At 72.2% G+C, this 57,671-nt stretch carries 45 protein-coding genes and 1 tRNA gene (1 of these 46 running past the window's edge); 18 read left to right on the forward strand and 28 right to left on the reverse strand.

Features of this window, described 5'->3' with window-relative positions; translation table 11 throughout:
• Positions 1–193: 193 nt before the first annotated feature.
• Entirely contained in the window at positions 194–1,768 is a 1,575-nt protein-coding gene (locus tag ACFUMH_RS04190) for a PQQ-binding-like beta-propeller repeat protein (RefSeq protein WP_378200867.1), read from the forward strand.
• A gap of 92 nt (positions 1,769–1,860) precedes the next feature.
• On the opposite strand, the gene ACFUMH_RS04195 is transcribed toward ACFUMH_RS04190, so the two are convergent.
• Entirely contained in the window at positions 1,861–3,468 is a 1,608-nt protein-coding gene (locus ACFUMH_RS04195) for a beta-1,3-glucanase family protein (RefSeq protein ID WP_378200870.1), read from the reverse strand.
• Positions 3,469–3,691: 223 nt separating this feature from the next.
• On the reverse strand, positions 3,692–4,135 hold the full coding sequence (locus ACFUMH_RS04200) for a MarR family winged helix-turn-helix transcriptional regulator (RefSeq protein WP_378200873.1): 444 nt from the start codon (positions 4,133–4,135) through the stop codon (positions 3,692–3,694).
• Between the two features lie 89 nt (positions 4,136–4,224).
• On the opposite strand from ACFUMH_RS04200, the gene ACFUMH_RS04205 reads away from it, so the two are divergent.
• The 7 genes from ACFUMH_RS04205 to ACFUMH_RS04235 all read left to right on the forward strand — a co-directional run bounded on the left by ACFUMH_RS04205 (position 4,225) and on the right by ACFUMH_RS04235 (position 10,187).
• On the forward strand, positions 4,225–5,106 hold the full coding sequence (locus ACFUMH_RS04205; RefSeq protein ID WP_378200876.1) for an alpha/beta fold hydrolase: 882 nt from the start codon (positions 4,225–4,227) through the stop codon (positions 5,104–5,106).
• Between the two features lie 291 nt (positions 5,107–5,397).
• Positions 5,398–5,832, forward strand: a complete 435-nt coding sequence (locus ACFUMH_RS04210; RefSeq protein ID WP_378200879.1) for a hypothetical protein — start codon at positions 5,398–5,400, stop codon at positions 5,830–5,832.
• Positions 5,833–5,965: 133 nt separating this feature from the next.
• Positions 5,966–6,310, forward strand: a complete 345-nt coding sequence (locus tag ACFUMH_RS04215; protein WP_378200882.1) for an S-adenosylmethionine decarboxylase family protein — start codon at positions 5,966–5,968, stop codon at positions 6,308–6,310.
• A 29-nt stretch (positions 6,311–6,339) separates the two neighbouring features.
• Positions 6,340–7,047: a hypothetical protein gene (locus ACFUMH_RS04220; protein ID WP_378200885.1), complete on the forward strand. Its 708-nt coding sequence runs from the start codon at positions 6,340–6,342 to the stop codon at positions 7,045–7,047.
• Between the two features lie 27 nt (positions 7,048–7,074).
• Complete coding sequence (locus ACFUMH_RS04225) at positions 7,075–7,281, forward strand: DUF350 domain-containing protein (protein ID WP_378200888.1); 207 nt, start codon at positions 7,075–7,077, stop codon at positions 7,279–7,281.
• Between the two features lie 2 nt (positions 7,282–7,283).
• Entirely contained in the window at positions 7,284–8,897 is a 1,614-nt protein-coding gene (locus tag ACFUMH_RS04230) for a polyamine aminopropyltransferase (protein ID WP_378200891.1), read from the forward strand.
• 153 nt (positions 8,898–9,050) lie between these two features.
• Positions 9,051–10,187 (forward strand): AI-2E family transporter, encoded by a 1,137-nt coding sequence (locus ACFUMH_RS04235; RefSeq protein ID WP_378200894.1) that lies wholly within the window; start codon positions 9,051–9,053, stop codon positions 10,185–10,187.
• Positions 10,188–10,220: 33 nt separating this feature from the next.
• On the opposite strand, the gene ACFUMH_RS04240 is transcribed toward ACFUMH_RS04235, so the two are convergent.
• Both ACFUMH_RS04240 and ACFUMH_RS04245 read right to left on the reverse strand, forming a co-directional pair.
• Positions 10,221–10,622, reverse strand: coding sequence for a DoxX family protein (locus tag ACFUMH_RS04240; RefSeq protein ID WP_378200896.1), 402 nt, complete (start codon positions 10,620–10,622; stop codon positions 10,221–10,223).
• 233 nt (positions 10,623–10,855) lie between these two features.
• Positions 10,856–11,938: a spore photoproduct lyase family protein gene (locus ACFUMH_RS04245; RefSeq protein WP_378200899.1), complete on the reverse strand. Its 1,083-nt coding sequence runs from the start codon at positions 11,936–11,938 to the stop codon at positions 10,856–10,858.
• Positions 11,939–12,078: 140 nt separating this feature from the next.
• On the opposite strand from ACFUMH_RS04245, the gene ACFUMH_RS04250 reads away from it, so the two are divergent.
• Positions 12,079–12,615: a hypothetical protein gene (locus ACFUMH_RS04250; protein ID WP_378200902.1), complete on the forward strand. Its 537-nt coding sequence runs from the start codon at positions 12,079–12,081 to the stop codon at positions 12,613–12,615.
• A gap of 110 nt (positions 12,616–12,725) precedes the next feature.
• Here ACFUMH_RS04250 and ACFUMH_RS04255 read toward each other — a convergent pair whose 3' ends face one another.
• Together ACFUMH_RS04255 and ACFUMH_RS04260 are read right to left on the reverse strand one after the other, a co-directional pair.
• A complete protein-coding gene (locus ACFUMH_RS04255) occupies positions 12,726–14,303 on the reverse strand; it encodes a polysaccharide lyase family 1 protein (RefSeq protein ID WP_378200904.1) in 1,578 nt (525 codons plus the stop codon).
• A gap of 293 nt (positions 14,304–14,596) precedes the next feature.
• A complete protein-coding gene (locus tag ACFUMH_RS04260; RefSeq protein ID WP_378200907.1) occupies positions 14,597–15,172 on the reverse strand; it encodes a very short patch repair endonuclease in 576 nt (191 codons plus the stop codon).
• A 20-nt stretch (positions 15,173–15,192) separates the two neighbouring features.
• On the opposite strand from ACFUMH_RS04260, the gene ACFUMH_RS04265 reads away from it, so the two are divergent.
• The gene (locus ACFUMH_RS04265) at positions 15,193–16,743 is read left to right on the forward strand and encodes a DNA cytosine methyltransferase (protein ID WP_378200993.1); all 1,551 of its coding nucleotides are present in this window, start codon (positions 15,193–15,195) and stop codon (positions 16,741–16,743) included.
• Between the two features lie 14 nt (positions 16,744–16,757).
• Here ACFUMH_RS04265 and ACFUMH_RS04270 read toward each other — a convergent pair whose 3' ends face one another.
• The 17 genes from ACFUMH_RS04270 to ACFUMH_RS04350 form a co-directional block, all read right to left on the reverse strand.
• Positions 16,758–17,555, reverse strand: coding sequence for a PD-(D/E)XK motif protein (locus ACFUMH_RS04270; protein WP_378200910.1), 798 nt, complete (start codon positions 17,553–17,555; stop codon positions 16,758–16,760).
• A 298-nt stretch (positions 17,556–17,853) separates the two neighbouring features.
• Complete coding sequence (locus ACFUMH_RS04275; protein WP_378200913.1) at positions 17,854–20,619, reverse strand: Z1 domain-containing protein; 2,766 nt, start codon at positions 20,617–20,619, stop codon at positions 17,854–17,856.
• On the reverse strand, positions 20,616–22,877 hold the full coding sequence (locus ACFUMH_RS04280) for a DUF262 domain-containing protein (protein ID WP_378200916.1): 2,262 nt from the start codon (positions 22,875–22,877) through the stop codon (positions 20,616–20,618). Before ACFUMH_RS04280 ends, ACFUMH_RS04275 begins: the two co-directional genes overlap by 4 nt.
• Before the next feature lie 234 nt (positions 22,878–23,111).
• Complete coding sequence (locus ACFUMH_RS04285; protein WP_378200918.1) at positions 23,112–28,457, reverse strand: DEAD/DEAH box helicase; 5,346 nt, start codon at positions 28,455–28,457, stop codon at positions 23,112–23,114.
• Positions 28,450–31,524 (reverse strand): hypothetical protein, encoded by a 3,075-nt coding sequence (locus ACFUMH_RS04290; RefSeq protein WP_378200921.1) that lies wholly within the window; start codon positions 31,522–31,524, stop codon positions 28,450–28,452. The genes ACFUMH_RS04285 and ACFUMH_RS04290 overlap by 8 nt, the downstream gene beginning before the upstream one ends.
• Positions 31,525–31,989: 465 nt before the next feature.
• Positions 31,990–32,280 carry a hypothetical protein gene (locus tag ACFUMH_RS04295; RefSeq protein WP_378200924.1) on the reverse strand — a complete coding sequence of 97 codons (291 nt, stop codon included), beginning with the start codon at positions 32,278–32,280 and terminating at the stop codon, positions 31,990–31,992.
• 31 nt (positions 32,281–32,311) lie between these two features.
• Positions 32,312–35,233: a hypothetical protein gene (locus tag ACFUMH_RS04300; RefSeq protein WP_378200927.1), complete on the reverse strand. Its 2,922-nt coding sequence runs from the start codon at positions 35,231–35,233 to the stop codon at positions 32,312–32,314.
• The gene (locus tag ACFUMH_RS04305) at positions 35,230–37,455 is read right to left on the reverse strand and encodes an ankyrin repeat domain-containing protein (protein ID WP_378200930.1); all 2,226 of its coding nucleotides are present in this window, start codon (positions 37,453–37,455) and stop codon (positions 35,230–35,232) included. The genes ACFUMH_RS04300 and ACFUMH_RS04305 overlap by 4 nt, the downstream gene beginning before the upstream one ends.
• 476 nt (positions 37,456–37,931) lie before the next feature.
• Complete coding sequence (locus ACFUMH_RS04310) at positions 37,932–38,474, reverse strand: Uma2 family endonuclease (RefSeq protein WP_378200933.1); 543 nt, start codon at positions 38,472–38,474, stop codon at positions 37,932–37,934.
• Positions 38,475–38,598: 124 nt separating this feature from the next.
• Positions 38,599–39,120 carry a TrmH family RNA methyltransferase gene (locus ACFUMH_RS04315; RefSeq protein ID WP_378200935.1) on the reverse strand — a complete coding sequence of 174 codons (522 nt, stop codon included), beginning with the start codon at positions 39,118–39,120 and terminating at the stop codon, positions 38,599–38,601.
• Between the two features lie 455 nt (positions 39,121–39,575).
• The gene (locus ACFUMH_RS04320; RefSeq protein WP_378200938.1) at positions 39,576–40,733 is read right to left on the reverse strand and encodes a glycosyltransferase; all 1,158 of its coding nucleotides are present in this window, start codon (positions 40,731–40,733) and stop codon (positions 39,576–39,578) included.
• Positions 40,734–40,857: 124 nt separating this feature from the next.
• Positions 40,858–41,532 carry a hypothetical protein gene (locus ACFUMH_RS04325; RefSeq protein ID WP_378200941.1) on the reverse strand — a complete coding sequence of 225 codons (675 nt, stop codon included), beginning with the start codon at positions 41,530–41,532 and terminating at the stop codon, positions 40,858–40,860.
• Positions 41,533–42,039: 507 nt separating this feature from the next.
• Complete coding sequence (locus ACFUMH_RS04330; protein WP_378200944.1) at positions 42,040–42,459, reverse strand: hypothetical protein; 420 nt, start codon at positions 42,457–42,459, stop codon at positions 42,040–42,042.
• A 5-nt stretch (positions 42,460–42,464) separates the two neighbouring features.
• The gene (locus ACFUMH_RS04335; RefSeq protein ID WP_378200947.1) at positions 42,465–42,839 is read right to left on the reverse strand and encodes a polymorphic toxin type 15 domain-containing protein; all 375 of its coding nucleotides are present in this window, start codon (positions 42,837–42,839) and stop codon (positions 42,465–42,467) included.
• A gap of 828 nt (positions 42,840–43,667) precedes the next feature.
• Positions 43,668–44,426, reverse strand: coding sequence for a hypothetical protein (locus ACFUMH_RS04340; protein ID WP_378200950.1), 759 nt, complete (start codon positions 44,424–44,426; stop codon positions 43,668–43,670).
• Between the two features lie 312 nt (positions 44,427–44,738).
• Positions 44,739–44,969, reverse strand: a complete 231-nt coding sequence (locus tag ACFUMH_RS04345) for a hypothetical protein (RefSeq protein ID WP_378200953.1) — start codon at positions 44,967–44,969, stop codon at positions 44,739–44,741.
• 86 nt (positions 44,970–45,055) lie between these two features.
• Positions 45,056–45,138, reverse strand: a tRNA-Leu gene (locus tag ACFUMH_RS04350).
• A 274-nt stretch (positions 45,139–45,412) separates the two neighbouring features.
• On the opposite strand from ACFUMH_RS04350, the gene ACFUMH_RS04355 reads away from it, so the two are divergent.
• Genes ACFUMH_RS04355 through pknB form a run of 7 tightly spaced genes read left to right on the forward strand, consistent with a single transcriptional unit; the run spans position 45,413 to position 54,415 of the window.
• Positions 45,413–46,117 carry an FhaA domain-containing protein gene (locus tag ACFUMH_RS04355; protein WP_378200956.1) on the forward strand — a complete coding sequence of 235 codons (705 nt, stop codon included), beginning with the start codon at positions 45,413–45,415 and terminating at the stop codon, positions 46,115–46,117.
• A 10-nt stretch (positions 46,118–46,127) separates the two neighbouring features.
• On the forward strand, positions 46,128–46,637 hold the full coding sequence (locus ACFUMH_RS04360; protein ID WP_378200959.1) for an FHA domain-containing protein: 510 nt from the start codon (positions 46,128–46,130) through the stop codon (positions 46,635–46,637).
• Between the two features lie 3 nt (positions 46,638–46,640).
• Entirely contained in the window at positions 46,641–48,095 is a 1,455-nt protein-coding gene (locus ACFUMH_RS04365) for a PP2C family protein-serine/threonine phosphatase (protein ID WP_378200962.1), read from the forward strand.
• Positions 48,095–49,603, forward strand: coding sequence for an FtsW/RodA/SpoVE family cell cycle protein (locus ACFUMH_RS04370; protein WP_378200965.1), 1,509 nt, complete (start codon positions 48,095–48,097; stop codon positions 49,601–49,603). The genes ACFUMH_RS04365 and ACFUMH_RS04370 overlap by 1 nt, the downstream gene beginning before the upstream one ends.
• The gene (locus tag ACFUMH_RS04375; protein ID WP_378200967.1) at positions 49,600–51,051 is read left to right on the forward strand and encodes a peptidoglycan D,D-transpeptidase FtsI family protein; all 1,452 of its coding nucleotides are present in this window, start codon (positions 49,600–49,602) and stop codon (positions 51,049–51,051) included. The genes ACFUMH_RS04370 and ACFUMH_RS04375 overlap by 4 nt, the downstream gene beginning before the upstream one ends.
• Positions 51,048–52,400 (forward strand): serine/threonine-protein kinase, encoded by a 1,353-nt coding sequence (locus ACFUMH_RS04380; protein WP_378200970.1) that lies wholly within the window; start codon positions 51,048–51,050, stop codon positions 52,398–52,400. The genes ACFUMH_RS04375 and ACFUMH_RS04380 overlap by 4 nt, the downstream gene beginning before the upstream one ends.
• On the forward strand, positions 52,400–54,415 hold the full coding sequence (gene pknB / locus ACFUMH_RS04385; protein ID WP_378200973.1) for a Stk1 family PASTA domain-containing Ser/Thr kinase: 2,016 nt from the start codon (positions 52,400–52,402) through the stop codon (positions 54,413–54,415). Before ACFUMH_RS04380 ends, pknB begins: the two co-directional genes overlap by 1 nt.
• Before the next feature lie 84 nt (positions 54,416–54,499).
• On the opposite strand, the gene ACFUMH_RS04390 is transcribed toward pknB, so the two are convergent.
• The 4 genes from ACFUMH_RS04390 to ACFUMH_RS04405 are packed head-to-tail and all read right to left on the reverse strand — an operon-like array spanning position 54,500 to position 56,972.
• Complete coding sequence (locus ACFUMH_RS04390) at positions 54,500–55,123, reverse strand: aminodeoxychorismate/anthranilate synthase component II (RefSeq protein ID WP_378200975.1); 624 nt, start codon at positions 55,121–55,123, stop codon at positions 54,500–54,502.
• Between the two features lies 1 nt (position 55,124).
• Positions 55,125–55,286: a hypothetical protein gene (locus tag ACFUMH_RS04395; protein WP_378200978.1), complete on the reverse strand. Its 162-nt coding sequence runs from the start codon at positions 55,284–55,286 to the stop codon at positions 55,125–55,127.
• A 46-nt stretch (positions 55,287–55,332) separates the two neighbouring features.
• The gene (locus tag ACFUMH_RS04400; protein ID WP_378200981.1) at positions 55,333–56,136 is read right to left on the reverse strand and encodes a class E sortase; all 804 of its coding nucleotides are present in this window, start codon (positions 56,134–56,136) and stop codon (positions 55,333–55,335) included.
• Positions 56,133–56,972, reverse strand: coding sequence for a DUF881 domain-containing protein (locus ACFUMH_RS04405; RefSeq protein WP_378200984.1), 840 nt, complete (start codon positions 56,970–56,972; stop codon positions 56,133–56,135). Before ACFUMH_RS04405 ends, ACFUMH_RS04400 begins: the two co-directional genes overlap by 4 nt.
• A 187-nt stretch (positions 56,973–57,159) precedes the next feature.
• Between ACFUMH_RS04405 and ACFUMH_RS04410 the strand changes: the two genes are divergently transcribed.
• The gene (locus ACFUMH_RS04410; RefSeq protein WP_378200987.1) at positions 57,160–57,411 is read left to right on the forward strand and encodes a cell division protein CrgA; all 252 of its coding nucleotides are present in this window, start codon (positions 57,160–57,162) and stop codon (positions 57,409–57,411) included.
• Between the two features lie 142 nt (positions 57,412–57,553).
• On the opposite strand, the gene ACFUMH_RS04415 is transcribed toward ACFUMH_RS04410, so the two are convergent.
• The coding region annotated (locus ACFUMH_RS04415; RefSeq protein WP_378200990.1) for a rhomboid family intramembrane serine protease crosses the window boundary (this coding region is incomplete at its 5' end): on the reverse strand, positions 57,554–57,671 show 118 of its 851 nt. Its footprint extends 733 nt past the window's final position.

Here is a 57,671-nt window from a genome sequence, read left to right on the forward strand (position 1 = left end):
GCGCCGCGCCCGGCCTCGGACAGCAGCGCGGCCCCCCCCCCCCCCGCGGAGGGCTTCACCCGGGCGGCCCGTCGCCCGGGCGCCGGGCCGCACGGTGGCGTCCGGGGGCGGCGGCCGGGCACGACACGGCCGGCGTGCGGCGGGTGCCCCCGGTCGGCCGGTGCACGGCGCCCGTCGCGGTTACCGTCGGCTCGTGGGGCGCGCCGCGCGCAGGACGGACGTCGAGCTCGTCGAGGACGACGACGCCGACGGACGCGCGCCCGCCGACGAGCCGCGCCCGGCGCGCGCGGCGGCCGACGACGGCGCGAACGGCCCGAGCTTTGGCTCACCGCACGACGTCACGACGGGCGCGCCGGACCCACGCTCCTCCGCATGGACCGCGCGTCGCCGCCTGTGGGGCGCCGTCGCGGCCGGCCTCGCGCTCGTCGCGGTGGCGGTCGGCGCCCAGACGGTCGTCGACGCCCGCGAGCGCGCCGAGGACGCCCGCCTCGCGTCGGTGCCGGGGGTGATCGCGCCGGTCCCGCCCGAGATCGAGGTGCTGTGGTCGGCCACCGGCGACGAGCTGCCGTACGCGGTGACGTGGCCGTGGTCGGACGCCGTCGTGGGTCTGCGGACCGCCGCGACGCAGGGTCGGGACGTGGTCGCGCTCGACCCGGCGACGGGCGCGACGCGGTGGCGCGTGCCGCTCGTCGACCCGCCGGACGAGGACGCCGCCGACGTGCGCGCCGTGGGCTCGCTGTGCGTGGCGGCCGACGACCCGCCGGCGCCGCCGTCGGCGCTGCCGGCGCGCATCGCGTGCCTCGCGTCCGACGTGTGGCAGGTGCGCCGCGCCGACGACTGGGTGCGCAGCACGCCCACGACGTCGCGCGTCGTCGTCCTCGCGACCGCGGACGGGGAGGTCGTCGCGGACGTGCCGACGGACACGGTGGCAGGCACGTTCGCCGACGCGGTCGGCGTGCTGGACGGCGTGGCGGTGGTGGCGGGCTCGCCGGCGGGCGGCGGCACGGAGGCGTGGGGCCTGGACCTGGCGACGGGTGCGGAGCTGTGGCGGGTGCCGGTGTCGGCGGGTGCGCGGGACCCGTACCCGTGGTGGCGCGCGCAGGTGGTGGTCGCGGACGGCGTCGCGGCGGTGGTGGGGCAGCGCGACGTCGTGGTCGTGGAGGCGGACGGGGCGGTGCGGCGCACGGTGCCGCGTGCCGGCGGCGACCCGGAGGTCGGTGCGGGCTTCGACGTGCGCGGCGGCCTGCGGCTGACGGACGGGTCGTCGACGACGTTCGTCCGCCCGGACGGCGACCTCGAGCTCGACGGCGCGGCGGTGTGGACGACCGTCGACGACGGCAGCGCCCCGGGCCTGCTGCTCATGACGGACGGCGACCTGCGTGCGCACGACGCGGCGACGGGCGAGCGCCGCTGGGACGTGGCGGCTGCCGAGACGTCGACGGCGGTGGTGCTGGACGGGCGCGTGCACGCCGCGACGCGCGAGGGGCTGGTGACGCTCGACGCCGCGACCGGCGAGGTGCTGTGGCGGCGTGACGGGGAGGGGTCCGGTCGGTCGGTCGGCGCGCCTGTGACGGACGGACGGGTGCTGCACGTGGCGCGCGAGGGCCGCGGCGGGGGGCGCGAGCTGGTGGCGCTCGACCCGGCGGACGGGCACGAGGTGGGCAGCGTGCCGCTGCCGGAGGGGGTGCGCGGCGTGCAGTCGGTCGGCGGGCTGCTGGTCGGCTGGGACGACGACCGGCTGTCGGTGCTGGGCGCGCGCGCCGGCTGACGCGAGGGGGCGGGGGCCGACGACGCACGACGGCCGCCGGCCACCCCGCGCGGGTGACCGGCGGCCGCGTCGCGCGCCGCGTCAGGTGCGCGTCAGCGGCGCACCCACTTCTGGTTGGCGGTGCCGCCGCAGTCCCACAGCTGCACCCGTGCGCCGTTCGCGCCGTTCCAGTCCGCGATGTCGAGGCACCGGTTCGACTGCGGGTTCACGAGGTCGCCGGCGGCGGTGAGCACCCACTGCTGCGCGGCGTTGCCGCTGCACGTCGCGACCTGCACGGGCGACCCGTTGGTGGTGCCGCCCCACACGACGTCGAGGCACTGGTCCGTGCCGACGCGCAGCGCCGTGCCGACCTGCCGCCACTGCTGCGCGGCCGTGCCGTTGCACTCCCACATCTGCACCCGGGTGCCGGCGGTGATGGCGCCGCCCGTGACGTCGAGGCACTTCCCGTTCCACCGGCTGACGAGCGCCTGCCCGGTGGGCGTGGGCGTCGTCGGCGTCCCGGGGTTCGTCGTGGTGCCGCCCGTGAAGGACGTGAGGTCGACGCGCGCGCTGCGGGGGTCGCCGTCGTGCACGAGCGACTCGAACGCGCCGACGTCGTCGAACGCGAACGCGTACGCACGGCCGTCGGCCATCGCGGCGTGCACGGCCCGGCCGTACAGGTTGGGCGGCGTGCTGCGGTAGAACTGCGCGGCGTCGAGCACCGGCTCGGTGGTGCTCGTGCCGAGCGTGCCGCGGAACAGCGCGGCGCACAGGGTGCGGGCGATCGGCCCGACGACCTGGTCGTTCGGCGCGTGCAGCGCGCCGTCGCAGCCCCACACGTCCGACGACGAGGGACGCTGGAACGCCGCGACCTCACGGCCGGACGTGTCGGTGAACCGCATCGTCGTGCCGGACGTGCGGCCGGTGTACCGGACCTCGGGTCGGTCGCCGAACGGCTGCACCGTGAGGGTGCGCGAGGTGTAGGCGTTCCACGCCGAGGCGATGTACCCGTCGAGGAACGTCGTGCTCATGAGGCCGGCGCTCGCCGCCTTGCCGGGCGCGAGCACGCGCAGCACGGTGCCGTCGGCGCGCGTGACGACGCTGCGCGCCCACGCGGGGTCGGCGCGCAGGGCGTCGATGATCTGCTGGCGGCCGTTCGCGACCAGGCGGCCGGTGGTCCGCGTCTGGCCGGACGCGCCGGTGACGCTGACGGAGTGCGGCACGGCGAACATGTCGACCTGCGAGCTGTTCAGCCACAGGCCGGCGTCGTTGTAGGTGAGCTCGCTCCAGTCGAACAGGATGTCGCGCGTCGGGTCGCCGCCCGCCCACGGCGCGGGCTGCACGAGCCCGTCCGGCGTGAGCGAGAACGGCAGCTTCTGCCCGAACGAGAAGTAGATGCGGCCCGAGAAGCCGCGCGGCACCTGCACGGTGACCGCGCCGCCGTTCGACGGGCCGGCGATGGCGCTGTCCGGCGCCGGCGACGGCGGGTTGGACCCGGCCGGCCACTGCCGGAACGTGCCGCCGGCGTCGACCCAGCCGAGCCGGCCGGTCGCCAGGTTGGTGCCGAGCACGTGCACGTACACCTGCTCACCGCGGCCCGAGCTGTTCGCGACCGTGATCGGCAGCCGGTCCGGCCCGACCGCGGCCGCCGGTGCGGCCGCCCCCATGACACAGAGTGCTCCCGCGACCAGCGCGGTGAGCCACGTCCGTAGCTGACGCATCGAATGTCGTCCCTTCGCCCCCCGGTGGGCCCGCGCGCCTCGCTGCTCGCGGGTGCGGGCGCGCGACACGGCGCGCCCGGACGCCCGGTGCGCGACCTCTCCGCCGCACACCGTCGGGCAATTAGTAAGCGACCCTGACATATGCGACGGCAGGCGCGCGTCGCCCGAAGGTGTGGTTGTTTTCGCGTTATCGCACTGGAGTCATGGGACGTCTTGTGGGACGTCAGCCGGACCGGCGGGCGCGGGACCGGACGAGGGCCTGCAGCGCGTCGACCGTCGTGGACGCGTCCGTCGCGCTCACGTCGTCGCGCCACCGCCGGTGGACGTCGTCGAACGCCCGCGCGCCCACGGCGACCGCCTCGCGGCCGCGTTCGGTGACGTGCAGGTGCTTGCGGCGCGCGTCCGCGGCGTCGGGCGCGCGGTCGACGTAGCCGAGCCCTTCGAGGGTCGCGATCGTCTTCGCGGCGGCCTGCCGGGTCACGCCCAGCGCACGCGCGAGGTCCGCGGCACTGTCCGCGCCGGCGTCGATCGCCTGCATGGCGAACTCGTTCGCCACCGTCAGCCCGGGGTGGCCGGCGCGACCGAGCTCGGCCGCCACCTCGTCGACCATCGCCTCGAAGGCACCGAGCAGGAGCCGGGCGAGCTGCGCACCCTCCGACGTCGTCACGGCCCGACGCTACCGCGAGTCGGAGTATTGACAACCGGGTTGCCCGTTCGTAGGTTGACAACCTAGTTGTCTATATCGAGGAGACTCCGATGCACACTTCTGTCACACCGGCCGGCGCCACCATCCCCGGCGCCCGCCACCGCACCACGGACGTCAACGGCACGACGCTGCACCACGTCACCGTGGGCACGTCCGGGGACCCGGTGCTGCTCGTCCACGGCTTCCCGGAGTCCTGGTGGGTGTTCCATCGCCTCATCCCGCTCCTCGCCGAGCGGCACCGCGTCGTCGCCGTCGACCTGCGCGGCTTCGGCGACTCGGCGGTCGCCGGGGCGGACTTCAGCAGCGCCGTCGCCGCCGAGGACCTCCACGCGCTCATCGGTGCACTCGACCTCGGGCCCGTGCACCTCGTCGGGCAGGACATCGCCGGCGGCACCCTCTACCGGCTGGCAGGCGACCACCCCGGCGACGTCCGGAGCCTGACCGCGATCGAGATGGGCCTCGCCGGCTTCGGCCTCGAGGGCTTCGCCGACGTGACGCGCGGCGGCTCCTGGCACATCGGCGTGCTCGCCGCACCGGGCATCGCGCGGCTCCTCCTCACCGGCCGCGAGCGCGAGCTGCTCGGTGAGTGGGCGTTCCCGTCGATGACCGTCGTCCCCGGGGCCGTCGACGACGCCGACGTGGCCGAGCTCGCCCGCACCTTCGCGCGCGACGGCGGCTGGGAGGGCGCGGCCGGGCTCTACCGGTCGATGCTCACCGAGGGCGACGAGTTCCGCGCCCGGGCGCACACGCCGCTGGCGATCCCGGCCCTCGCCGTCGGCGGCTCCGGCGGACCGTTCACCGCCGCGACGCTCGCACAGGTCGTCCGCGGGCCGGTGCGGGCGGTGGAGCTCGACGGCGTCGGCCACCACGTCGCCCTCGAGGCGCCTGATCGCCTGGCCGCGGCGCTCCTCGACTTCCTGGCGTCGCTCTGACGTCGCGGCCGCCGGCGCACGCGTGCGGGCAGCCACCGCCGACCTCGTCACCCCGGCGCTCACCTCGTCACACCTGCCTGACGAGGTCGGCGCGGGTGTGACGAGGTCGGCGTGCTGGTGCGGGCGGTTGTCGTCGTCGAAGCCGCACGGGCGACGCCGCGGACCGGCGTTCGTCGAGTCGCCCCGCCTGCGCCCGTCACCCGGCACACTGCCCTCGTGTCGGACGGCGGGAGCGGCAGGGGCGACCGGTCGCCGGCGGCCGGCAGGCTCGCCCGCCTGTCCGGTGGAGTCGTGGCGGTCCTCTGCACCATCGGGCTCGTCCTCGTCGTCACCGTCATCGTCGTGCTCCCGGGGGACATGCGCCTGCACGACCTCGCGGTCGACCTGCAGGCGAGGGGCACGTCCGCCCAGGTGGCGGAGGTGACGTCGGACGGCCGCATCGTCTTCACCACGGCCGACGGCCGGCGCGTCGACGCCCGGGTCGCGACGAGCGGCGAGCCCCCCGTGCTGGAGGCCGGCACGCCGGTGGTCTACCTGTCCTCCGACCCGACGACCGTCATGGCCGCCTCAGAGCTCGACTACTACCTGCATGAGGCGGTGCCCGGCGGGGTGTCGATGTTCGTGCTCGGGGTGACGCCGTGCCTCCTCACCGCGGGCGCGTGGGCGCTCACCCGGCGTCACCCGTGGTGGGACGACGTGACGCGCCTCCTGCCCGACCTGCCCTGACCCGTGGGCGTGGATGCCGCCGGACGCGCGTCCGCGGGGCGGGCGCGGCGAACGGGTGGACCTGGTCCGAGGTCCCCCCACCCCTCCACTAGGCTCACCGCGCCCCCCACCCCCGCCTGGAGGCCGCACGCCCGTGGACCGCAACCTCGTGTACGTCTTCGACGTCGCGGGCGCCGACGCCGGGCGCCTCGACGACGAGCCGACGGTCCGCCGCTGCCTCGACGCGGTGGTCCGCCGCGCGGGCCTGACGCCGGTCGGCGCGGACGCCGCGCACCGGTTCACGCCGCAGGGGCTGAGCGTCGCGGTGATCCTCGCGGAGTCGCACGTCGCGGTGCACACGTGGCCCGAGCGCGGCACGGCGTACGTCACGCTGACGACGTGCCGGCGCCCCGACGGCGACGACTTCGCCGACGCCACGCGCGCCGAGCTGGCCGACGTCCTCGGGGCCGCCCGCGTCGACGTCCGCGCACTGGTCTGAGGCGCGGCATGGCACGTCACCAGGCACGCATGAAGCTCGGGCAGGCCCTCGTGGGGTCGCCGCCGTGGCGGTCGATGCCGCACGGCGTCGTCGTCTACGCGGAGAAGGACCGCGAGGACGGCCGGTGGTACCACTGGGAGGAGTGGGAGCTCCTCGGCTACACGAACCTCGACTACTGGGTGGAGTACGACCACGACACCCGCAAGGTCACGCTGTACTGGCCGGAGGACGTGCCGGAGCGCCTCGACCCGGAGCAGCTGCGCACCGGCCAGCAGGTGACGGCGACGGTCGACGGCCGGCCGCAGCAGCTGCGCGTCGGCGAGGTCGGCGCGGGGACCATCCGTGACCTCGAGGGCTCGTTCACGTACGACCTGCAGAAGGGCCAGAAGGTCGCGTACGCCGAGCTGCACGGCGACGGCTTCGTGCTGTCCGTGGAGAAGTTCCACGAGCGCGTCCTCGACGTCTACCGCGGCCGCGAGCTCGACGCGAAGGCGCAGAAGGACCACTTCGGCAAGGTGGTCGCGCCGCGCCGGCGCCGCGGCTGGGTGCTCGGCGCGTTCGTCGCCGTGATCCTCCTCAGCAACCTCGCGGGCGCCTGCTCGCCCGACACCCGCACCGACTGCACGCCCCGCAGCCTCGCGACCGCGCCGCCCGCCGGCAGCACGGTCGTCTCCGAGGACGCGGACCAGATCTGCTACCGCCGCCCGGTCACCGGGGTCGGCGGGCTCGGCAAGTAACCCCTCCACCGGACCCGGGAGACACCCATGGCCCTCGACGAGCTGCTGTCCACGATCGTGTACGCGGTGATCGGCATCGTGCTGCTGCTGATCACCGTGGTCGTCGTCAACAAGCTGTTCCGCCTCGACCTGCACCGCGAGCTCGTCGACGAGCACAACGTCGCGTTCGGCGTCGTCATCGCCGGCCTGGCGATCGCGATCGGCGTGATCGTCGCGGGGACGATCACCTCCTGACCGTGGACGACGGCACGGCCCGGGACGGCGCCGCGACGACGGTCGTCGACGCCCCCGGCGGCGCACCCGGCGCACCCGACGCGCCGGGACCCCGCGGCGCGCGCCGCGGCGACCGCCCGACCGTGTTCGCGGCGGCGCTGCTCGTCGCCGTCGGCGGGATCGTCTACGAGCTGATCCTCGGCACGGCCGCCTCCAGCCTGTTCGGCGACTCCGTCGTCGCGTTCTCGCTGGCGACGGGCGTGACGATGTTCGGGATGGGCGTCGGCTCGCTGCTGGCGGTCCGCCTCGCGCGCTCCCCCGGGCGCGCGTTCGTGCGCAACGAGCTGCTGCTCGGGGTGCTGGGCGGCGCGTCGGTGCTGCTGCTGTTCTGGGCGTACGCCGTGACCGACCTCGCGTGGGTCGTGTTCACGCTGCTGTCGCTGCTCATCGGCGTCGGCATCGGCGTCGAGATCCCGCTGCTCGTGGCGCTGCTCAAGGAGCACGGTCGCGACGAGTCGGTGTCGCTCCTGTCGAAGGTGCTCGCGCTCGACTACCTCGGCGCCCTGGCGGCGTCGTTGCTGTTCCCGTTCCTGCTGCTGCCGACGCTCGGCCTGGTGCGCACGGCGTTCGCGGTGGCGCTGCTCAACGTGCTCGTCGCGCTGTTCATGCTGGGGCGGATGGGCTGGCCGGTGCGCCTGACGTGGCCGACGGCGGCCGTGTCGGTGCTGCTCGTGGCGGGGCTCGTCACGGCGACGGCCCTGGAGGACGCGATCAACACGCGCCTGTACGTCGACCCGGTGCTGCACTACGAGCAGAGCGCGTACCAGAAGCTCGTCGTGACGTCGTACCAGGGAGACACCCGCCTGTACCTGAACGACCAGCTGCAGTTCTCGTCGGTCGACGAGGCGCGGTACCACGAGACCCTCGCGCACACGGCCCTGACGTCGGTCGCGGCACCGACGTCGGTCGCGGTGCTCGGCGGCGGCGACGGGCTGCTGGCGCGCGAGGTGCTGCGGTACCCGTCCGTGCGTGAGGTCGTCGTCGTCGACCTCGACCCCGCGATGACGGACCTCGGCCGGCACGACCGGCTGGTCAGCGACCTCAACGGCCACGCGTTCGACGACCCGCGCGTCGAGGTGGTCAACGCCGACGCGTTCACGTGGCTGCGCGGCACCGACCGCACGTTCGACGCGGTGCTCGTGGACCTCGTCGACCCGTCGAACGAGCGCATCGCGAAGCTGTACTCGTCGCCGTTCTACGCGATGGTCGCGGCGCACCTGCGCCCGGGCGGGGTGATGAGCACGCAGGCGACGTCGACGTACTTCACGCCGGGCGCCTTCTGGCAGGTGGTCGCGACGATGCGGGACGGCGCACCCGGGCGGACGGTGCTGCCGCTGGGGGTCAACGTGCCGTCGTTCGGCGAGTGGGGCTTCGCCCTGTCGCTGCCCGGCGACGGGTCGCAGGCGTTCGCGGCGACGCCCCTGCCCGACGGCCTGCGCTTCCACGACGCCGCGTCGCTGGCGGCGACGACGCGCCTGCCGGCGGACACGCCCGCACGCGACGTCCCGCCGTCCACCCTGCTCTCGCCGACGATCCACCGCACCTACCAGCAGGACATGGCGCGCTGGCGGTACTGACCGCCGGCCGGTCACCGCGCGGGACGCGCGCGACCGCAATAGCGTCGGCTCGTCCGGCGACCGCCGGCACCTGCACCAGGAGGACAGGCGATGGGTCTCTTCGGCCGCCGCACACCGCCCGCCACGCGCCGTCCGAGCACCGAGGTGACGCGCGTGGGATCACCCGCCGTACCACCGGTCCGCACCGACGAGCGCGCCGCCGACGAGCGGCGCACGCCCGGCCTGTGGTCGGACGGCTTCGGCCGCGTCGGCACCCGGTCGCTGCAGGTGCTCGCCGTCGTCGCCGTGATCACCGTGTTCGGCTTCGTCGTGACGCGCCTGACGCTCGTCGTCATCCCCGTCCTGATCGCGCTCGTGCTCGCAGCGGCGATCTCGCCGCTCGTGTCGTTCCTGCGCCGGCGCGGCATGCCGTCGCTGCTGGCGACGTGGGTGGCGCTGATCGCGCTCATCGCGCTGCTGTCGCTGATCCTCTGGCTCGTCGTGCGCGCGGTCGCGAACCAGTGGGGCGAGCTGCGCGACCAGGCCCTGGAGGGCTTCGACTCGCTGCAGACGTACGTGCAGGACCTGCCGTTCGACATCTCCGACGAGCAGATCGCGTCGGTGCGCGAGTCCGCCGTGAGCCTGCTGCAGTCCGACGCCGTCGGCACCGGCGCGATCGCGGGCGTCTCGCAGACCGCCGACTTCGTCGCCGGCTTCTTCATCATGATCGTCGTGCTGTTCTTCTTCCTGAAGGACGGCCCGGCGATGTGGGAGTTCCTGCTGCGGCCCTTCGAGGGCCACCGCTACGAGCGCGGCCGCCGCGTCGGTGACGCGACCATCCGCACCCTCGGCGGCTACATCCGCGGCACAGCCATCGTGGCGCTCGTCGACGCGGTCTTCATCGGCATCGGCCTGGCGATCGTGGGCGTGCCGCTGGTGATCCCGCTGTCGGTGCTGGTGTTCCTGCTCGCGTTCATCCCGCTGGTCGGCGCGACGCTCGCGGGCATCCTGGCCGCCCTCGTCACGCTGGTGGCGGTCGGGCCCGTCGAGGCGCTGATCGTCATCGCGATCGTCGTCGTGGTGAACCAGGTCGAGGGCGACTTCCTGCAGCCGATCGTCATGGGCCGCGCGCTGCGCCTGCACCCGCTGGTCATCCTGTTCGCGCTGACCGCGGGCACCGTGCTCGTCGGCATCACGGGCGCGGTGCTGGCGGTGCCGATCGCCGCGGCGATCTGGCGCTCCGTCCAGGTGTGGGACGGGCCCGAGCTCGCGGCGCGGTTCGCGCGGAAGAAGCGTCCCGAGACGGTCTGACGCGTCGGCTCTGGCTCGGGCCGGCGCGGGGCCTCAGCGTCCGGCCCGCGCCGCCCACACGACGAGCGGCCACTGCAGCGGCAGGCGCGCGAGCGTCACGACGACGCGGACCACGCGCGCGGGCGTCCGCCGCCGCCGCACCGCACGGGCCGCGTCCACCGCCATCTGCACGTTGGCCGGGTAGACGCCGACGAGCAGCGCCGCCGCGGCAGGACCGGCCAGGCGCCGCGTCCGCGGGTGCAGCATCCCCGCCGCGCACACGAGCTCCGCGACGCCGGACCACACGACGAGCGCCCGCGGGGACGGCAGCGCGCGCGGGATCGTCGGCTCGAACACCTGCGGCCGCAGGAGGTGCACCGTGCCGGAGACGGCGAACGCGGCGACGAGGCCGCGAGCGCCGCGGCCGAGGGGCGTGGGGGCGTGTGCCGGGGTCACCGCCCGATCCTCCGCCGCGGGACGCCCCGGCGCACGGGCGACCCGTCCCCCGCACGGGTGCGGGAGCGGTCCGGGCGTGTCGGCACGGCAGACGGGATCTTCTCCACGGCCGTACGCACGCCGTGCGCACACGATGCGTACGGCCGCAGAAGTGATCCCCTCACCGCGTCGACACGCCTGCACGACACGCCGACCCCGGACCCGTCAGCAGATGGATCCGGGCGCGACCCGCCTCAGAACGCGTACCGGACCCGGCACTCCGGCAGGCGCTGCGCGATCAGGTCGGTGAGCGCACCGACGTACCGGCCCTTGTCGCCCGTGCGGTAGCGGACGTTCCAGCCGCCGGTCTGCGAGCGCTTCGGCTGCTGCAGGTCGGGGCGCCACAGCACCTGCTCGGCCTTCGGGTGCCAGCCGAGGTTGACCTCGTGCAGGGCCTGGTTGTGCGTCAGCATGATGACCTCGCACGCGAGCTGCGCCTTCGCGCGCGGCCCGATGCCGTCCGCGACCTGGTCGAGCAGCTCCGCCCAGTCCTCGAGCCAGCCGTCGTGCACGATCACCGGCGAGAAGTTGAGGTGCACCTCGTAGCCGGCCTCGACGAAGTCGTCGATCGCGGCGATGCGGTCGGCGATCCGGTCGGTGCGGACGTCCACGAGCTTCGAGATGCGCTCGGGCATGAGCGAGAACCGCACGCGGGTGCGGCCCTGCGGGTCCCAGTCGAGCAGGTCGCGGTTGACATGCTTCGTCGCGAACGAGGCCTTCGCGGTGGGCAGGCCGCGGAAGAGGTCGACGAGGTCGCGCACGTTGTCGCTGACCGTCGCGTCGACCGAGCAGTCGCTGTTCTCGCCGATGTCGTAGACCCACGCGTGCGGGTCGCACTGGTTGGGCTCCGTCTTGACGCCCTGCTTCGCGACGTGCCGGCGGAGGTACCCGGTGATGCGGTCGATGTTCGCGAACACCGTGATCGGGTTGCTGTAGCCCTTGCGCCGCGGCACGTAGCAGTACGCGCACGCCATGGCGCAGCCGTTCGCGGTCGACGGCGCGACGAAGTCCGACGAGCGGCCGTTCGGCCGGGCGGCCAGCGACTTCTTCACGCCGAGCACGAGCGCCTCGGTCTTGATGCGCACCCAGCGGTCGACGTTCGTCTCGTCGCCGTGCAGCTCGGGGATGTTCCAGTGCGACGCGACCTCGACGCGCTCGGCGTCGGGCCAGCGGGCCAGCACCTCCTGCCCGCGGGGCAGCGCCGCCGCCTCGGGCTCGACGTAGATGCGGCGGACGTCCAGGAGGGAGCGCGGGCGTGCCGGCACGGGGGTCGACACGGTGGTCGTCGACGAGGCGGTGGGCGGGACGGACAGCGGCGTTGTCGTCACACCGGTAGAACGCCGGGATGAGGCCTGGTCGTCCCATCTGGTCCTGAAGGAGGGTGTGACACGGCGCACCACCGGGCGACGATGGCGGCATGACGACGAACCTGCCGCCCCGCTCGCGCGTCCTGGCCGCCCTCGTCACGGGCGCGGCCACCACCGCCTACTACGCCAGCCCCGACGTCATCCGCTCGCGCACCGCGCGCGGCTGGGTCAAGGGGGCGCTCGCCGCCGCCAGCGTCGCCGCCAGCATCCCCGACATGCGCGCGATGATCGCCGCCCGCAAGCAGAAGGACGCCGCGCCGACCGGCGCACTCCGCCTGGACGGCACCGACCTGCCCGACGCCACGGGCCTCGACGCCACCGACGTGGTCTACCGCGCCGTCGACGAGAACCGCACGGCCGACGACGGCGCGCCGGCACCGCGCGACCTCCGGCCCGCGCTCGTCGGCGGCCTGGTCGTCGGCTCCCTGGCGCTGTCGACCGTCGGCACCGTCGCGTTCGAGCGGTGGGTCTTCCGCCGCGGCGAGCGGCTGCTGGCCGAGGGCCGCCCGCTCGCGCACACGCGCGCCGCGCTCGTCCTGGGTGCGCTCATGACGGCGCTCACGCTGATCCCGCAGGAGGACGACTGACCGCGCGCGCAGGGAGGCCCTCGGGACCGGGGTGACCGGTCCCGAGGGCCTCCGCCGCTCAGCCGTGGTGCGTCAGGCGTGGTCGCTCACCGTGCGGTGGCGCGACCCCGTCAGCGGTAGGTCTCGACCTCGGCGATGCGCGGCGTGCCCGACGCGCCCGTGATCTCGATGTTGACCTTCTTCAGCGAGACCGCCGGGAACGTCACCGTCCCGCCGTTGCCGCCGGTGCCGAGCACGGCGCCCGTGTCGTTGTTGACGACGCGGAAGCTCGTGATGCTGCCGCCGCCGGAGGCCGTGCGGACCACGACGGACGAGATGGTCGTCGCGGAGCCCCACTTCACGGACACGCGACCTGTCGAGCCGCTGGGCGACCAGTACGTCGAGAGGTTGCCGTCGACGACGTTGCCGTAGCTCGTGCCGCCGCCCTTGCCGGAGCCGTCGGCGCCCGCGCCGAGGCTGAGGTTCGTCCCGCCCGGCTGGGGCGCCGGCGTGGTCGGGTTCGGCCCGGGCGTCGTCGGGTTCGGCGCCGGGGTGGTGGGGTTCGGCGCCGGGGTGGTCGGGTTCGGGGACGGCGTCTGCGGGGAGCAGGAGCCGTCCGAGACACGCAGGCCGGTGTTCGCACCGGCGGTGGCCCGCACGAGGGCGGGCACGCAGCTCGCGCCGTCGAGGCGGTACGAGTACGGCACGCTCACGGTCGTCGTCGACGCCATGCCGGGACCGGCCGGACGCGTGTCGCCGCCGGGGCTCGACCACGTGACGTTGTCGAGGATGTTGCCGGCCGTCTGCCACTCGCCGCGCTCGGACGTGTAGAACGTGCCGAGCACGTCCTTCGAGTCCTCGAAGTAGTTGTTCTCGACCTTCGCCCGCGCGCCGGCGCGCGAGTTGATGCCGGACTCGTTGAGGTTGACGTAGTAGTTGTTGTAGATGTGCGCGAGGCCGCCGCGCAGCAGCGGGGTGCGCGAGTCGATGTTCGAGTACAGGTTGTGGTGGAACGTGATCTTGTCGTTCCCCGTGTCGCTCTCGCTGGAGCCGATGAGCCCGCCGCGGCCGGAGTTGCGCAGGATCGAGTAGGACAGCGTCACGTTCTCGACGTCGTTCTTCATGTCGAACAGGCCGTCGTAGCCCTCCGACTCGCCGCCGGACGCCTCCAGCGTCACGTGGTCCACCCACACGTTGCGGACCGTGCTCTCCATGCCGATCGCGTCGCCGCCGTTGGAGGTCGGAGAGCCCGACTTCTTCACGTTCTTGACGGTGACGTTCTGGATGATGATGTTGCTCGAGTCGCGGATGTGGATGCCGATCTGGTCGAACGTCGCACCCGAGCCGACGCCCTCGATCGTCACGTTGCTGATGCCCTTGAGCTCGATCACGCCGGCGGCCGTGCTGCAGCCGCTGCCCGACACCTTCGCGGTGTTGCCGACCGTGATGGTGCCCGACACCTGGATGGTGATCGGCGTGCTCGTGCTGGGACGGGCGCACAGCGCCTCGTGGATCGCGGTGCCCGTGGACGCCCGCACGGTCTGCCCGCCGGCGCCGCCGGTCGTGCCACCGTTCTGCGAGGCGAAGCCGGTCGCGCTGCCGGTGACGGCGTGCGCCGCGGGGGCGGCGAGCGCGGTCACCCCGGCCGCCGCCACGAGCGCGAGCGAGGCCCCGGCCGCGAGCGACCTCAGGGCTGTGGGTCGAGTCATCGTCGTCGTCTCACCTTCGTCGTTGAAGTGGGGACTGCACCGGCACGGCGCCGATCGGCGCTCGGTAACCGGTTTCTCGACCGTAGGAGACCGCTTTCCCGATCCGCAAGGGCCAGTTTGGGCGGTGAAACGCTTCGTACATCGGCTCGCGCGGCTTCTGCACACGGGGGACGCGTCGACACGGCCGCTCCGGCGAGGACGACGCTCGCGGAGATCGGTCGACCGCGGCACAGCCCCGCGAGCGCTACGCAGGGAGCGCTCGGCCGCCGCATCCATGCAGATATTCCTTGCAGTCAGGTACCACTATTAGCTGCAGTCGAAAACCGCCCGGAAGCGACCGAGGGCGCGGAGCTCGCGCCATCGGACCCGCCCGCAGACGCGCCCGTCGCCAGGCCGGCAGCGGGCGCAAGCGCGTCAGACTCCCTGGAGGAGTGCGCGTCCGCGTCCGAGATCGCGGCCTGGACGCGGTCCGCGGCGTCGTGTACGCGTACGTGCTCCCAGATCCGCAGCACGCCCCAACCGGCCTCCGTGAGCACACGGTCGGTGTCTGCGTCGCGAGCCGCGTTGGCGGCAAGCTTGCGGGCCCACCACTCGCCGTTCGACCTCGGCGCCGTGCCGTGGTCGGGGCAGCCGTGCCAGAAGCATCCGTCCACGAAGACAGCCAGCCGTCGGCGGGTGAACGCGATGTCGATGGTCCGCCGGTTGTTGCCGGGCACCTTCATGACGACCCTGAACCGCAGGCCACGTCGATGAAGCTCGCGGCGCAGCAGCATCTCAGGAGCGGTGTCTCGCCGGCGCGCGCTCGACATCCGTCGCGACACCGCCTCCGACGACGAGCCTGGGTGCGTCGGCACCGCGAAACCGGCCATGCGCGCCTCCGGGCTTGTCGGTGGTCGATGTTGAGATCTGCGACGTCGTACCACGAGCGAAGCACAGGGCACCTCGTGAGATCGAGGAGGTCGTCGTGCGGAGGTGGGACCGTCGCGCCGCCGTACCGACAGCTGAAGGATCAGCTAAGCTGAGCCCCGTGGCCGCCTCTTCCGTGCCCGCGTTCCGGTACGCGGACCTGTTCGCAGGCATCGGCGGCTTCCACGCGATGCTCGACCACGCCGGTGGCCGCTGCGTCTACGTCTCGGAGATCGATCGCGAGGCGCGCGCGACCTACGTGCGGAACTGGGTCGACCCCCTGCCGGAGCAGGATCGTCCCGTCGTCAACGAGGACATCCGACGAGACACCGCCGAGGGACGCCCGGTCGGCGTGCCGGCGCACGACGTGCTCGCCGCGGGCTTCCCGTGCCAACCCTTCTCGAAGTCTGGGCACCAGCGGGGGATGGAGGAGGCCCGGGGCACGCTGTTCTGGAACATCGCGCGGGTGCTGGAGGCGACCACGCCCTCGGTGGTTCTCCTCGAGAACGTCCGCAACATCGCCGGCCCGCGTCACGCGCACGAGTGGGACATCATCATCCGCACCCTGCGGGAGATCGGGTACCGGGTGTCCGCGCAACCGACCGTCTTCTCCCCTCACCTTCTCCCTCCCTGGCGCGGTGGCACCCCCCAGGTGCGGGACCGTGTCTTCATCCTCGGTACCTTCATCGGCCCCCGACGGGTCCGGGAAGAGCTGGCCGCAGGGGAGGAGCCGGCGCGGACGGTCACGCGCACACCGGTGGACGGATGGTCCGTCGACAGCTGGCGGACCGACTGGATCATGGATCCCGACGAGTCCATCGGCGACATCTTCCGCTACCGCCTGGATGCCGACGAGACCGCGTGGATCGACGCGTGGGAAGACCTGGTGCAGCGGATGCGCCGTCGGACCGGTCTGCGGCTGCCGGGCTTCCCCCTGTGGGCTGACGCGTGGGTGCCCGAGCGGACGCTGACCGCCGACGAGATGGATCACCATCCCGTCTGGAAGCAGAGGATCCTGCTCAAGAACGCGCGCTTCTACGACGACAACCGTTCGGTCGTCGACGACTGGCGAGGCGGGCACCCTGAGTTCCAGCGGTTCCCGACGTCCCGCCGGAAGCTGGAGTGGCAGGCACGGCACGCGACGTCGTTGTGGGACACCGTCATGCACTTCCGTCCGTCCGGCATCCGGGCGAAGGACGCGACCTACCTCCCCGCCCTGGTGGCGATCAACCAGACGTCCGTCCACGGACCCCGACGCCGACGCATCACGCCCCACGAGGCGGCTCGCCTCCAGGGCTTCCCGGGCTCCTTCACCCTCGGCGACCAACGGGACTCCGCGTCGTACAAGCAGGTCGGCAACGGGGTCGCGGTCGGAGCGGCGTGGCACGTGTTCCGCGAGCACGTCCTGCGCGACGCGGCCGACCTTCCCGCCGCGCTGGTCGAGAGCGTCCGAGGCGCACGGCTCACGCCGCCGACGAGCGTGTCGGTCAGGACGGACCTGCGTCTCGTCGACGGTCTACCCGTCTCCGCGTAGGAGTCTCCGGAGGTTCACGCCTGCTTGGTCGGCAGGTGGGCTCGGGCAGTGATGGCGCGCGCGATCTGACGCAAGCCGCTGACGGGGTTGACGTCGCCCCGGACACGGCGCGGGAGGCGCACGGTGAACTCGACCGTCGACGCGTCCACGTGGGTCGCGCCTGCCAGGCTGGCACTGTCCAGGACGTGGATGTCGTCGTCACCCATGTCGTACAGCCTCTCGAAGCGCACCTCGAACGGCTGGAGGAAGCGTGGGAGCTGGCTGTCGGACGCATGGTCGTAGCCGAGTCCGGCGTCGCCCCCGTACTGCCGGACGCGTGTGAGGAGCTGGTCCACGACCGCCTCGGTGACACCCGCGCCGTGCGCCCGTGCCACCACGGAGTCGACCAGGCCGGGCAGTGTGAACCCTCCCGTGGCCCCTCGCCCCAGCCAGCGGATCCCGAGGCTGAGCAGGTAGAGCGCCGACTCAGGTGTTCCGTCCACCGACGTGCCCGGCTCCACCTGGTGGACCCCGGTGACGTGGTGCACCGAGTCGCTCGCGGTCGTCGTCTTCACCTCGACGCCGACGTCCCCGAGCTGGAAGTCCCGGGACGACGGGGCGCTCCCCTTCCATGCGTCGAGGACATCCGGCACCGCGCCCGGCGTGACGACGTTCAGCAAGGCATCGAGCACGAGGAGCTCGCCGGCGAGCCCGACGATCGCGGCGTCACCGATCGCCGCTCTGCGCAGGGCCAGCGCGACCACCGGTTCGGTCCGGGCGAACGCCGACTGCGTGTCGCGAGCGACCCCGTGCCGCACCAGCTCGGTGCACACCAGTGCCGCCACCCCGTCGAAGTGGGCGTCCGCCGGGAAGACGACGCGAGACGCGTCGAAGACGGACCCGTCGGACGCCGCCCACGAGTGATGGACCAGGTTGTCGCGGACGACACGCGTCGAGGCGACGAGCTCGGCACCGACCACGAAGACCTCGACACGCCCGTGCTCGTCACGCGCCAACGCGACGTGACGCCCGTCGTCGGCCCAGACGAGCTCGCGCGCATCGTGCGAGCCCGCGCGCCCGAGACCCTCCAGGCGGTCACGGAGGCGTTCGAAGAAGGCGTCGACCGGGCTGTCAGGCATCGATGCCGCCGACGGTCGCTGCCACGTGGTCGGGTCCGCCGAGGGGGATGTTGAGCCCGACCGCGAGGGACACACGGCCCTCACCGCGGTCGATCAGGTGGAAGAGGACGAGTCCGTCGCTGCCTTCCGGCCTCGCCCCACTTGTGGTCACCACCGGATCGAGGCCGAGCATCCGTGCGTCGAAGAACTCGTCGCCGAAGTGGCGTCCGCCGTCGGCGTTGCGTGAGCCCCAGGCGGAGCCCACCTCGTTCTTCCCGGACAGCGCCCGCGCCATCGGCCGGACCTGGAACGGAAGGGCGCCGAGCGGGCCGCCGTCCAGCACAGCTCCGTTGCCGAACCGCAGACCGATGTGGAACCGCGGCGCTCGACGCCGTCGCCCTTCGAGGTCCACGAGACTCCACAGGACCGGCGGCTCGTCGGTGGTCACCATCCCGGGCACGCGGCGGTCGAGGCACGCCGCCCACGTGCGCAGGTACGCGGCTATCGCGTACGGCGACGCATTGCCGAGCTCGACGCCGCCCTCGACAGAGGGCGCGCGGTACAGGGGGTACGTGCGGTCCGCTTCGGTCAGCTCGGCGTGGTTCCCGACCGAGGCCCATCTGCTGGCCTCGGGCCCCGCCGGCCCTGGGCCGTGGTCGTCGTACGACAACCGGTCGAGCAGGTCGGCCGTCGCGACCAGGTCGAGCGGCTCGGCGAGCAGGAGACCTTGGCGCCGGAGCTGGTCCTCCACCTCGACGACGGGCGAGGAGAAGACGTCGGCCATGAGTGCCGTGTTGGCGTCCGCGACGGCCGCGGGAGTGAGGTGCCGGACGAAGGGACGCGCCCCCGGGAAGAGCGAGACACCACGGACGTTCGCGATCTTGCCGGTGGCGCGGAACGCGCGACCTTGCAGGACCTCGACGTCGGGGAGAGCCGCGTCGCCGGACATCGCGACGAGCACGTCACGGCGCAGCGCCTCGTCGTTCTCGTGGAAGGCCGTGAAGAGATCGACCTGCTCGCGGTTCATGAAGACCCGGCACAGGTCGATCATGTCGCCCCGGTAGCCGAACCAACGCTGCATCTGCATCTGGGTGTCGGCCAACGGGTTGCTCGACGATCGGGTGAAGAGCGTCGTGCTGAGCCCCTCGAGCGTCAGGCCTCTCGCCATGACGTTCCCTGACACGAAGATGGTGGAGAGGTTGCGAGGAGCGCGCCACCCGTCGTCCGTGCGGCGCGGCGAGAAGTCGGGCCGGTCGTCCGCCTGCTCGTCGCTGTTGATCACGGCCACCGCGGTGCCCGGGATGACCTCCTCCACCAGCAGGCGGCGGATCTCCTCCCACCGGTCGGGAGTGGGTACCGCGAACACGTCCCACGCGCCCAACGCGTCTGCGCACACGCCGGACGACCGTGCGTACTCCTCGAGCCACCTGCGCCACCGGTCGGGTGACTCGTCGAGGTCAGCCGTCAACCGCCCGGCGTCGAGATAGCGCCCCTCAGCCTCATGGACGACGTCGAGGGGCTCGTCCGCGTCGCGGGACGACCAGGCGAGCAGGCGGTGCGCGGCCTCGAAGTGACCTTCCTTCGTCGACGTCGGATGCACCAGCATCGACATCGGGGGCAACGCCTTCGCCTGGTCCTGGTCGGCGAACACCGTCTCGCGGGCGGTCCGAGGGCCGAAGGGCACTCCCAGGCGCTCGATGCGGGCCGCGCACGCGACGAGGTAGGCGCGCACCGCGTCACGCAGGACCTCGTCGGCATCTTCCTCGTCGACGGCCACGCAGAGCGGCACGGAGGCGAGCGTCTTGTAGAAGATCTCGCCGCCGGTGTACCACCCGCGCGGGCCCTCCGGTACCCGGAACGAGGAGCTCCGCTCCTCGACCACCCCGTCGGGCCCGGGCGTCCGGAGGCTGGCGACGAAGTCCCGCGGCGCCAACGGGTTGGACGGATCCTGGAGGAAGTTCGCCTGAGGGGTGGCCGTGTACGCCACGTAGGTGGCGTACACGTGAGGGGCGCGTGTCTCGCCGGGCGTCGACCGGCTCTCCCACAGGTCCAGGATGCGCAGCGGGACCTGCTTGCGTCGGGCGAAGTCCCACTCGTCGCCGGCCTCCGCCGCCGCGTCGACGACCGACGAGTCGTCGGCCTCGTCGTCGATGACGAGGACGTGGAACGGTCGACCGGCCTCCACACCCGCCTCGTACAGGTCGGCGAGCGCCGTCGACATCTGCTCGAGGTGCGCGACGTTCTTCATGACGACGGCGATCAACGGTCGCTGCTTCGCGACGAGGCGCCGGGCTCGCGGCAGCGGCAGGGCGTAGAAGTCGGCAGGGGTCCCGCCTCCGGCTGCAAGGAGGTCCGCCCGCGGCATCAGCTCGCGCCGACGATCACGCCTCTCGAGCGTGTCCAGCTGCCGTCGGAGACGCTCGAAGGTCTGCGCCCACAGCGCCGTCCGCGTCCCTCCGAGGATCACCAGCGCGTCGACGCCGCGGTCGAGGGCCTTGGCGGCGACCGCCATCATTGACGCCGTCTTGCCGGACTGGACCGCCCCCATGACGAGGCCTCGACGCTCCCGCGACGCCGGCCACCGGGCGTCACCGGGTTGACCGCTGCCGAAGATCCCCCGCTCCACGACGTGCTCGGCGTCGATCTCCAGGACCTCACGGCTCCGGGTACCGATACCAGAGGCGACGAGGGCGGCCTCGTACGCCGACCACCAGGTCTGCTCCGCCGGTGCGTCGACCCGCCGGACATGCTCGAGCTCGAGCCGGTGCTTCGCGGTCATGCTCTTCTTGCGACGTCGAGCAGGGCCTGGAGCCCCGACTCGCCGAAACGGTCGGCGATCTGCCGGTGCGCATCCCCAGGGTCGATGTCGAGGATCTCGAGCAGGTCGCCGACGACGCGCGCGATGAAACGCCACTGCTCCCTCGACTGCGTCTTCGTGGGACGCGACCAGCGAGCGGACGCGTCACGGATGTCGTGAGCCACCTCGTCGACGCGGTCGTCGAGGTCGTCCCCGACGACCGCACGCGCCGCGCACAGACCGATGATCGAGGCGACGAGCTGGAGCTCCTGCCACTTGCCCCGGCCCTGCGCGTTGCGGAACGACTGCGCCCACATGTCCGCGGCTGCGCCCGCGTGCGCGTCGATCCCGTGGTCCAGCAGGAGCATCGCGTCCTTGACCGCCTGAACGGATCGCAGGCGGTCCGTCGGCTGCTGCGCCACCCGCTCGAGCAGGGCGTTCACCTGGCTCGCGGTGGACCTCGTCTCCGGCTTGTCCTTGTCCAGGAAGAGCACGGAGGCGACCCACGACAGCAGCTTCGTGCGCTTGTACCCGGCTCGACCGAAGCCGTAGCGGTCGAGCGTCTGGGACGTCGAGGACAGGTCGGTCCAGTCGTCCGTGAGGAACGGCGCGATCTCGGCGACGTCGTCGGCGTCGCCGGCCGTCACCAGCAGCGCCTTCATGAGGTCGAGGCGGTGGTACTGCGCGTTCCGGATCTCTTCGGCGTTCAGGTGCTTGCCCTGCTTGTTGTAGAGCTTGAAGACCTCATGGATCTGGTCGGTCGTCACCTTCGTGTAGACGATGACGGGCACCTGGTAGTCGGACTGCAGCTCGAAGACCTCGAGTACCGAGTGCGGCACGCCGACGACGCTGATCCGCTCGTTGCGGATCTGCGAGTAGTACTTCCCACGGAACTTCGCCAGCTCGCCGCCGAGCGCCCTGACCTCGCCGGCGCGCAGGGGGAACGGGAAGTAGTTGTCCCGCTCCACCTGGGCGGTGAGCCGCACGGTCTCGTGCTGCTTCCACAGCTTCTTGAAAGCCGGGTAGTCCTCCTGGAAGGTCCGGACCAGGTCGGGGCCCGGCTCAGACCATTCCGACGCCTTCCGCCGCACGAGAGCGAGCGCCTTCGGGTGGCGTCCGACGAACCGCAGGATCGACGTCAGCCGCTGCTTGCCGTCGACGACCTCGTACACCGTTCCTTGCTCGTTGCTCATCTCCAGGAGGATCACCGACGGCAGCGGGACGCCGCGGAGCACGGACTCGATGAGCATCTGGGCGTCCTGCGTCGGCCACACGTCCGCCCGCTGGTAGGAGGGGCTCAGGTTGAGCTGCCCGCTCGAGGCGTAGTAGGCGAACTGCGTGATCGACCACGTCTTCGCCTGGGCGTGGATGGGGCCTCCACCCTCTCCCTCCTCGTCCTCGACGACCTCTTCCCACGCGTCGCTCCACCGCTGCGTCGCCGTGGTGCGCGTCGCCCCGCCCTCGGCGGCCAGCTCCATCTCCTCGTCGAACGCCTCTCGGAGAGCGACCGCGCGCTCCAGCCTCTCGACGAGCCGGGGGAGGAGCGTCGCCATGTGGGTCCGGTCGTGCCCGTCCTCGAGCAGCAGACCGTCCGCCAGGCTGGCGTCGAAGGCGTCCGACGACGCGGTGTCGAGCGGCGCGGGAAGCTGCAGCCAGTCCTGGACCATCGCCAGCCTGCCGCGCCATGCGCCGCCGTCACCGAACGACACCATGTCGGCCGTGATTCTCTCGGGGGCGGGGCGGACTCCCTCGGGCACCTCACCGGGCCGGCTCAGCTGCGCGATGAGCTCCGACGCGTTCTGCTCGTGCTCGGTGAGATCAGGGGTCAAGGCTTCGTTCTCCTGTTCAGCCTGCGGCCCACGCGGTGCGGGCGGCAGAGTCATCAGCGTCTCGATCGTCCGCGGCGATCCCTGCCGGGAGTCCACCAACCGGGCGACGGCTGCGTCGACGAGCCGGTTCAGCCCCGTGAGCGTGATCGAGTCGCCACGGGAGAAGCACGCCTCATCCCAGACCACGCCGAGCTGCGCGGCGATCATCGCCCCGCACTCGGGCTTGCCTGCCGCTGCGCTGACGTCGAGACCGATCGCCGACCCGAGCGCCTCGAGCGCCGCTCGCTTCTCCTTGCTCCCCGGCCCGAGTGGCTCGACCTCCTGACCGGCGAGGAAGTACATGCGGGCGACGGCCTCGGCCTTGGACGTCGCGCTCGCGTAGACCGCCACACGTGCCTCCTCGAACAGCATCCCGACAACCATCGGAAGTTACTTCACGCGGGTTGAGGACCGGCGTCGGCGCGCGTGCAGGAGCGATCTTCGTGCGTGGCGCCCGACAGGGCAGGGGTCGCGGCGGAGAGCGCGGCAAGTTACATCCCGGCAAGGAAACGTCGCCGTGCTTCTCGACGTCCCTCGGCCGCTGTAGACGGGCGCGGGGCGGTGGCAGTTCCGTGGTCGGCGCCGTTCGCCGCGACGTTCCCCACCTCAGCCCATCAGGCCGGCGACGAGGCCACCGGGACGTCGGAGCAGCTCGAAGGACGACGCGAACCGCGCATCCGGATACCGCTCCCGGACTGCCCGCACTCGCTCGCCGTCCTCAATACCGGTGGCCGACTCGAACGGGTGCGTGATCGCCAGCGCACCACCTCGGCGGCCGATGATGGTCGGCAGCTCGGCGTCCTCCACCTCCAGCCCGAAGTCGCCAGCGACGGCACGGGCAGCGCGGAGGTCACGCTCCGCGTGGCGTTCCAGGTCAAGGCTTCTCCCCCGCATCAGGTCGAGAAGGTCGACTCCCAGGCGCCAGTCGAGCAGCGCGTGCCAGCTGCGGTTGCTGTAGTCGCGGAGGCAGAGGTAGCAGCTGGAGTCGCACGCGGGGGCACCGTGTCGGACCAGTCGCCCCGCGTGCTCGTCGGCGACGTCGAGCAGGTTCTCGAAGCGGTCGTGCAGGCGGACGGCGTACCCCGCCCCGTTCTCCAGCGTGTCCGCGATGAAGACCTCGCCGCGGACCGCCGCGCCGTGCGCCACGGGGTGGACGCCGACCTCCATCTCGTCGGAGCCGATGTCCAGCCACTTCGCGGCCGCGTCGCGGACGAGGAAGCCGAGCGAGCCCCAGGCGCCACGCCCTGCGGGCGAGCGCGGATCGATGGCGAGGCCGGTCGGCATCGAGGCCACCCCCACACTGAGGACGTCGGTGCGTCGACGAGCGGCGAGGGCCACGGGCTCCAGCGGGTCTCCGTTCGCCTCCGAGTACGTCAGACCGACCTGCTTGCGGCGTTCGCGCTCCAAGAGGTCCACGGCGAGCAGTCCTGCTTCGTCGTTGCGACTGCCCTGGTAGGGGCGGACCGCCTTCACGAACGTGAAGAGCCTGCCGCGGTTGTCGTTGAGCGACACGATCTCCGTGTTCGCCGACCGGACGAGCGCGTTCTCCCCGCGCTCGGCGTACTCAGCCTGACCCACAGTCATCCGCGGCTGCGAGGCCCTGGCGGCGGGATCGCCCAGCTGCTCGTAGTCGCGCGGCTTGAACGACGTGCGGTAGGCCGCCGGCTCCGCGGTCTCGAGCACCTCGTACTTCGGAGCGACCTCACCGCAGACAGCGCACGCCGTGCCGGGGGCATCGGCGAAGGCCAGGCAGGACCGGCAGACTCCCGCAGCGCGGCGCGGGGAGAGCGGGGCGTTGCCCTCGTACCAGGATCCGTCCGCCCGCTGACGGAAGTCGACGACGCCCACAGCGGTGTGGATCTCCTTGTCCTTCACGAGCTCGGCGCCGGGAGCGAACTCGGACAGCGCGATGGGAGCGTCCCGGTCGAGTGCGCTCTCCTGGCTCCCCTTCGGCCTTGAGGTGTAGAGGACGCGTGCTGTCGTCGGGAAGCCGAACATCGGCAGGACCCCGTACTGAGCAAGCGCCTCGGAGAGGTCCCGTACTCGCGCCGACGCGGTCGCCTTGTCGATGAGGTTGACGAGATCCTCCGCCGCCCACGTGGCGAGCTCGGCCGCGGAGACCGTCGCCCGCGCCTCGCGCAGGAGGCTCTGTGCGAGCTGCTCCGAGTCGTCTCGCGCGTCGGCGAGCGCGGAGGCTACGAACGCGTGGAGGTCCTCCGAGGTGCACCAGTCCTCCACGGACCCGAACTGGCCGTGGACGCTTCGTCCCGGGACGAAGCCGTCGACCTCGGTCTCGCAGCGCCGGAAGACACGCGTCAGCACCTCGGCCGCGAAGGCGCGCCGGACGATGGCCTCGGACGAGGTGTCGAGAAACGGCTGCGGCGGCTCGTCGCCCGTGATCGACTCCGGGTTCGCGAAGTAGTGCTCGTCGTGGCTGCGAGCGCCTCGGCAGACCGTGAGCGCAGCGGAGAAGTGCGACGACCGACGTCCTGCTCGGCCGACCCGCTGCTGGTAGTTGAAGCGCTGCGGTGGCATGTTCGCCATGACGACACCCTTGAGGGCGCCGATGTCGACGCCGGCCTCCATCGTGGTCGTCACGGAGAGGATGTCGACGGTGTCCACCACGTCGACCTCGGGTCGGGCGTCCTGGTCCTGCACGAGCACCCCTTGGAAGCGCGCCTGGCGTGCCTGCGCCTCCTGCGCGTCCGTCTGGCCGCTGAGCTCCTCGCAGTGGAGGCGGTAGATGCCGCCGTCCTGCGTGGCCAGCCACGTGTAGTACGCCTCCTCGACCTCCGACCTGGGCTGCGACTCGGTCACCGGACGCAGGCAGGCGACACAGACGCCGGCGCTGCGGTGGAGGTGCCTCGTCTGGCACGTCGAGCAGCGCCAGATGTCGTGGTCCGCCGCAAGCTCCAGGCGGACCGACGCGGGAGTCAGGCGGAAGCCCGTCGCCGCACCCGCCTTCATGTGCGTGGTGAACGCGTCCAGCAGCTCGTCACCAGTCGTGGACAGCCGTGCTGCGTTCACCACCGCGGCGGCGTAGTCGCGAGCGCGCCCCGGCCAGCGGTCGCGACCGTCGCTCGTCCAGATCGTGCTGCGACGCCGCCCGATGATCCGGATCAGCGACGACGCCACCTCGTCCGCGACCTCAGTCGGAACGCCCCCAGGCCGGAACGGTGCTGCGGGCACCGCGCGTGCGATGCCCAGCGCCTCGACGTCGCGGTCGCCGCCCGCGAACACGGTCCGGATCACCTGGCTCCCAAGGGCCGCCTCGATCTTGCCGAGCAGCTCACGCCCCTCGTGGTCAAGGGTCTGGCGCGGTCGCGGGGGTGTGGCGTCCCAGTCGTACAGGGCCGACCAGGGCTTCTTCGACTTCGTCTCCTGCAGGCTGGGAGCGGGCCCAGCGGGGTTCACACCGATCTCCAGGAACCGGGGACCGATCTTGTTCACGACCTCGACGAGGTCCAAACTGCCCGCGTCTCGTCGAGCGAGCGCCTCCAGCGCCCCCTCCTCCGCACTCGTCAGGGGCATGCCCGTTGCACGCTTGATCAGCGCCATCGCCGCGTCCGGAGACTCCGCCTGCACAGCCGAGAAGGCGGCCTGCGCGGCTTCGCTGAGATCGGTTCGCCTCGCGAACGACTCAGCCAGGCCGACCGTCGCGGGGGACGCGGAAAGGGCCTCAAGAACGAGCGCCCGGACGAGGTCGAGGTAGTGCGCGAGCTCGAGGTTGGCTGCGACGCGCGCCGCACCCTGCCGGCTGTCGGAGAAGACCACGAGGCTCGAGTCCAGCCGCCGCTTGAGTGCGCCGGTGAGCACCTGGTTGGCGCGGTCGAAACCGACACCCTGGGTCCGGATGGGCGAGCCCGACCGCCGCCGGTCCTCGACGGCGCCCTTGCTGACGTACTCCCAGTCGTCCCCGCAGGAGGGGCACCGCGTGGGGTAGGCGGGCATCCGCGACTCCGCGCCGCCCTCTGCCTGGACGCGGTACACGAACCCCGTCGGCTTCTGCGACGTGAGGGTGACCTGCCCGGTGCCCGGCTTGAGCTCCGCGCGCACGAAGCTCATCTTGTAGGTCGGCGCCCGAGGGTCGTCCGGGAGGGGTGTCCCCTTGCGCTCCCAGCTCTTCGTGACGACCGGAGTGCGGTCGGTCGGCCAGTAGACGCGGTAGGTCGATGCGTCGCGCTGACCGGGTGCGTGGTCGGGCAGGTCGTCGAGGTCCGCCGTCGTGGGGATGAGGAACTGCCGGGTGCCGGCGAGGGCGACGTACCCGCCGAGCATGCTCTCCCCGCAGGACTGGCAGTAGAGCAGCTCGAGCACTCGTGACCCGCACTCGCACGTCAGGCGGGCCGAGGTGTAGATCTTCCCGATCCGTCGGCTCGGGGACCGGTCGTCCTCCTCGACCTCGGGGCACTCCGGGCTGGCGCACGCCCAGAGCCCTTGCAGGGTTCGCGCGAAGTAGTGGGCGCGCAGCCGCACCGCAGGCTGCTCCTGCGCCGCGACGTGCTCGACCAGGCCCTCGAGCGCTCGACCGCGCACGTCGGCCGGAGCGTGCGGGAACAGCCGCTCCGCCACTGCCGAGAGGCGAGCAGGACGGACCTTGCCGTCCGTGGTGAGCGCCCGGGTCAGCGCGCGCGCCACGTCGTCGTCCGACGGCGCGTCGGCAGCCCCGGTGCCGGCGCCGGTCGCAAGGGCCGCAGCCCACTGCTGGAGGTCGTCCGCCCCCGGCGGCAGCTCCGTCGACGACCGCACGAACTCGAACACCCGCGCGGGCGGGCGGCCGAACATCTCGCGGAGGAACTGCCGTCCCTCGTCGTCGTCGACGATGCTCGCGGAGGTCCCGATGACCCGGAGCTGGTCGGGGTTCCTGTCTAGTCCCAGCGCGTGGAACAGGCGCCGCAGCAGGTAGGCGACCTCCGTGCCGGCGGTGCCGCGGTACATGTGGAGCTCGTCGACGACGAGCGTGAACCGCCGCTGGTCGTCACCCCGAAGCCACCGACGGGTCTGCTCGATCATGCCCTGCTCGTCCGACCGCGAGAGCGCGATCGACAGCATGCTGTAGTTCGTGATCAGGATGTCCGGCGCACGGTCCTGCATGTCCCACCGCGAGCGCATCTCCGCGCCGTCGAGGGCGGGCAGGAAGTAGCGCGCGTCGGCGTCGGTGATGTCCCCGTCGGCGATGCGGCGCAGGAGCTGCTCGTGGCGGCGGTCCGCGTCCCTCATCAGCGAGCGGAGTCGGTTGACGCGGTCGACGCTCGCCGTCCCGCGTGACCCCGGAACCGGGGTCCTGCCCGTGTACCGACCGAAGTAGAAGCGGTGCCCAGGTCGGTGGGCGGCGAACCACTCCCGGGCCCCGGGTGAGTCCAGCGCCGCACGGAGCCGGACCAGCTGGTCCTCCACCAAGGCGTTCATCGGGTACAGGAGAAGGGCGCGGACTCCTGAGTCGCGTCCCGTCTCCTCCTCGCGCTGCGGCACGTAGGCGCCGTTGCTCCGCCACCACGGCGCCTGCGTCGACGAGGGCCCAGCGGCCTCCCAGGTGCGCGACTCACGAACAAGGTCCAGAAGCACGGGCAAGAGGAACGCCTCGGTCTTGCCCGAGCCCGTGCCGGTCCCGACGACCACGTCGCGGGCGGCGTCGCTCGCGCGCAGCGCCCCGGCCTGGTGGGAGTACGGGTGCTCGTGCGGCAGCAGACCTGCTCGGACGAGGTCGCTCGCCTCCGGGACGCCGAGCTCGCTCATGAGAGCAGCGGTGGAGTCGGCGGCCGGCTGGTACCGAGGGAGCAGCTCCAGCAGCGGCTCCATGAACGCGGCGCCGGGGGCCTTCAGGAGCCGGTGCCGCTCGGCGCGCACGCCGGGGTCGCGCACCTCGTACGCGGTCTCGTAGAACCGCAGGAACGCCTCCTCGAGGTACGACTGCACCTTGAGCGGAGTCAGCAGGTCACGCGCGTCACTCATCGAGGTCCTTCAGGTCGTTGTACTCAGAGCGCAGGTCCGCACCGAGAATCTCGGCGACTCGCGCTGCTACGGCGGCGTTGACGTTCTCGTACGCGCGCATGGGTGGGACCGAGAGGCCGCCCGACCGCTGGCACCGCACGGGGTAAGCCGGCAGGCCGGTCCGGAGGGTGAGGGCACGCCGGAGGATGCTCGGCAACGGAAGGTCCTGGGTGACGAGCAGCCGGTCAGCAAAGTGCTCGTGCAGGAGCGGTAGGTGCTCCGACGAGCGCCGGACGAGCCAGCGCCCCACCGCCGGCTCGACCTCGACGAGGTCCGCTCCTGACTGCTTCCGCCAGGCGAACACCTTCCGGTGCCGCTGACGGAACGAGTAGAAGCCTTGGCGGTCGGTGTCGACGGTCCGGACCCAACGCCACGTCCCCCGCATGTTCGCGTACACGTGGGGGTCCGATCCCGGCAGGTGGCTGAACTGCTGTCCTGTGCTGACGGCCCGGTTCAGCGTCGGCATGGTGTCGAGCAGCCAGCGGGCCGTGCACCCGTGGTGCCTCACGCCCAGCCGCTCGTACGCGCCACGCACGAGGTCGACGTGGCGAGGCTCCATCTCGATGTAGGCAGCCGCCGGACCGATGGCCCGGCCCGCACGGTCGACCGGTGTCCGTACCTCGACGCTGGTGAGACCGACCCCGTCGGCGACGACAGGGTCGGCGTCGTCAGGGTCGTCGAGGCGCTCGAGCAGGCGAGCAGGGCGAGCGCCCGCGAGCACGTAGAGGCCGTTGGCCTCGGGTAGCGCGACGGCAGCAGCAGGTGCTGCGAGCACGCGCCCGCGCGCGTAGTCCTGCTCGACGTGACCGAGGTCGCTGAGCGTCTGCAGCACCTGTCGCCAGTCACCGGCGACGTCGTGGCGCCCGAGCTTGTCGCAGACCCAGGTCCAGGCGCGCATGAAGTCCTCGCGGGACGCTGACGCGCTCTCGCGCTCGGAGAGCCACGTGAGGACCTCGTCGAATGGGTTGGAGTGTGTGCCGTCGACGACGCCGTTGCGGGTGGCAGCGACGCGCACCGTCACGGCCTGCCCGGGCTTGGCCTTCGCGGCTTTCCACTGGAGGGACCGGGTCAGGAGCGTGCGGGCAAGGTTGTCGTCCGCCTCGCCGACCCACTTCCACTTCGCCCGTCCCGACACGAGCTCGCCGACTAGGTCGCGGCGCGCGACCTGCTGGACGGCGCCCTCGGCCGGGGGCACGTCAGCGCACCGGGCCGCGACGACCGCCCCCGTGCGCGGGTGCCGGGCGAGGACGACCGCCGCACCGCTGACGCGAGACGCGAGACCGTCCACGTCGAGACCCTGAGCCTGAAGAGCGTGCCGGCTGAGCCACCGCGGACGCAGCGGCTGGACCTGGTGCACGGACCCGTCCTTGTTGAGAACGAGGTAGTCCGACCCGGGACGGTGCAGCACGACGGGTTCGCGCACTGGCACGCCTGTGACACACGCCCCGGCCAGGCCGGGCCCTTCGGCGACGCCCTGTCGCGCGTCGCCGAAGGTCCAGCGGCCCGGCTCGTCACGCTGTCCGGGCCGGAGCGCGTCCTCGTTCTCGGCCTGGTTCCGGACGAAGGCGAGACTGCGAAACCTGAGCGTCTCTTCGCCGTGCTCCACGACGTGCTCACCGGGAGGAAGGCCGAGGTGCGCGAGTCGTACCGAGGGCGGGGCCGAGCTCGTGGCCTCGACGACCGTGCCGTCGACGACCACCCGAGCCCGGATGTAGGGCAGCGCGACGTCAGGCTCCTGGCCGGAGAGGTACTGCTGCGCGCGGCCGAGCCGCATCCCGCCCGTCAGCGACACCGTCGCCGGGACGGGTGGTACGGCCGAGCCGAGTCCGAGCGCGCGCAGCAGCGGTACGTCCTCCGTGAGGACGACGTGCTCGTACCAGCTCCAGCCGTCGAGGGCGGGGCGGTGCTTAGCGGCAGAGCCCGCCGCGCGGAGGGCGACCTCGACGTCCCCTCGCCTGCTGTCGTGAACGAGGACGTGGTGCGGGACGAAGTGCTGGGGGCGCTGACTCTGCAGCCTCCCGTCGACCTCCGGATCGTCGTGGAAGACGAAGACGGTGCCGCCGCCGAACGCAGCGGACCTGGTGGCGGTGAGCGCGTGCTGGGCGCCGGCCAGCAGCCACGTGGCGGGAGCCCCACCGACGGCGACGTGGAGGAGCGGCGTGTGGTCGTCGACCGTGAGCGTCGCGCCGTCGCCCACGTCGACGACCTGACCCACGAGACCAGCGTCGGCGTGGACGACACCGCTGAACGCGTCGTCCCAGTCGTCGTACCGGAGAAGGCCACGGGCCGTGCGCTGACCCCGGTCCCGCAGACCATCGCGGCGCCAGCGAGCGAGCTCGTCGTCGAGGACGTCCTGAACGACCTCCAGCGCTGCCTCGTCCCGCTCGACGCGCGCGAGGAAGTCTGCGGACGCCGTGCCTCGGTAGCGCAACCACACGACGAGGTCGCCGACGCCAAGGCGTTGGACCCCCGGCCCGCACTCCTGAACGAACTGCTCGATCGTCAGGCGGTCCCTGTGACGAACCAGGCCCTGGCTGCGCGACCACCCCTGAAGGGTCCACACACGGTGCGTCCTGGCACTCGGCCGACCGAGATCGCTTCCTGGACTCTCGAGCCAGCGGTTCCAGATCTCCCACATCGCCGGGACGTCCTCGCCGTAACCCGCCGGCGCCGCGGCGTCGGGAGGCAGGCCGAGCAGGGCGTTCTGCCTCCTGTACACGCCGTGCGGCGAGCCGAGAGGCTCTTCCGTCACGGCGAGCACCGTCATGGCCAGGTGGGCAACGAACGGAGGGTCGTCAGCGAACCCGCGAGCGGCCCAGCGGGTCGCAGAGCTGGCACCCTGTGCGAACGGACGCGACCCGCGTGCGGCACGGAACGCCTCGCAGAAGTCGTCGAGCGCCTGCTGCTGGCCCTGTCCGGAGACGTCGGCGAGGGTCTCCCGGTCGACGTAGAGATACAGGCGCCGCTCCGGACGCGCCCGGCTCCGGAGGTCGCTGAGCAGCGCCTCGTTCCACTCGACCAGCCTCATCGCCTGTGCCTCATCCCCGTGGTCATCGCCACGAGAGGGCCTCGAGCTTAGCGACCGCGGAGAACTTCTCACGAGGGACCGACACGCTGGTCACATCCAGCCACGTGAGTGGCGCCTCGAACTTCCCGTGATGGCCGCGCCGACCACCCGCCACCCAAGAGCAGCGGCCATGTCGTGCCGTTCTCGCCTGCCGCTCCAGGAAGCACCGATAGGGCCGGAGGCGGGCTCGCGCTAGCCACGGTCTCCGACGGTGCTCGTCCCGAGGGCGATGTCGCGCAGACGACACGGCGGCAGAAGGGTCTCAAACCGCGCACACGGGTCCGGATCCGACCTTCCGGTGAGTGCGCCCCTCGCCTACGGATGACAGGCCGCGTACACCTCGAACGTGACGCGCATCTGTCGAGCACCGCAGTCAGCCGCGCCGGCTTGTACACGCCGCCTTGCATCGTGCGGTGGCGAGATGACCTAGCTGATGATCGTCGGATCGTGGCGGCCCATGATCGGCTCGATGTCGCCCTTCTTGATGATCGCCCAGACGATCAGGTAGAGGAAGAAGCCGACGGCGAGGCCGATCGAGTACCAGCCGAACATCTCCCCCTTGTCGAAGAGCGCGATCACGGCCGCCCCGCCGACGGCCCCGATGACGGTGGCGATGTCGGACAGCTGGACCTTCTCCGTGTTGCGCGCCAGGGTGCGGTAGGTGATCCACCCGATGACGAGGCCGAAGAGGCCCGCGCCCGCTGCTGCGATGGTCATGAAAGTGCTCCTTCGTCGCGTTGTTGGTCCATCAGGCTGGGACGAGCTCAAGGTCGGCGGAACAGAACGCGGTGTAAGCGAGGCCCGCAAGGTTTCCCTTGGCGAGCATGTCGAGGCGTGCCTTGCGCAGAGAGCCGCCGACCGTGGCCCCCGGCTGAATCAGGTAGGACAGGAACCGTCGTGCGATCTCGCCCGCCACATGCTGGTGGACGGAGATCTCGGTGCCGATGACTCCAGAGGCGTACATTCCGGCGAAGTCCTCGACGAATGACACCAGGCGTTCCGGGGTGAGCTCTGCAGTGTTGCATCCGTTGAGGAAGATGAGGGGTGGGACGTCGCGCCACGTCTGCGGCTGCCACCGCTCTCCCTGCGCCCACGCGTCGAGGTCTCCCGGGCTGAACCTCTCGTGCTGACCCAGCTCGAGGTAGGGGACTGTGAGGCTCGTGTCCTCCACAACCCCCACGCGCCCGTGGCTGTAGAAGTACACGAGAGGCAGCGGTGCGCGAAGCGCGTCCAGCAAGTCGTCCCGCGAGTCGCAGTCAAGGAGGGAGAACGTGCCCCCGAGGGCCGACTGGAGATCCTCCAGGTGCTGCGCACTCAAGCCCGTCTCAAGATTGAGGCTGCGAACGGTCGCCAGACGCGGTCCGGCTGGCATGGGGATGACCGTCGGGAGCGTCCCGGAGAGAACTGACGCAGGCTCCTCGATCTGGTGACGGATCCCCCAGAAACCGAACGGGCACAGCGTGTTCATCTCGTGGGTCGTCTCGTACGGGCACCGGTCTGGGTGTTCGTTCAAGAGCCCAAGCTCATCGAGCAGACCGCAAGGCACCCACGCACCGTCCAGGGTGCGGGCGATGTCGTAGACGGCTGACCACGGGAAGACCGACGAGGTCACCCGCGACACCTGGATGACGCTCGACCCGCGGAGCGCACCGCGGAGCGCCTCGCGGTCGCCATGAGTGCGCACGGCGGCCGTCCAGAGCTGCGACCCAAGACGTGCCAGACCCTGAAGGGCCTGCCTGAAGTGCCCCGGGCCGGCCGCGTTGTCCGTGTCGTACTGCGACTTCCTGCCGTCCTCGCCGAGCGTGATGAGCGTGAGCTTCTGTCGGAGCGCCTGGAGTAGCTGAGCTGCCCCCGACTCGCTGATGTGCGTCTGGACGGCAGGCTGTCCGACGCCCTTGACGACGATCGTGTGCGTACCCGACCCGGAGTCGTTCGTCAGGACGGCCACCCGCCGTTGCGGGAGCTCGGCCGCCCGCGCGAGGTCCTCCGCCAACGCGTAGTCGACCTCGGCGTGTAGACCGAGGTGCTCACCGTCAGGCACGCCGACGGGCAGCACGACGTGCAGCGACTGCACCACGCTTCCCCGGTGGTAGACGGTGCACCGGAGCTCGCTGACGCCTGTGCCCACGTGGGTTTGGAACGGCACCTCGTGCGCAGGGCGACGGTCCTCTGGCCGGCACTCATGAGGTCGCTCGGGGGCACACGGACACACCCAACCCGGTCCGTCAAAGGGCACGAACAAGCGCCCAGCGCAGGCCGCGTCCGCGTCGAGCGCCACGTCGGCGCTCGACACGACGACGTCGAACCACCAGCCCTCGGAGGACGGCTCGAGAAGCTCCACGCGGAGGCTCGCCGCGTTGACGACGATGGTGCCGTCCCGGCGGGGGCCGATCGACACCTGCAGCACGTATGCGGTCGAGGGCACGAGGGTCTCGCCGCGCCCCAACGTCACAACCGCTTCCGTACCGTCAGGAGGTCGACGTGCCACCATGACGTCCACCACGCGCTCCGGCGGTACGCGCCTCACGTCGACGGGGGGCGCGAGGCCAGGCGACGGCATCAGCGTGATGCTCGGCACCCGGGCCAGCGCTTCCGTAGCGAGCGCAAGGCTCGGTCCGTCGCGCGTCACCGGGACCGGACCGAGGCGGAGCGAGGCCGGCGCCCCCGGGGCTTGGTGCCGGTGTACGAGGTCGAGGGTCGCGTGCGGGGTCAGCCGGTCCATCGCGATCGTGGTGCGGTCGCTGAGGGTGAGGGTCGCGTCGACGCCCCTGTGCCCTGTGTAGTACAAGTTGACAACCTCGGTCACCGACTCCTGCGTCGTCATCGCCAGCGTGAACTCGAACCGCCGCTCGGGCGCGTCGAAGTTGCGCTCACCCGGCTCGGACGTGGACCGGGACAACGACTTGAGTTCCCTGAGTACGGCGTCGCCGGTGACCACGCCGCCGAGCACATCCGCCCTTGATTTGAGTTCGCCGTGGTCGCCGGTAACGGTGAGCACGTCAAGCACACGGGTCGGCAGCCAGGGCGGCAGCTCGCGCAGGCGGTTGCCGTCGAGGTGCAGCCTGCTGAGAGGCGAGTGCGCCAGGGGGGCCAAGGCCTCGGTGGTCAGGTCATTCCACGCGAGGTCGACGAATCGCAGGGCCGTCAGCCGCCGGTCCCCGGACCACAGGCGGCGCAGTCCGTTGCCCGCGGCGTTCAGTCGCCGGAGGTCCGACGCCGGCAAGCCGTCGAGGCTGTGGAGACGATTGCGCGTCAAGATCAGCACCTGCAGCGCTCTCAGCCACGCCAGGTGCTCGAGGTGCTCCAGCGAGTTGTGCCCCAGGTCGAGCCAGCGCAACTCGCGCAGCCGGCCAACGACCTCCGGGACGCTCCGCAGGCGGTTCTCGGACAGGTTCAGGGTGTGCAGCCCGTGGGGAAGGTCCACGTCGACACGGTCCAGACGGTTGCCGGCGAGGTCGAGCGCCTCGAGTCGGGTGAGCGCACTCAGCCACGACGGCACCGTCGACAGCCGGTTGCCGCTGAGGTCGAGCGCGCGGACCGCGGATAGGTCGGCGGGTGGTGCCGCGTGCTCGAGACGGCGGCCGACGCCTTGCAGGCTCAGCCTTCCCGTGCGCTGCCAGTCCTGGCCGTCGATCGCCGCCCAGACCTCGCCTCCGGCGCCTGTCGTCATGTGCCACCGCCTTCGTCGTCCCGCGTGGCGCCGGCGTCGAGAAGCAGCGTTACGCACTGCTGCGCCTCGTTGAGCGGGAGGCCGAACCGGCTGCGCTCCTGGGCGGCCATGTGAGCAGCCACCAACGCGGTTTCCCCTGCCGTCGTGGTCGCCTTCGGGTCCGCGCCCGCAGCGAGCAGCGCCTCGACTGCCACAGCGTTCCCCACAAGGGCGGCGCACATCAGCGGCGTCTCCCCCGCGTCATCCTCCTCGTCGACCTCGGCGCCGGCGTCGAGCAGCACGGACAGCACGGCGCGGGAGCTGTTCGGGGGTGACTGCGCCGCGTAGTGCAACGCCGTGGCACCTCGGGCGTTCATCGTGTGGACGTCCGCGCCCAGCGCGAGCAGGGAGCGCAGTACCCCGGCGTCACCCGTAATGGCCGCGCCCATGAGCGCGGTCTCGCCGGTCGTAGTCGCTGCGCCGACGTCGCCGCCCGCCGCCACGACGAGGTCGACGGCGGCCGGCGTCGAGACAAGGTGCAGCGGAGTGACGCCCTGGTGGTCCACCCGCGTGGCCGAGGCACCGCGCTCGATCAGCACGCGGGGGAGCCCGTCGATCCGGCGTCTCAAGGCGTGGTGCAGCGGTCCTCGGCCCTCGCCGTCCACCGCGTCTGGGTCGGCACCCGCGTCGAGCAGGGCCTGCGCCGTCTCAAGGTCCCGAGCCTCGCAAAGCGCCGTCGCGCCGCGAGCGTCCGGCGCGTCGGGGTGCACACCGGCGTCTAGCAGGGATGTCGCCAGTCGGGCGGAACGTCGTGCAGAGTCGGTCAGCAGGGTGCTACCCCCGTCCAGTGGGTGGTCGACGTCGACGCCGGCCAAGGCGAGCGCACGGACCGTGGCCGTCATCGATGCGGGCGTCGGGACGAACGCCGTCACCGGGCCGCGGTCCCACGCCACGGCAACGTCGCTCCCCAGCTCGCCGAGCGGCACCGGTCCTCGGGCCCCCGCCTTCAGAAGTCTGGTGACGGCGTCGGGCGCAGCACGGCGCACCGCCACGGCGAGCAGATCCCGCAGCCGCTCGTCGGGGGCGCCGCCGAGGTCCTCACCGGAGAGCGGGTCGCGGTGCCAGTCCCAGCCCTCACCGACCGTCCCGTCGCCCGACACCACGGTGGGCGCGGACGACAGCCCGAGCGCACGCGTCAGGTCGTACGCGGTGCCCACCACCCGCCCGTCGGCCGTCGCGGCGGCGAGCCACGGTCGCGCTCCGCTCGAGATCTCGTCCACCACTCGGTCGACGCGCTCCGCGCGACGCGCGACGACCGCCGCCTCCAGCGCCTCGAACGCCACGCCGATGTACGTGGTCCCGCGACCGGACGTTGCGTACGTGCACCGGCCGGGGTCGACGTCCATCAGCCGAGTGGCGGTCAGCGCGAGCGCCGCGGCGTCCTGCGGGGCGAGCAGGAAACGGGGCGTCGAGAACGACGCGACGAGGTACATCCCGTCCCTCGTCCCGTGGACCGACAGGCTGGTCGCCAGCACTGGGCCCGAGGCGCGCGCTGGTGCCGGGTGCGTCCTCGCGTAGGAGGCGAGCAGCCGCGGGAAGTCCCGGGCGAAGGACCGGACGAGCGCCGCCTGGTCGACGGTCCCGTCGGCCACCGCCGGGGAGAACCCCTGCAGGTGGTGTCCCACCTCGTGGTACACGCGGAACTCGAAGTCGCGCGCACGCGTCAGGCCGACCATGAGATCACGACCGAACTCGAACTGGTCGTTGGCCTTGGTCCCCGGCACGACCCGTCCACCCGCGGCCAGCTCGAGGAGATGGATCGCATGTCGGGGCCCCGGCTCGACGCCCACCACCTGCAGGGTGCCGAGGCCTCTGAGGACGCCGCAGGCCACGATCGCCCGCAGGACGTCGTCGCTGGTGGCGGCGTCACGCTCGATGAGGCTGCGGACCCGCGGCCAGCAGTCGTCCAGCCAATCGGCCTGGGCCCGTTCTCGCCACCGCGCCATGTCCCGCGTCATCGAGAGCGGGTGGTGCACTGCGGCCGCCAGGAGCGGCAGGGTTGGGGCGTCCAGAGTCGCCAGCGCGGCCGGTGCGGTGCCGCTGACGGCGACGGAGTACGCGGTGGCGTCCAGGCCGAGCTCGTCGGCGACGACACCCGCCAACGTAAGTGCCGCCCGGGTGTCGCCGAACGATGCCAGCGCCCTCAGGACCTGCAGGGCCCGCGCTGGTGCGACGACGCCCACCCCGTCCACCGCAAGGTTCCGCAGCAGGTCGTACGTGTGGGCCGGTGCCGCCCGTGTACTCATGGCCATCCCCCGACGTTCCGCGCTCGCCCCCATTGCGTGGGTCACCGCGCTTCACCACCGTTCATCGTCCCTCCGGGACGCACGAGCGCGCAGTACGCGGGGTCACCCGTCGTGCGAAGGAGCGACGCAGGCGCCGCGTGATACACGCGCGAGCAGGAGCGGAGGCAGGACCGGGCTCGTCGCCACACTCTGCAAGAGGCCGTGGCACTCGCCGCGCGCACCATCGAACGGCTCCGCGGGCTGGCGCCTCGGCAGGCGCCAGCCAGACCGTGACAGGTCGAGGTCGGCGAGGAACCGTCGACCGAACCGCTCGATCGCCACACCGGACGAGAGGCGGGCGGTGCACGAGGCGGCAGAGGGGCCCAAACCGCGCACGGCTCCGGATGTGCCGTGCAGTGGAGTGCGTGCGTCGGCTATGGGAGCCGGAGCGCGTGCACGTCGAGCGCGACCCGCACCCCGTCCAGCACCGCAGCGAGCGGTGCCGGCTCGTACACGCCGCCACGCAGTCCGTACAGATCGGCACTGGCACCATCAACGCCGATGAGCCAGTACGTGCCGATGCCTGCCTGCGCGTACTCGACCGACTTCAGGTGCCGGTCGGTGCGCCCCGACCCTGGGGACACGACCTCGACGACCACTGCGACGTCCGCAGCCGTCAGGCGCCGAGCACCGGACCACGCGAAAGCCGTCGGGATGACCACGACGTCAGGCGCGCGGACCGTTGCGAGCTCGGACGGGTCCAGGACGACGTCGACCTCGGTGACGGTGGCCCACCCCTCGGGCAGCTGGGTGTCCAGGAGCGCCGCGATCCGCTTCACGAGCATCTGGTGCAGCACGGTGGGACCGGGTGGGACGTGCACGACTCCCGCGACGAGCTCGATCGTGTACTCGGTGGTCTGCTCAAGCGCGGCCCACTGGTCCAGGGTCAGGACATGGGACGGGAGAGTGACGCTCATACCGACCACCGCCTTCCCCGTCCTAGTTGAGCGTAACGAGGCCGGGTCTGCTGCACGCTCAGGTGGCGCCTGAGCTCTGGAGCTGGGAGGTCCCCGCCGAAGGCATGTGGCCCAGGATTCGGCACTAGCCGAGACCCGCGAGCCGATAGAGGACGAGTGAGCCGGCCACGGCGACGTTGAGGCTGGCACCGGTCCCGATCATGGGGATCTCGACGGCTAGGTCCAGGAGGTCCAAGGCCTCTGGTGGGATGCCGGTCTGCTCATGGCCGAGAACCATGACGGTGCGCTCGCGCGCGGCGGGCAGGTCGCCCAGGCGCACGGCCTCCTCGGCGAGCTCCACGCCGAGGATCCTCGAGCCCCGTTGACGCTGATGCTCCAGCCAGCGCGTCGGGTTGCCGGTCCAGTGCACGCACGCGGGGTGGCGCAGCGTGTTCCCGCGCCCGAGGGCTTCGGGGACCCATGGCAGTCGCGGGACGGCGATGCATGCGCCGACCGCGTCGCAGGTACGCAGGAGCGTGCCGAGGATGACACCGTGCATGAACCACAGCGGGGCGGCGATGAGGTGGTCCCAGCAGGAGTGCGAGCGGCGGCGCCGTTCGCGGCGCAGGTCCTTCGGGGTGCGGACTCGCACCTGGGGGCCGTTCACGGGGTGATGAGGGCGTGGCCTCCGAGCTCAGTGTTCATCACAGGGCGCGCTTGTCGGCGCACGCGGGCCATCGTCGGGAGTTGCCAGTGTCTCATCTACCTCGGTCGGTGAGAACCCGGCCAAGCGCTCCTCTCCATAGCCAGAGCCGACACGCGCTGCGGCACGCGACGTCAGCGGCACAGTGTCCCCTTAAGGATCGTCATGTTGCAGATCGGGCACGCACACGAGCCGTCCGCAGCCAGCGCGGACGTTTCGTAGTCTCCGCAGTAGGGGCACGCGTGTGCGAACAGCGTTCGGCATACCCTTCCTGCCGTGGACTGTGGGCGCCGAGACCCTATATCAAGCGACGTTCGAGTCAGAGTGCGAAGCAGTCGGGCGGCCACACTGGCCACATCTATATGCGCTAAGGCGAGATGTCCGCGTCTGCGGCGCACCACCGCAGCGCTATCAGATGATCACCGCTTGAACTCGATGAGATCCGCGTACAGCCGAACGTATCCTTCAACAGTTCCGTCCAACGAATGACCATCAGCGATCCGTAGGCCCCGGCGTCCCATCTCTTGACGGAGGGAGGCGTCGGTCAGCAGTTCAGTAAGGAAGCGAGAGAGCTCAGCCGCGTCGCCTCCTCGATAGAGGAAACCGCTGCGCTCGTGCTCCACCAACTCCTCAAGAGCCGGGGAACGTGCGGCAATCACTGGAATACCTGCAGCCATGGCTTCGAGCGTTGCTAGGCTCTGCAACTCGGCTACGCTCGGCATGCAGAATACGTCACTCCTCGCGTAGATGTCAGTCAGAGAAGCGACGTCGACTGCACCATGAAATGCGATTGCATCGGAAAGGCCGAGCGTTCGAGCTCGACGCTCGAGGCGACGACGCGATCTTCCGTCGCCCACTATTTCCAGCATCGCTGAAGTGTTACTCGCCACAGCGGCGAACGCGGAGAGTAGGTCGCCGACGCGCTTCTCGGGGTCAAGCCTACCTACGAAAAGCACAGTCGGCGCAGCACCTACGACGCCCTTAGTGCAACCGGGCGATGAGCGGAATCGCCCAGCATCGACGCCACCCGAGATTACGGCTCCTCCTTCCAGACGAGCGTGTTCCCGCAAAGCGGCCACCGCAAACTTCGTTGGCCCCGTAACCATCGACGCTCGCCCATATACGCGCTGCACCCGAGCCCAGAGTCGGCGACGCAATAGGTCGTAGGCACACCGGGGGATAGGGATGCCGTAGGTCAGGTTTTCAGGCAGGAAATGGTTTGTTGCGACCACGGGCACGCCATGCAGTTCAGCCGCGGTCAGCGTTGCATGACCGATCCCGAAGTGCGTTTGTACATGGACGACGTCCGGTCGCATCCGCTCCACGAGCCGAGAGGCGATCGGCAGAGCGTCGCGGGACAGGGAGTAACGAACATCGTGACCTGGTATCCAACGAGACCGCACGGTCTCTACATCGAGCCCGTCCACCTGGATAACACCGGGCCGCCCATCGGCCGAGGGGCAGATCAGCACGACATGATGCCCCTTGCCTCGCAGTCCTCGCGCCAACCGCATGGTGAAACTCGAGACACCGTTACGTCCGCGCGCATGCATGTCGGCGGCCAGCAAGACTTTCACTTAGCACCACGCACAACATGTGCGGTCACGCCCGTCGATGCGCCGCTCCATCGACCCCCCGGCATACCGGTTGCACACGCGCTGCCGTTCGCTGAGCACGCCTGCCCCCTCATTATGCGGAGCGTCAGAATGACGGCCCCCGACCGCTCTTAGAAGAATTGTATGCGCTGGCCTCCGCTCGCAGCATCTCCATGGTGGAGGACCCCGCGGCGACTGCCAATAAAACTAGGGACGCAACCACGGCCGCGCTCAACAACGGCGAGTCGTGTATCAGTTTGGAGTCGCTCATACCACGCACCAGTAGTCCTACGGTAGTTGCCACCGCCGCGATATATACCGCGATGCTCAACTTAACGCTCGTGCGCCGCTGTCCCACGCATGACTCCAGAATCGCGACCGTGGCAAGATGGGCGCCCGGTAGTAGGGTGAGCAGTCGCTCCTCTGCAGCCCGCTTCATTCCGAGTCGAGCGGCTTTTTCTGTCTGTAGCTGGGCCACATAATGAAGGATCCCAAGGAACGCGAACGGTGCGGCAATCGATATCGCGCCTCGAAATTCGTCGCCGTTGTTTCCGGCCAGTACTCCGAGAGTCGCGACTAGGATGGTTCCCGCAAAGGCGAAGTACCTATCAGACAGTGCCGTGTATTCGCGGATCTCGGCCGACAGTTGTTCTATGAGCGACCGCATCCCATCAATAAGGGAGAGCTCGTCCGCGGTAGATGCTGCGGCAGCACTGTCGGCGTTGCGTAGGAAACGTCGCATTTGGAGGGCGCCCTCGCTCTTCGATCCGTCACCGTTCACCGGAGCATAGTGCTATCGAGGAGCGAGTGAAAGAGTCGGTCGGTGGAGGCGTTGAAGATCCGCCCGCGTGTGCGCTGGCCCACAGGTGCACTGAACGGACGCGAGTCGTCGCGGTGAGTCGCCGGAATCGCGGACTCGTGCCGCGGCGGGCTGATGTCGTCGACGCGGCGTGCGCCCTGGCAGATGGGTCACGGCAAGACGAGGCTATGGCTAGGCAGGTGAGCATTGCGGTCCACTGACGACGACCGGCGCTGCTTACAAGGAGCCGCTGCGATGAACGGTCGACATGGGTTGCCGCGCCCGGCCCGGCGACGGTGCTGCGGGTGGTGCTTGCCACGTCGCGGCAGCGATCGAACGTCGACCAGGGCCCAGCCGGGGCGGGTGCCGTGTCGCTCGAAGTCCGAATCACAACTTCCCGCAGATGCCCGAGTCCGAACTAGGGAAAGGCGCTGTCCCGGTGAGGATTACGGCTGGCTACCGCTCCGATAATAGTTGGGGCTACGGCAATCAGTAACTGGATGCCCGCGCGATCGCCTCGTCAGCGGCGTCGACCCTCTGGTTGGCGAAAGGCTGCAGCAGCGTTCTGACGACCTCGACCCCGACTCGGTCGCACACCGCGACCGCCTTCGATCCGGCCGAGATGGCGACCTTGAGTGCACCGAGGTCCAGCGGGTGTGCGAAGTCGGAGCGCGACAGCCCCAGCGCTGCGAACGCGTCGAGGCCTGCCTTATCCACAGCGGCGAGCCGGGCAGCGGGCCACGGGATCTTGCCGACGGCCTGGATCGCCGACCGACGCTCTGGGGGTCTTGAGTCGGCGACGACCTGCTGCCAGTTGAGGCCGCCGCTGCTGACCGCTTGGAGGAACTCGGCAACGAGATCTCCGTGCGGTCCGTACTTGGCGCTGGCTCCGTCGCTCGTGCTGCTCATCGCCGTCACGGTACCGGCACCACGTCCACCAGCCGGAGCCTCACCTTCATCCGGATGTCTCCCCACGCAGCGGGGTCGATGTCGGCGTCCAGCAGCGCGTCGTCGATCGCTGCCTGCAGGTCGTCAGCGTTGTTCCGCCACTGAGACCCGATCGACGAGTTGATGGGACCGTCGCCCATCCCGGTGATCTGCTCGGGGTTGCCACCGGCTCGCTGGTCGGGCCCGTGCAGCGGGTACTGGCCCTGAAGCTGTCGCCTCGCCTCCGCCACGGCGTCGGGTCGCGACATGCCGCGCTCCTTGACGAGCCGGTCGGCGATGAGACGCGCCAGGTGACGGTGGTACGCCTCCTCGTTGTCGATGCGGTTGCCGCGCGAGTCCATGCGACCCCGTCCAGTCCTCAAGGGTCATCTGGTTGAGCGCGCGCTGCTGCAGGTCGATCTGCCGCTCGAACTCCACGAGGTCGTGCTTGGCCTGCTGGCGTTCGAAGTTGATCTCCACGTCCTGCGCAAGGCGCAGCACGCCGTTGTCGTTGACGACAACGCCCGACTCGACGTAGGGCCGCAGGCTCTCGGGGACGACGTCGGGATCGGGGAGCCGCCCCGACAGCGTCTCCCCGCTCGAGGACGGGACGTCCGGGTCGACCGTCCCGACGTTGCCGTGCTCACCGCGGGGTGTGCCGTCGTAGTGCGGGTGCGTCGGGTCGTATCGGGGGTCGCCGCGACGATCGAGCGGGACGTCGGAGACATCGGGGGCGTCGCCGCGAACGGTGCCGCCGTCCCAGGCCGGCGCGTGCGGGCTGGTCGTGGCGGGCGCCGGCTGTCGAGGCACCGCGGCGTCCGAGGTGCCGGTGCCGTGCGGATCGCGCACCGGTCCGCCGTCGGCCGGCCGGTCCACGGCCGGGGCGCCGAGACGCTCCGGCGGCAGTGGGTCGACGCGCGGCGGGTCAACGTGCGGCGTGCCCCCTCGCGGATAGGCGTGTGCGGCGTGGTGCCGGGCGTGGTTCGCGACCCGCCGCCCTAGGTCATCGCGTTGAGCAGTCCCGCGAACGGGTTGGCGCGCACGCCGGCACCGGCGCCCGCGACCGCGAGCTGCGGGCCGAAGCCGCCGCCGAACGTGTCGAGGTCGAACCGCGCGGCGATCGTCTTGAGCCCCGTGAGGACCTTGACCCCGCCCCTGACGGCCCACGACCCGCCCTGGACGACGAACTCCTAGGCCGCGCCGCTGATGCGGGCCAGGCGCGCACCGACCGACCCTGTCTTGAGGCCGGCGCCGACCTGCCCGGCGCCGGGGATGAAGAACGTGCCGACGCTGAGCACCGCGGAGGTGCCGGCCGCGAGGCCGTCCTCCTTCCAGGCGTGCCACCCGTCCTCGGCGTTCGGGTCCCAGCCGACGAGGGCGCCGCCGGCGTTGCGGACGGTGGTCGCCCGGTCGTACATCCAGTCGGAGAAGCCGTTGTTGTTGTTGCCGGTCGCGGCCATCCCGGCGGCGACCCAGCCGACCGGGGAGGCGAGCACGACGATCGACCCGACCAGGTCGCTGAGCCCGCCCCACGCCTGCCCGTACGCGTCGCCGGAGAACCAGTCGCCGTTCTCGGGGTTGTAGCCGAGGAGCAGCTGACCGGCGCCCTGCACCAGGTCCTTGCCGAAGGTGTACGCCCCGTGCCCGACGGCCTCGCGGCAGTTGCGGTCCTCGACGACCGGCGAGCCCCACGGCATCGCGACCTCGCCGGAGGTGAACGCCTCGGCGGGGATGGTCTCGACGGGCACCGCGCACACATTCGTCACCAGGCCGTTGATGCCGTTCGCGCAGGCGGCGACGGCGGCGGATACGTCCGAGAGGATGTGCGCGTACTCCTCGAGCAGCGCGTTGTTGCGCTCGACCGTCGCGCCGTCCTCGTTCCACGGCACCTTGACGCGGCGCTCCTCGACACCGGGCACCCAGTCCAGGGCCCACTTCACCTGGTCCATGGCGCCGGCGTCGACGCACGTGACATCAGACAGCTTCGGCGCGAAGAGGATTGGGCGGACCTCCTCCCAGGTGTACTGACCCGCATCGTCGTCGACGCGGTCGATGGGTCGTTGGCCGCCGGTGCCGAGGTGTGGTCGGCCACGTCGTCGTGCTCGAGCCCATGCGGGCAAGGCTGCGGCGCGTTCGGCGCCGGCCGAGCTTCTTCACGTCTACGTGGATCAGCGAGCCCGGGTAGGGGTGCCGTGGTCAGTACACCTAGCGGACGACGTCCTCGGTGTGTCGTGCGTCCCGTGGTGCCCCGGTGCGAACGGTCAGCTCGACGACATCGAGAGCACAAGCAGCGCCAGGAACCTGCCGAGGAACGCCACGACCGCCCCGACAACCAGCAGCACCGCACCGCCAGCGACGGCGACACCACGCCGCGGTCCCGACGAGCGCCTCGCCGCCCGCAGCGCGAAGGCTCCGCCGACCACCAGGCCGACCCCCACGAGCAGGACGAGCACCATGACCGTCACGCCGGCCCAGTCCGTGCTGACGCTCATGGCACTCCCACCGATCGGCCCGCGGGCACGCGGCGGGGCGGGGACGACGAGAGCCGGTGACCCTGAGGTCACCGGCTCTCGGTCTGTGCGCGAGGCGGGATTTGAACCCGCACGCCCTTTCGGACACTGGCACCTGAAGCCAGCGCGTCTGCCGTTCCGCCACTCGCGCGCGGTTCGGAACACTAGCACGGTACGGTCCGGGTACCGAACACGCCGGTCAGGGCCTCGCCCCTGGCGGACGCCGCGTCGGGTCGGTGCCCGGCCTCGGCCGCGGCACCACCCGTCCGGGACGGGGTGTCGGTGGCCCGCGGGGCACGGGCGGAGCAGTGCACGGCTAGCATCGGGACGGACCGTCGTGGCACCTCGCCCGGCGATCCACGAGCACGCTGGCGGGCCACCCGGTCCGGACGACGGGCCCGGACGACCGGCGGGAGGAGGTGGGCGTGGGGTTCCTCGACAAGTTCGAGAACGGCGTGGAGCGCGTCGTCAACAACGCGTTCGCGCGCGCCTTCCGCAGCGAGGTGAAGCCGATCGAGCTGGCGGACGCGCTGCGTCGCGAGCTCGACGACCGCGCCGCCGTGGTGGGTCGCGACCGCACGGTGGTGCCGAACGAGTTCACCATCGAGCTGTCCACGGCCGACTACGACCAGGTGGAGCAGTGGGGCGCGGAGGCGCTGGCGGAGGAGCTCGCGGCGAACGTCACGGACCACGCGGCGAGCCAGCACTACGCGTTCGTCGGCCCGGTGACCGTGTCGTTCAGCGAGAACACGGAGCAGGACGCCGGCCGGTTCGCGGTGCACAGCGCGACGGTGCGCGGTGCGGTGGCCCCGGCGACGACGGCGGCACCGAGCCCGCGGCACCCGCTCATCGACATCGACGGCCAGCGCTACATCCTCACCGGTCCCGTGACCGTGATCGGGCGCGGCTCGGAGGCCGACATCATCGTCGACGACCCCGGCGTCTCCCGGCGGCACCTCGAGATCCGCGTGACGCCCGACGGTGTCATCGCCAGCGACATGGGGTCGACCAACGGCCTGTACGTCGAGGGGCACCAGGTGCCGGCGGCGACGCTGCTCGACGGCAACACGCTGACCATCGGCCGCACCCGGATCCTGTTCTGGACCGGCGGCTCGGACGTGGACGAGTGATGCGGCGCGCATGAGCGAGCTGACCGTCACCCTCCTGAGGATCGGGTACCTGGCCCTGCTGTGGCTGCTGGTCCTGTCCGCCATCACGGTGCTGCGCCGCGACCTGTACGGGACGCGGATCATCGACCGCCGCAAGGCCCCGGCAGCGCGCCCCGCCGCGACGCCCGGTGAGGCCCCCGCGCCCGCCGCCGAGCCCGCGCCCCGCACGCCCCGTCGCACGCGCGGCGGCGGGCCGAGCCGGCTCGTCGTCACCGAGGGCCCGCTGCGAGGCACGACCGTGCCGCTCGGGTCGTCCGCGGTGCTCATCGGCCGCGCCCCCAGCTGCACGCTCGTCCTCGACGACGACTACTCGTCGTCCCGCCACGCGCGCCTGTTCCCGCAGGACGACCAGTGGTTCGTCGAGGACCTCGGCTCCACCAACGGCACGTTCGTCGGCGACCACCGCGTCGAGCAGGCCACGCCCGTCCCCACCGGAACGCCGGTGCGGGTCGGCCAGAGCGTCCTCGAGCTGCAGAGGTAGCCCGTGACGGTCGCCCTCCGCTACGCCGCGCGCTCCGACGTGGGGCTCGTGCGCTCCGACAACCAGGACTCCGCGTACGCCGGACCCCACCTCCTGGTCGTCGCGGACGGCATGGGCGGTCACGCCGGCGGCGACGTGGCCTCGTCGGTCGCGGTGGCGGCCCTCGCCCCGCTGGACGGCGAGTCGCACGGCCCCGACGACGCGCTGGACGAGCTCGAGGTGGCGCTCGACGACGCGCGCGCCGAGATCATCGCGCGCAGCACCGCCGAGCCGGACCTCGCGGGCATGGGCACGACCGTCACGGCGATCCTGCGCGCGGGCAACAAGCTCGCGATGGTGCACCTCGGCGACAGCCGCGGGTACCTGTTCCGCGACGGCGTCCTCACGCAGGTCACCACCGACCACACGTTCGTGCAGCACCTCGTCGACACCGGCCGCATCACCGCCGAGGAGGCGGAGCACCACCCGCAGCGCTCCGTGGTCATGCGCGTGCTGGGCGACTTCGACGCCGACGTCACCGCCGACCTGTCGGTCCGCGAGGCCCGCGTCGGCGACCGCTGGCTGCTGTGCTCCGACGGCCTGTCGGGCTTCGTCTCGGCCGAGACGATCGAGGAGACGCTCGCGACGATCCCGGACGTCGACGCGTGCGCCGACCGGCTGGTGCAGCTCGCGCTGCGCGCGGGCGGCGGCGACAACGTGACGGTGGTCCTCGCCGACGTCGTCGAGCTCGACGAGCTGCCCGACGGCGCGATGCCCGGCACGAACGCGAGCGTCGTCGGAGCGGCGGCGCTGTCCCGCAAGCGCCGGTCCGCGGCGGCCGAGAGCCCCGCCGCCCGCGCGGCGTGGCTGTCCAGCCGCGCGCGCCGCGGCGAGGGCACGGCCACCGAGGCGTCCGACGACGCCGACCCGGAGACGCCGCCCGGCGGCACCGGCGCGGTCGCCACCGCCGGCACGGACGCCGACGGGCCGGACCGCGACAGCGACGAGGACGAGCCGCTGGCGCCCGAGCCGCGCCGCCGCGGGCTCGTCGTGACGTGGGTGGTCGTGGGCGTCGCGCTCGTCGCCGCCGTCGTGCTCGGCTACCTGTGGACGCAGCAGCAGTACTACGTCGGCCACGCCGACGGCCGCGTGACGGTGTACCGGGGGATCCCGCAGACGCTCGGGCCGCTCGAGCTCGCGTCCGTGGTCGAGACGACCGACGTCGAGGTCGCCGACCTGCCCGCCTACCTGCGCGAACGCGTCGAGCAGACGATCTCGGCCGGGTCCCTCGCCCAGGCGCGCGACCTCGTCGACATGCTCGCCGACGGCGTCGAGGACGAGGAGCCGGCCACGCCCGCCCCGACGCCCACGCCCGCCACGCCCACCGCGCCCGCGCAGCCGGCCACCGACCAGCCCGCCGACGGCCAGCCGGCCGACGGCCAGCCCGCGACCGACCTGCCCGGAGCCGGCGTCCCGTGATGGCCTCCATCCAGCCCCACCGGGTCCGTCCCGGGCGCGGGACCGAGCTGCTGCTGCTCGTGCCCGCCCTCGGCATCGGCATCGCCGGGTACGTCCTCGCCGGTCTCGGCGTCACCGACCAGGTGCCCCCGCACGCGGTCGCGTACGCCGTCGGCACCACCGTGCTCGCGCTCGTCGTGCACGTGGTGCTGCGCCTGCGCGCGCCCTACGCGGACCCGGTGATCCTGCCGGTCGTCGTCGCGCTCAACGGCCTCGGCCTGGGGATGATCTCGCGCATCTCGCTCGCATACGCCGAGCGCGGCCGCGCGGACTCCGGGTTCGCGGACCGCCAGCTCGCGTGGACCGCCATCTCCGTGGCCCTCGCGGTGGGCGTGCTCCTGCTGCTGCGCGACCACCGCACGCTGCGCCGGTACACGTACACGGCGATGGTCGCGGCGCTCGCGCTCATCGTGCTGCCGCTGCTGCCCGTCATCGGCCAGACCGTGAACGGCGCCCGGATCTGGGTGCGCGTCGGCCCGGTCGGCATGCAGCCCGCCGAGTTCGCCAAGATCGCCCTCGCCGTGTTCTTCGCCGGCTACCTCGTCACGCACCGCGACACGCTCGCCCTGGCCGGCAAGAAGGTGCTGGGCCTGCAGCTGCCGCGCGCCCGCGACCTCGGCCCGATCCTGCTCGTGTGGGGCGTGTCGCTGCTCGTCCTCGTCGGGCAGCGCGACCTCGGCACCTCGCTGCTGTTCTTCGGCCTGTTCGTCGCGATGCTGTACCTCGCCACCGAGCGCACCAGCTGGGTCGTCATCGGCCTCCTGCTGTTCGTCGGCGGCGCGATCGCGGCGGCGACGACGTTCAGCCACGTCGGCGCACGCTTCGACGTGTGGCTGCGGGCCCTCGACCAGGACGTCTACGGGCGTGAGGTCGGCGGGTCGTACCAGGTGGTGCAGGGGCTGTTCGGGATGGCGAACGGCGGCCTGTTCGGCACCGGCTGGGGCCAGGGGCGGCCCGACCTCGTGCCGTACGCCGAGTCCGACTTCATCATCGCGTCCATCGGCGAGGAACTCGGCCTGACGGGCCTGCTCGCCGTGCTGCTGCTCTACACCGTGCTCGCCGAGCGGGGCATGCGGACCGCCATCGGCGTCCGCGACGGGTTCGGCAAGCTGCTCGCGGGCGGCCTGTCGTTCGTCGTGGCCTTCCAGCTGTTCGTCGTCGTCGGCGGCGTCACGCGGATCATCCCGCTCACCGGCCTCACCACGCCGTTCCTCGCGTACGGCGGCTCGTCGCTCGTCGCCAACTGGATCATCGCGGCGCTGCTGCTGCGCATCTCCGACGAGGCGCGGCGGCCCGTGCCGGTGGTTCGGGCGGTGCCGACGCCGGACATCGGGGTGCCCGTGGCCGTCGCCGGCCGCGCCGAGGGCGCCGACGGGCCCGTGCGGTCGTCGGCGCGCACCGCGCCGGACGACCCCGGACCCCGACCCGACGACCGACCGACCGAGCACATCGGGGGTGACGACCGGTGAACACGCCGCTGCGCCGCCTCGCCACGCTCGTCCTCGTCATGTTCGTCGCCCTCATGGGCAGCGCCTCGTGGGTGCAGTTCGGGCAGGCGGGGGACCTCAACACCGACCCGCGCAACGCCCGCACGCTGTACCGCGAGCACGGGAACGCACGCGGGCCCATCGTCGCCGGCGGCGAGGCCATCGCCGCGTCCGTGCCCGTCGACGACCCGTTCGGGTTCCAGCGCACCTACGCGAACGGCGAGCTGTACAGCGCCGTGACCGGCTTCTACTCGATCGCGAACGGCCGCAGCCAGCTCGAGCGCGCCGCGAACGACCAGCTCACCGGCCGCGGCGACCAGCTCTTCTTCTCGCGCATCCGCGACCTGCTCACCGGACGTCGGCCCGAGGGCGCGGCCGTCGAGACGACGATCCTGCCCGCCGCGCAGCAGGCGGCCCGCACCGCGCTCGGCGACCAGCAGGGCGCCGTCGCCGCGATCGAGCCGTCCACCGGCCGCGTCCTCGCCCTGGTCTCCACGCCCGGCTTCGACCCCAACGTCCTCGCCGTGCACAGCACGAGCGAGGCGTCCGCCCGGTACGCCGAGCTCGACGCCACCGAGGGCAACCCGCTGCGCAGCAACGCCACGCAGGAGCGGTACGCGCCGGGCTCGACGTTCAAGCTCGTCACGGCCGCGGCCGCGCTCGAGAGCGGCGCGTACACGCCCGAGACGGCCGTCCCGTCGCCGGTCTCGCTGACGCTCCCCCAGACCAGCGCCACGATCGGCAACTTCGGCGGCAGCAGCTGCGGCGGCGACCAGGTCAGCCTCGCCGACGCGCTGCGCGTCTCGTGCAACACCGCGTTCGCGAACCTCGGCCTCACCCTCGGCGAGGACGCGCTGCGCGAGCAGTCCGAGCGCTTCGGCTTCGACGGCGGCGAGCTGACGATCCCCACGCAGGTCGTCGAGAGCGTCTTCCCCACCGACCTCGACCCGCCGTCGCTCGCGCAGACCGCGATCGGCCAGCGCGACGTCGTCGCGACGCCGCTGCAGGTCGCGATGATCAGCGCGGCGATCGCCAACGGCGGGCAGCTCATGCGGCCCTACCTCGTCGAGACCGTGCGCGCCGCCGACCTCACGGTCGTCTCGCAGACGGACCCGGAGACGCTGTCGACGGCCGTCTCCCCCGAGACGGCGAGCGCGCTCACGCAGATGATGGTCGGCGTCGTCGAGTCCGGGACGGGCCGCTCCGCGCGCCTGCCGGGCGTGCAGGTGGCCGGCAAGACGGGCACGGCGGAGACGGTGCCGGGCGAGCCGCCGCACGCGTGGTTCACGGCGTTCGCGCCGGCCGAGGCGCCGCGGGTGGCCGTCGCGGTCATCGTCGAGAACGGCGGGAACCTCGGCAACGAGGCCACGGGTGGACAGGTCGCGGCGCCGGTCGCGCGGGCCGTGATCGAGGCGGTGCTGGGATCGTGAGGACGGGTCCGGGCGTCGCGCTCGGCGGGGGGCGCTACCGGCTGCTGCGGCGGATCGCCGTCGGCGGCATGGGCGAGGTGTGGGAGGCGAACGACGACGCGCTTCAGCGTCCCGTCGCCGTCAAGGTGCTGCGCGCCGAGTTCGCGGGCGACGGCGGCTTCCTCGAGCGGTTCCGCACCGAGGCGCGCAACTCCGCGGCGCTCTCGCACCCGAACATCGCCGCGCTGTTCGACTACGGCGAGCAGGACGGGTCGGCGTACCTCGTCATGGAGCTCGTCGTCGGCGAGCCGCTGAGCGACCTGCTCGAGCGCGAGCCCGTGCTGGACACGCGTCGGCTGCTGCCGGTGCTCGCGCAGACGGCCCGCGGCCTGCACGCCGCGCACCTGGCCGGCGTCGTGCACCGCGACGTCAAGCCGGGCAACATCCTGCTCGCGCGCTCGGGCAAGGTGAAGATCACCGACTTCGGCGTCTCGCTCGCCGCCGACCAGAAGACGATGACCGCCACCGGCATGGTCATGGGCACGGCGCAGTACCTCTCCCCCGAGCAGGCCGTCGGCCGCCCGGCCACGCCGCTGTCCGACCTGTACTCCCTCGGCGTCGTCGCCTACGAGGCCCTCGCCGGCAAGCGCCCGTTCACGGGCCCGACGGCGGTCGACATCGCTGTCGCGCACGTCAACGACCCCGTGCCGCCGCTGCCGACGACCGTCGAGCGGCGGCTCGCGGCGCTCGTGCTGCGCCTGCTGTCGAAGGAGCCGTCCGAGCGGCCCGCGTCGGGCGAGGAGCTGGCGGGCATGTTCGACCGGCTCGTGCCGCAGACCCCGCCGTCGGGCGTCCCGGTGCTGGTCACACGGCCGCAGCGGCCCCGGGACGAGTTCGCGCGCCCCCGCCGGGACGAGCAGGCGCCCGCCGCCGCACCGGCCGCGAGCCCGCCGTCGTACCCGCCGTCGCGCCGCGGGCGCGGCACCGCCCGGCCCGAGCCCGCACCGGGCACCCGCCGCGCGGCCGCCCGCGCCGCCGCTCCCCCGCCCAGCCCGGTGCTCGGCGCGGTGCGCGACGCCGGGCAGAACCTGCGCCGCCTGCGGCTGCCCCTCGTCATCCTCGTGCTCGTGCTCGTGGCCCTGCTCGGCGCGGCGCTGGCCGACCGGGTCGTCGGCGCGCACGGGACGCCCGGCGCGACGTCGACCGTGCGGGCGACGGGTGTGACGGCCACCGACCAGTACCCTCGTGCGGACGCACCCGGTGGGATGATCACCGGGGAACGCCGGGACGCGCGTGCGCAGACCGACCCGGCAGGGCGGGACCCGGGCCCTCTGCCCGTCCCGCGATCGACGGAAGTGAAGGACGCCTAGTGGTGGACGACGGATCCCGCATCCTTGCCAACCGGTACGAGGTCGGTGAGCTCATCGGCCGCGGCGGCATGGCCGAGGTGCACATCGGGCACGACACCCGGCTGGGCCGCACGGTCGCCATCAAGATCCTGCGCTCCGACCTGGCCCGCGACCCCTCGTTCCAGAACCGGTTCCGGCGCGAGGCGCAGTCCGCCGCCGCGCTGAACCACCCGGCGATCGTCGCCGTGTACGACACGGGCGAGGACCTCGTCACCGAGGCCACCGGCGTGGTCGCGCACGTGCCGTTCATCGTCATGGAGTACGTCGAGGGCCACACCGTGCGGGACATCCTGCGCGACGGCCACGCGGTGCCCATCGACGAGGCGGTCGAGATCACCGCCGGCGTGCTGTCCGCGCTCGAGTACTCGCACCACGCCGGCATCGTCCACCGCGACATCAAGCCCGCGAACGTCATGATCACGCCCACGGGCGCGGTCAAGGTCATGGACTTCGGCATCGCGCGCGCCGTGGCCGACTCCGCCGCGACGATGACGCAGACGCAGGCCGTCATCGGCACCGCGCAGTACCTCTCCCCCGAGCAGGCGCGCGGCGAGCAGGTCGACGCCCGCTCGGACCTGTACTCGACCGGCTGCCTGCTGTTCGAGCTGCTCACGGGCCGCCCGCCGTTCGTCGGCGACTCCCCCGTCGCCGTCGCGTACCAGCACGTCCGCGAGGCGCCGCCCGTGCCCAGCCAGATCGCGTCCGACGTGCCCGAGGCGCTCGACCGCATCACGCTCAAGGCCCTCGCCAAGGAGCGCGACGCGCGCTACTCGACGGCCGCGGAGTTCCGCGCCGACCTCGAGGCCGTGCTGCGCGGCGGCGCCGTGAACGCACCGGCCGTGGGTGCCGCGCTCGCCGCGGTGCCGACCGGCGACGCCACGCAGGTCATGGCGCCGGCGGCCGCGACGACGCAGGCGATGCCGCCCGCCGTGGCGGGCTCGCCGTGGGGCTCCACCGGCATCATGACCGGCACGACCCCGGCGGAGGACGAGCCGGAGGAGAAGCGCAAGCCCTGGCTGATGTGGACGCTCATCGCGGTGGCCGTCCTGGCCGTCGCGGGCATCGTCTGGCTGCTCATGTCGAACAACCGCACCGCCGAGCCCGAGACGGTCGCGGTGCCCGGCGTGGTCGGGCAGTCCCAGGAGCAGGCGATCCAGACGCTCGAGGCGGCGGACCTGGTCCCCGTGCCGCAGCAGGAGCCGAGCGACACCGTGCCGTCCGGGCAGGCGACGCGCACCGACCCCGCCGAGGGCGAGGACGTCGAGCCGGGCAGCGACGTCAACCTCTTCATCTCCACCGGCCCGTCCGAGGTCACCGTGCCCGACGTGACCGACGAGACCGAGGCGGACGCCGTGCGCCTCCTCGAGGCCGAGGGGCTCGTCGTCTCCGACACCCGCACACCGGTCGACCACCCGACCATCGCGCGCGGTCGCGTCGTCAGCACCGACCCGCCGGCCAACGCGCCCGTCGACGCCGGCGCGGAGGTCACGCTGTCGGTGTCCAGCGGCAACGTCGTGGTGCCGAACGTGACCGGCCAGAACGTGGAGGACGCCACCACCGCGCTGCGCGAGGCGGGCCTGCAGGTCGCGACGTCCGAGGAGCCCAGCGAGGAGCCCGAGGGGACCGTGGTCTCCCAGGACCGCGGCGAGGGCAACATCGTGCCGCAGGGCACGACCGTCAACCTCGGGGTCGCGTCGCCGCCGACCACGGCCACCGTCCCGACGACGCTGCGCGGGCAGCAGTACGACGCGGCCGTGCAGGCCCTGTCCGCCGTCGGCCTGACGAACGTGCGCCGCGAGGACGTCGACTCCGACGATCCGGCCGGCACCGTCATCTCGTCCGACCCGAACGGCGGCACGCAGATAGCCCGCGAGCAGCAGGTGACCCTGCGGGTGTCGCGCGGCCCGCGCGGCGGCGGCAACCAGAACCCGCCGCCCACGCCGACGCCGCCCGGTCAGGGCGAGGGCGACGACTGAGCCCGACGTGATGTGACGAAGGCCCCCGGGGAGCTCCCCGGGGGCCTTCGTCGTGGTGCGCGTCGGCGCGCCCCGCCGCAGCGGTCAGAGGCGCACCAGCGGGTGCAGCCCCACCGAGCGCTCGACCGCGTCGGTGGCGCCGCAGAGCTCGAGCCAGTTGGCGAGCAGCCGGTGGCCGCCCTCGGTGAGCACCGACTCCGGGTGGAACTGCACGCCGTGCAGCGGCAGCTCGCGGTGCTGCAGGCCCATGACGATGCCGTGCGCGCGCGCCGTGACCTCGAGCTCGTCGGAGAACGTCCCGTCGACGACCGCGAGCGAGTGGTACCGCGTCGCCGTGAAGGGCGTCGGCAGGCCGGCGAGGACGCCGTCGCCGGCGTGCTCGACCTCGCTCGTCTTGCCGTGCATGAGCTCGGGCGCGTGCGTCACCGTCCCGCCGAACACCTCGCCGAGCGCCTGGTGGCCCAGGCACACGCCGAGCATGGGCGTGCCGGCGGTCGCGCAGTCGCGGACCACCTGGATGCTCTGGCCGGCGTCGGCGGGCGTGCCGGGGCCGGGGGAGACGAGCACGCCGTCGTACCCGGCGCGCTCGGCGGCGGGCGGCACCGCGTCGTTCCGCACGACCTCGGTCTTCGCCCCGAGCTGGTCGAGGTAGCCGACGATCGTGTAGACGAACGAGTCGTAGTTGTCGATCACGAGGATCCGCGTCACGTCACTCACCCACCGTGGTCTCGTTGAACGGCATGTACGGCGCCACGGCGGGGTACAGCCACAGGAAGCAGGCGACGACGACGGCCGCCGCGAGCGCGAGGGCGATCACCGCCCGCACCGGCCACGGCCCGGGCAGGTGCCGCCACAACCATCCGTACATCATGAGCCTCCTGCGTCGGTCCGCCCAGACCCTGTCCACCTGGTCGCCGTCACGCCGCCCCCAGCAGCTCGGCCGGGGTGCCGCTCGACACGGGCGCCCAGTAGTCGAGGACGCCGTGCACGATGAAGCGCTCGCGCGCGGAGAACATCGGGTGGCACGTGGTGAGGGTGATGAAGCGCTCGGTCGGCTCGACGCCCGGCTCGTTCGGCACGGGCGCGATGACGCGCACGTCCTTGGGCAGCACGACCTCGCTCGAGGTGACCCGGTAGACGTACCAGGTGTCGGCGGTGCGCACGACGAGCGGGTCGCCGATCTGCAGCTCCTCGATGCGGTTGAAAGGCTTGCCGAACGTCACGCGGTGCCCCGCGAGCGCGAAGTTGCCGACGCCGCCGGGCATGGCGGTGCCGGGGTAGTGGCCGATGCCGAGCACGTCGAGGACGGTGGGCCGGTCGGTGCCCTGGCTGATCGGCCGCTCGGGCTCGCCGGTCCACCGCGGCACCTGGAGCGTCGCGAGGGTCTCCGCGTGCGCGGGCTCCGCGGCGGGCGCGGGCGGCTCGTCGCGGCGCGGCTCGGCGACGAGCGGGCCCTCGTCCTCGACGGCGGCCGGCGGCGGCTCGACGAAGTCCAGCTCGCGCACGATCTCGGCCTGCGCGCGGTCGCCCTCGACGTCCGTCCACCACAGCTGCCAGACGAGGAAGCCGAGCAGCAGCACGCCCAGGGTGATGAGCAGCTCGCCCAGGACGCCCACGGCGCCGTACACGACGGCGCGGCCGCGGCCGCCCGGGGTGCCGGCGCGCGCGTGCGACGGCGCGTGGCCCGCGGCCCGGCGCTCGGTCGTGCCCTGCGTGGTCACGAGACCTCCTCGGTCGGTGCGGGGTAGGCGTCCCGCTCGGCGGGCAGGCCGGGCAGCACCTCGACGTCGTGCGGCACACGGGCCGACGCCAGCTCGGTGGCGCCGGAGAAGGCGGGCAGCTCGAGGCGCTCCTCGCCCGTCACCTGCCAGCCGAGGCCGACGTCGGCGGCGTCGCGCACGTACCCGCGCACGGCGGGCGACGCGTCGAGCCCGGCCCGCAGGTCGTCGGGGTCGCCGACGGCGCGCACGACGTACGGCGGGGAGTACACGCGGCCGTGCAGGCGCAGCACGTTGCCGACGCACCAGAAGGCGCTGGTCGACACGACGCGCTGGTCCATGAGCGCCATCGCCTCCGCGCCGCCGGCCCACAGCGCGTTCATGACGGACTGCAGGTCCTGCTGGTGCACGACGAGGACGTCGGGGTTGAGGCTCTCGCGCTGCGCGTCGGCGGGCGCGTCGTCGAGGACGACGGTGAGACCGGGGCCCGTGACGGGCACGGAGCCGCCCTCGACGAGGTCGGCGACGGACGGCGTCGGCAGCGCGAACCCGGAGACGGCGTTCTGCTCGGCGGCGAGGCGCGCGACCTCGGCGCGCAGCGCGTCGACCTCCGCGGACATGCGCTCGACGTTCGTGGCCTGCTGGCGCGAGAGCTCGCCGAGGTCCTGGGGGTGGCGGTCGGGCCCGGCGTCGGCGGTGCGCGCGCTCACGGTGAAGAGCACGCCGGACAGGCCGAGGACGGCGCCCACGGCCACGGCACCGCGGCCGAGGCGGCCGCGTCGGGTCCGCTCGGCGGCCGGTGCGGGGTCGCCCGCCGCCCGGTGGGCCCGCTGGCTCACGCCTGCTCCTTCCGCTCGTCGTGACCGGCACGCACGGCGGCCGGGACGACAGCACTACGCTAGGTCACGATCGGCGCCGTGCCGACATCCGGTCCGCCGACGTACCCGCCGACGTACCTCGGACGGCGGTGCCGAGGCGGACGGGCGGCGGCCGCCGGACCACCGTCGCAGACAGGAGCTCACCGACGTGCCCGAGTCGAAGTCCCGCAAGAAGCCCGCGTTCACCCCGCCGCCCGGCAAGCCGGCCGCGCCCAAGCCGCTGCCGCGCTGGTACCTGCCGCTGGCCATCGGCCTCATGATCCTCGGCCTGGTCTGGCTGGTCACGACGTACCTGTCGCCGGGCGCCGCGTACCCCGTGCCGGGCATCGGCCAGTGGAACCTGGCGATCGGCTTCGCGATCATCGTGGTCGGTTTCGGGATGCTCACGCGCTGGCGCTGACCCACCGCTCCGTCCACAGGTTCCACCCGTGGTCGAGGGTTCGGTACACAGGCGGTGCACAGACCTGTGGATAACTACACGCGTGTAATTCCACAGGTGTGAGCAACGTTGGGGACGCCCCCGCGGGGCCCGGAACCGTGGCTCAGCGGAACCCTGCCGAGGCGTACACCGCGAGGGAGACGCCCACGAGCACCACGCCGACGACCACGGGCGCGAGCACGGCGACGAGCCGTCGCCGCTCCTTCGGCGCGTACGCGTAG

This window comes from Cellulomonas sp. NPDC057328 (genome assembly GCF_042667215.1).
Taxonomy (GTDB): Bacteria; Actinomycetota; Actinomycetes; order Actinomycetales; family Cellulomonadaceae; genus Cellulomonas.

What these genes read in the sequence shown, in the direction of transcription:
- ACFUMH_RS04195 (WP_378200870.1), bottom strand. Translation starts at nt 3,468, where the DNA reads ATGCGTCAGCTACGGACGTGGCTCACCGCGCTGGTCGCGGGAGCACTC.
- ACFUMH_RS04205 (WP_378200876.1), top strand. Translation starts at nt 4,225, where the DNA reads ATGCACACTTCTGTCACACCGGCCGGCGCCACCATCCCCGGCGCCCGC.
- ACFUMH_RS04220 (WP_378200885.1), top strand. Translation starts at nt 6,340, where the DNA reads ATGAAGCTCGGGCAGGCCCTCGTGGGGTCGCCGCCGTGGCGGTCGATG.
- ACFUMH_RS04225 (WP_378200888.1), top strand. Translation starts at nt 7,075, where the DNA reads ATGGCCCTCGACGAGCTGCTGTCCACGATCGTGTACGCGGTGATCGGC.
- ACFUMH_RS04250 (WP_378200902.1), top strand. Translation starts at nt 12,079, where the DNA reads ATGACGACGAACCTGCCGCCCCGCTCGCGCGTCCTGGCCGCCCTCGTC.
- ACFUMH_RS04255 (WP_378200904.1), bottom strand. Translation starts at nt 14,303, where the DNA reads ATGACTCGACCCACAGCCCTGAGGTCGCTCGCGGCCGGGGCCTCGCTC.
- ACFUMH_RS04260 (WP_378200907.1), bottom strand. Translation starts at nt 15,172, where the DNA reads ATGGCCGGTTTCGCGGTGCCGACGCACCCAGGCTCGTCGTCGGAGGCG.
- ACFUMH_RS04275 (WP_378200913.1), bottom strand. Translation starts at nt 20,619, where the DNA reads ATGACCGCGAAGCACCGGCTCGAGCTCGAGCATGTCCGGCGGGTCGAC.
- ACFUMH_RS04280 (WP_378200916.1), bottom strand. Translation starts at nt 22,877, where the DNA reads ATGCTGTTCGAGGAGGCACGTGTGGCGGTCTACGCGAGCGCGACGTCC.
- ACFUMH_RS04285 (WP_378200918.1), bottom strand. Translation starts at nt 28,457, where the DNA reads ATGAGTGACGCGCGTGACCTGCTGACTCCGCTCAAGGTGCAGTCGTAC.
- ACFUMH_RS04290 (WP_378200921.1), bottom strand. Translation starts at nt 31,524, where the DNA reads ATGAGGCTGGTCGAGTGGAACGAGGCGCTGCTCAGCGACCTCCGGAGC.
- ACFUMH_RS04295 (WP_378200924.1), bottom strand. Translation starts at nt 32,280, where the DNA reads ATGACCATCGCAGCAGCGGGCGCGGGCCTCTTCGGCCTCGTCATCGGG.
- ACFUMH_RS04300 (WP_378200927.1), bottom strand. Translation starts at nt 35,233, where the DNA reads ATGACGACAGGCGCCGGAGGCGAGGTCTGGGCGGCGATCGACGGCCAG.
- ACFUMH_RS04310 (WP_378200933.1), bottom strand. Translation starts at nt 38,474, where the DNA reads ATGAGCGTCACTCTCCCGTCCCATGTCCTGACCCTGGACCAGTGGGCC.
- ACFUMH_RS04330 (WP_378200944.1), bottom strand. Translation starts at nt 42,459, where the DNA reads ATGAGCAGCACGAGCGACGGAGCCAGCGCCAAGTACGGACCGCACGGA.
- ACFUMH_RS04335 (WP_378200947.1), bottom strand. Translation starts at nt 42,839, where the DNA reads ATGGACTCGCGCGGCAACCGCATCGACAACGAGGAGGCGTACCACCGT.
- ACFUMH_RS04340 (WP_378200950.1), bottom strand. Translation starts at nt 44,426, where the DNA reads ATGGACCAGGTGAAGTGGGCCCTGGACTGGGTGCCCGGTGTCGAGGAG.
- ACFUMH_RS04345 (WP_378200953.1), bottom strand. Translation starts at nt 44,969, where the DNA reads ATGAGCGTCAGCACGGACTGGGCCGGCGTGACGGTCATGGTGCTCGTC.
- ACFUMH_RS04360 (WP_378200959.1), top strand. Translation starts at nt 46,128, where the DNA reads ATGAGCGAGCTGACCGTCACCCTCCTGAGGATCGGGTACCTGGCCCTG.
- ACFUMH_RS04370 (WP_378200965.1), top strand. Translation starts at nt 48,095, where the DNA reads ATGGCCTCCATCCAGCCCCACCGGGTCCGTCCCGGGCGCGGGACCGAG.
- ACFUMH_RS04395 (WP_378200978.1), bottom strand. Translation starts at nt 55,286, where the DNA reads ATGATGTACGGATGGTTGTGGCGGCACCTGCCCGGGCCGTGGCCGGTG.